The sequence below is a fragment of the Psychrobacter sp. APC 3281 genome, from assembly GCF_030407815.1.
Taxonomy (GTDB): domain Bacteria; phylum Pseudomonadota; class Gammaproteobacteria; order Pseudomonadales; family Moraxellaceae; genus Psychrobacter.
Map to the genome: position 1 here is coordinate 1 of NZ_JASDCS010000015.1, position 47022 is coordinate 47022.

41 protein-coding genes and 1 tRNA gene are annotated in these 47022 nt (G+C 41.2%); 29 read left to right on the forward strand and 13 right to left on the reverse strand.

From position 1 onward, the window contains the following. The first annotated feature begins 155 nt into the window (after positions 1–155). The 23 genes from QL886_RS12445 to QL886_RS12555 all read left to right on the forward strand — a co-directional run bounded on the left by QL886_RS12445 (position 156) and on the right by QL886_RS12555 (position 26338). Positions 156–701, forward strand: coding sequence for a hypothetical protein (locus QL886_RS12445; protein ID WP_290178967.1), 546 nt, complete (start codon positions 156–158; stop codon positions 699–701). Further along, positions 698–1390, forward strand: coding sequence for an acylneuraminate cytidylyltransferase family protein (locus QL886_RS12450; protein ID WP_290178968.1), 693 nt, complete (start codon positions 698–700; stop codon positions 1388–1390). Before QL886_RS12445 ends, QL886_RS12450 begins: the two co-directional genes overlap by 4 nt. After that, positions 1387–2052: an HAD-IA family hydrolase gene (locus tag QL886_RS12455; protein WP_290178970.1), complete on the forward strand. Its 666-nt coding sequence runs from the start codon at positions 1387–1389 to the stop codon at positions 2050–2052. The genes QL886_RS12450 and QL886_RS12455 overlap by 4 nt, the downstream gene beginning before the upstream one ends. A 175-nt stretch (positions 2053–2227) precedes the next feature. Further along, positions 2228–3454 carry a hypothetical protein gene (locus tag QL886_RS12460; protein ID WP_290178972.1) on the forward strand — a complete coding sequence of 409 codons (1227 nt, stop codon included), beginning with the start codon at positions 2228–2230 and terminating at the stop codon, positions 3452–3454. A 19-nt stretch (positions 3455–3473) separates the two neighbouring features. Further along, complete coding sequence (gene pseB / locus QL886_RS12465) at positions 3474–4472, forward strand: UDP-N-acetylglucosamine 4,6-dehydratase (inverting) (RefSeq protein WP_290178974.1); 999 nt, start codon at positions 3474–3476, stop codon at positions 4470–4472. Further along, entirely contained in the window at positions 4473–5630 is a 1158-nt protein-coding gene (gene pseC, locus QL886_RS12470; RefSeq protein ID WP_290178975.1) for a UDP-4-amino-4,6-dideoxy-N-acetyl-beta-L-altrosamine transaminase, read from the forward strand. Further along, positions 5627–6313 carry a pseudaminic acid cytidylyltransferase gene (gene pseF / locus QL886_RS12475; RefSeq protein ID WP_290178977.1) on the forward strand — a complete coding sequence of 229 codons (687 nt, stop codon included), beginning with the start codon at positions 5627–5629 and terminating at the stop codon, positions 6311–6313. The genes pseC and pseF overlap by 4 nt, the downstream gene beginning before the upstream one ends. After that, a complete protein-coding gene (gene pseG / locus QL886_RS12480; RefSeq protein ID WP_290178978.1) occupies positions 6310–7410 on the forward strand; it encodes a UDP-2,4-diacetamido-2,4,6-trideoxy-beta-L-altropyranose hydrolase in 1101 nt (366 codons plus the stop codon). Before pseF ends, pseG begins: the two co-directional genes overlap by 4 nt. Further along, positions 7400–7924 carry a UDP-4-amino-4,6-dideoxy-N-acetyl-beta-L-altrosamine N-acetyltransferase gene (gene pseH, locus QL886_RS12485; RefSeq protein WP_290178980.1) on the forward strand — a complete coding sequence of 175 codons (525 nt, stop codon included), beginning with the start codon at positions 7400–7402 and terminating at the stop codon, positions 7922–7924. Before pseG ends, pseH begins: the two co-directional genes overlap by 11 nt. Beyond that, positions 7921–8973: a pseudaminic acid synthase gene (pseI, locus tag QL886_RS12490; protein WP_290178981.1), complete on the forward strand. Its 1053-nt coding sequence runs from the start codon at positions 7921–7923 to the stop codon at positions 8971–8973. The genes pseH and pseI overlap by 4 nt, the downstream gene beginning before the upstream one ends. 298 nt (positions 8974–9271) lie before the next feature. Then, positions 9272–10729, forward strand: coding sequence for a capsular biosynthesis protein (locus QL886_RS12495; RefSeq protein ID WP_290178982.1), 1458 nt, complete (start codon positions 9272–9274; stop codon positions 10727–10729). 51 nt (positions 10730–10780) lie between these two features. Further along, positions 10781–11854 carry a glycosyltransferase family 4 protein gene (locus QL886_RS12500; RefSeq protein ID WP_290178983.1) on the forward strand — a complete coding sequence of 358 codons (1074 nt, stop codon included), beginning with the start codon at positions 10781–10783 and terminating at the stop codon, positions 11852–11854. An 80-nt stretch (positions 11855–11934) separates the two neighbouring features. After that, complete coding sequence (locus QL886_RS12505; protein WP_290178984.1) at positions 11935–13041, forward strand: glycosyltransferase; 1107 nt, start codon at positions 11935–11937, stop codon at positions 13039–13041. 46 nt (positions 13042–13087) lie between these two features. Next, positions 13088–14275 carry a hypothetical protein gene (locus QL886_RS12510; RefSeq protein ID WP_290178985.1) on the forward strand — a complete coding sequence of 396 codons (1188 nt, stop codon included), beginning with the start codon at positions 13088–13090 and terminating at the stop codon, positions 14273–14275. A gap of 53 nt (positions 14276–14328) precedes the next feature. After that, complete coding sequence (locus QL886_RS12515; protein WP_290178986.1) at positions 14329–15489, forward strand: glycosyltransferase family 4 protein; 1161 nt, start codon at positions 14329–14331, stop codon at positions 15487–15489. Between the two features lie 563 nt (positions 15490–16052). Further along, the gene (locus QL886_RS12520; RefSeq protein ID WP_290178987.1) at positions 16053–16877 is read left to right on the forward strand and encodes a sugar transferase; all 825 of its coding nucleotides are present in this window, start codon (positions 16053–16055) and stop codon (positions 16875–16877) included. 173 nt (positions 16878–17050) lie between these two features. Beyond that, positions 17051–18409, forward strand: coding sequence for a capsule assembly Wzi family protein (locus QL886_RS12525; protein ID WP_290178988.1), 1359 nt, complete (start codon positions 17051–17053; stop codon positions 18407–18409). Between the two features lie 439 nt (positions 18410–18848). Beyond that, on the forward strand, positions 18849–19253 hold the full coding sequence (locus QL886_RS12530; protein ID WP_290178989.1) for a hypothetical protein: 405 nt from the start codon (positions 18849–18851) through the stop codon (positions 19251–19253). A 362-nt stretch (positions 19254–19615) separates the two neighbouring features. Next, positions 19616–21664, forward strand: a complete 2049-nt coding sequence (locus QL886_RS12535; protein ID WP_290178990.1) for a bifunctional TVP38/TMEM64 family protein/FAD-dependent oxidoreductase — start codon at positions 19616–19618, stop codon at positions 21662–21664. A gap of 196 nt (positions 21665–21860) precedes the next feature. Continuing rightward, positions 21861–23159: an ABC transporter substrate-binding protein gene (locus tag QL886_RS12540; protein ID WP_290178991.1), complete on the forward strand. Its 1299-nt coding sequence runs from the start codon at positions 21861–21863 to the stop codon at positions 23157–23159. Further along, a complete protein-coding gene (locus QL886_RS12545; protein ID WP_290178992.1) occupies positions 23156–24919 on the forward strand; it encodes an ABC transporter permease subunit in 1764 nt (587 codons plus the stop codon). The genes QL886_RS12540 and QL886_RS12545 overlap by 4 nt, the downstream gene beginning before the upstream one ends. A gap of 79 nt (positions 24920–24998) precedes the next feature. Continuing rightward, positions 24999–25631 carry an ATP-binding cassette domain-containing protein gene (locus QL886_RS12550; protein ID WP_290178993.1) on the forward strand — a complete coding sequence of 211 codons (633 nt, stop codon included), beginning with the start codon at positions 24999–25001 and terminating at the stop codon, positions 25629–25631. Between the two features lie 80 nt (positions 25632–25711). Continuing rightward, positions 25712–26338, forward strand: a complete 627-nt coding sequence (locus QL886_RS12555; RefSeq protein WP_290178994.1) for a CDP-alcohol phosphatidyltransferase family protein — start codon at positions 25712–25714, stop codon at positions 26336–26338. A 44-nt stretch (positions 26339–26382) separates the two neighbouring features. Here QL886_RS12555 and QL886_RS12560 read toward each other — a convergent pair whose 3' ends face one another. The 9 genes from QL886_RS12560 to speB all read right to left on the reverse strand — a co-directional run bounded on the left by QL886_RS12560 (position 26383) and on the right by speB (position 38055). After that, positions 26383–26994, reverse strand: a complete 612-nt coding sequence (locus QL886_RS12560) for a TetR/AcrR family transcriptional regulator (protein WP_290178995.1) — start codon at positions 26992–26994, stop codon at positions 26383–26385. Between the two features lie 248 nt (positions 26995–27242). Next, a complete protein-coding gene (locus tag QL886_RS12565; protein ID WP_290178996.1) occupies positions 27243–28877 on the reverse strand; it encodes an aldehyde dehydrogenase family protein in 1635 nt (544 codons plus the stop codon). 42 nt (positions 28878–28919) lie between these two features. Beyond that, on the reverse strand, positions 28920–30326 hold the full coding sequence (locus QL886_RS12570; protein ID WP_290178997.1) for a YjiH family protein: 1407 nt from the start codon (positions 30324–30326) through the stop codon (positions 28920–28922). Further along, on the reverse strand, positions 30307–32145 hold the full coding sequence (gene dld, locus QL886_RS12575; protein WP_290178998.1) for a D-lactate dehydrogenase: 1839 nt from the start codon (positions 32143–32145) through the stop codon (positions 30307–30309). The genes QL886_RS12570 and dld overlap by 20 nt, the downstream gene beginning before the upstream one ends. 104 nt (positions 32146–32249) lie before the next feature. Then, a complete protein-coding gene (locus QL886_RS12580; RefSeq protein WP_290178999.1) occupies positions 32250–33971 on the reverse strand; it encodes a 5-guanidino-2-oxopentanoate decarboxylase in 1722 nt (573 codons plus the stop codon). 92 nt (positions 33972–34063) lie between these two features. Further along, entirely contained in the window at positions 34064–34807 is a 744-nt protein-coding gene (locus tag QL886_RS12585) for an MBL fold metallo-hydrolase (RefSeq protein ID WP_290179000.1), read from the reverse strand. Next, entirely contained in the window at positions 34804–35604 is an 801-nt protein-coding gene (locus QL886_RS12590; protein WP_290179001.1) for a carbon-nitrogen hydrolase family protein, read from the reverse strand. The genes QL886_RS12585 and QL886_RS12590 overlap by 4 nt, the downstream gene beginning before the upstream one ends. Continuing rightward, positions 35601–36947 carry a cytosine permease gene (locus QL886_RS12595; protein ID WP_290179002.1) on the reverse strand — a complete coding sequence of 449 codons (1347 nt, stop codon included), beginning with the start codon at positions 36945–36947 and terminating at the stop codon, positions 35601–35603. The genes QL886_RS12590 and QL886_RS12595 overlap by 4 nt, the downstream gene beginning before the upstream one ends. Before the next feature lie 139 nt (positions 36948–37086). Beyond that, positions 37087–38055 carry an agmatinase gene (gene speB, locus QL886_RS12600; RefSeq protein WP_057760617.1) on the reverse strand — a complete coding sequence of 323 codons (969 nt, stop codon included), beginning with the start codon at positions 38053–38055 and terminating at the stop codon, positions 37087–37089. Positions 38056–38267: 212 nt separating this feature from the next. On the opposite strand from speB, the gene QL886_RS12605 reads away from it, so the two are divergent. After that, positions 38268–39170 carry a LysR family transcriptional regulator gene (locus QL886_RS12605; protein ID WP_227522927.1) on the forward strand — a complete coding sequence of 301 codons (903 nt, stop codon included), beginning with the start codon at positions 38268–38270 and terminating at the stop codon, positions 39168–39170. A gap of 16 nt (positions 39171–39186) precedes the next feature. On the opposite strand, the gene QL886_RS12610 is transcribed toward QL886_RS12605, so the two are convergent. The 3 genes from QL886_RS12610 to QL886_RS12620 all read right to left on the reverse strand — a co-directional run bounded on the left by QL886_RS12610 (position 39187) and on the right by QL886_RS12620 (position 43454). Then, entirely contained in the window at positions 39187–40977 is a 1791-nt protein-coding gene (locus QL886_RS12610) for a potassium/proton antiporter (RefSeq protein ID WP_290179003.1), read from the reverse strand. A gap of 279 nt (positions 40978–41256) precedes the next feature. After that, the gene (locus QL886_RS12615; RefSeq protein WP_290179004.1) at positions 41257–41592 is read right to left on the reverse strand and encodes a GlpM family protein; all 336 of its coding nucleotides are present in this window, start codon (positions 41590–41592) and stop codon (positions 41257–41259) included. 191 nt (positions 41593–41783) lie between these two features. After that, positions 41784–43454: a thiamine pyrophosphate-binding protein gene (locus tag QL886_RS12620; protein WP_290179005.1), complete on the reverse strand. Its 1671-nt coding sequence runs from the start codon at positions 43452–43454 to the stop codon at positions 41784–41786. A 260-nt stretch (positions 43455–43714) separates the two neighbouring features. Between QL886_RS12620 and QL886_RS12625 the strand changes: the two genes are divergently transcribed. Then, a tRNA-Gly gene (locus tag QL886_RS12625) sits at positions 43715–43789 on the forward strand. 426 nt (positions 43790–44215) lie between these two features. Here the strand turns inward: QL886_RS12625 and QL886_RS12630 are convergent. Then, on the reverse strand, positions 44216–44440 hold the full coding sequence (locus QL886_RS12630) for a helix-turn-helix transcriptional regulator (RefSeq protein ID WP_062844818.1): 225 nt from the start codon (positions 44438–44440) through the stop codon (positions 44216–44218). 196 nt (positions 44441–44636) lie between these two features. On the opposite strand from QL886_RS12630, the gene QL886_RS12635 reads away from it, so the two are divergent. Genes QL886_RS12635 through QL886_RS12650 form a run of 4 tightly spaced genes read left to right on the forward strand, consistent with a single transcriptional unit; the run spans position 44637 to position 46737 of the window. Further along, positions 44637–44852: a hypothetical protein gene (locus tag QL886_RS12635; RefSeq protein ID WP_290179006.1), complete on the forward strand. Its 216-nt coding sequence runs from the start codon at positions 44637–44639 to the stop codon at positions 44850–44852. Positions 44853–44871: 19 nt separating this feature from the next. Next, the gene (locus QL886_RS12640) at positions 44872–46116 is read left to right on the forward strand and encodes a tyrosine-type recombinase/integrase (RefSeq protein ID WP_101205273.1); all 1245 of its coding nucleotides are present in this window, start codon (positions 44872–44874) and stop codon (positions 46114–46116) included. After that, entirely contained in the window at positions 46113–46406 is a 294-nt protein-coding gene (locus QL886_RS12645; protein WP_101205274.1) for a hypothetical protein, read from the forward strand. The genes QL886_RS12640 and QL886_RS12645 overlap by 4 nt, the downstream gene beginning before the upstream one ends. 34 nt (positions 46407–46440) lie before the next feature. Beyond that, positions 46441–46737, forward strand: a complete 297-nt coding sequence (locus tag QL886_RS12650; protein ID WP_290179007.1) for a hypothetical protein — start codon at positions 46441–46443, stop codon at positions 46735–46737. Positions 46738–47022 lie beyond the last annotated feature (285 nt).

The window sequence follows — 47022 nt, forward strand, 5'->3', positions numbered from 1 at the left end:
GCTGCGTAACTAAAATCTCCCAAGTTTAATTCTACGGGATTGACGGCAGGGGTCAATTTAGCCTTAATACTTTAGATGCTGCTCGTCATTTCTATCATGGTAAGCCGCAAGGTACATGGTCACCAAGTAAGCTATTTGTTGATCGGGATATCTTATTGCTAGGCACAGGACCAGGTGTTGCTAAGCATCGTACTGCACTAGAGCGTTATATTCGTAAGGAAAAACCCTTAGTGCTAGCGTTGAATACTCAGAGTGAGATCGATGCTGCACTTATTGATTTACGTGTGGCTTGCCATCCAGTACGTTTGTTAGCAGATTGTGAGGCTCATACTAAATTACCTCAACCGTTAATCACACCCTATTCAATGTTACCGGAAGATGTACAGCAAGCATTAGCAAATAAAGAGGTTCTAGACTTTGGTTTGAACGTGCAGACTGATACTTTTGAGTTCAATGAAACTTACTGTATTACGCCCACATCCTTGGTAATGGCTTATGCCTTCGCAATAGCTACGAGTGGTAAAGCTAAGAGATTACTATTAGCTGGTTTTGATGGCTATGAAGGTGAAGACCCACGCAATTTTGAGATGAATAAAGTCGTAAAGACATACACCAATAACGGTAATACAATTCCACTGATTGCAATTTTACCTTCTCGTTATGATGTGAATATTCAAAGCGTTTACGGAGTAGTCAAATGACAGGAAAGATAACAGCTTTTCTGCCATGTAGAGCTGGCAGTGAGCGAGTACCACATAAAAATATTAAGCCCTTTTGTAATTATAATTTTGGTCTGATTGAAATCAAGCTAAAACAGCTTGATAAGGTAGAAGGAATTGATGAGATTGTACTTTCGACTAATGATCTTGATATTTTAGAGTATGCTAACACGCTTAAAATAGAAAAACTAAGAGTTCATAAAAGGAATGAACAATTATCATCGAGTCAGACCAGTACAGATCAGTTAGTGAAGCATGCGTTACATTTGATCCCACAAGGTAATATTTTATGGACACATGTTACCTCTCCTTTTGTTACGAATAAGCACTATGATGAAATTATCAGCTGCTATAGGAATAAAAAAAGAGATGGCTATGATTCTTTAATGACAGTAACTGAAATTTATAGTTTTTTATGGCAAGATGGAAAATCACTAAACTATGACAGAAGTTTAGAGAAATGGCCAAGAACTCAAACAATTAGACCCGTCAACGAAGTAAATAGTGCTGTTTTTCTGGCGTCTAGTGAAGTATATATAAAAAATGATGATCGAATTGGCAGTAATCCATATTTATACAAATTAAATAAAATCATTAGTCATGATATAGATTGGCCAGAAGACTTTGTTATTGCTGAATGTATGGTGGAAAAAGGGGTAGTTAGCTTGTGAAAAAATGCTTATTAGACTATCAGACTTTTGTTTTCGACTGTGATGGAGTAATACTAAACTCCAATAAAATTAAAACTAAAGCTTTTTATCAAGCAGCTTTAGCTTATGGTGATCTAGCGGCACAAGCATTGGTCAAATACCATGTAGCAAATGGTGGTATATCACGCTATAAGAAATTTGAGTATTTTTTAAATGAAATAGTTCCTGGCACAGCCAATGGTGTGTCTGGGCCAAGCTTAGAGAAATTATTAGAAGGTTACGCCAAAATAATATTAGATGGACTATTATCCTGTGAAGTGGCAGAAGGACTTGAAAAGTTACGTAGCAAAACATCTAACGCTAAATGGCTGATAGTTTCTGGTGGTGACCAAGCTGAACTGCGTCATGTTTTTAATGAGAGAGGGTTAGACAAGTATTTTGATGGAGGAATATTCGGCAGTCCTGATAATAAAAGTCAAATACTTGAGCGTGAAATAAATAATGGTAATATTCAGCAGTCGGCCTTATTCTTAGGTGATAGCAAATATGACTATCAGGCGGCAAATATTGCTGGACTTGACTTTATTTTCTTAAGCGACTGGACGGAAGTTAAAGATTATAGAGACTGGTGCAAGATTTTTGATATAACAAGTTTGGCAAGTCTTAATAAATTAAGTAGTTAGATATGTATTTTATATGGTGTATTAGATATCTAGTGACCCTTAGTTCTCAAGTCAAAGCTATCTGATAAATTAGTGCTGTGAATGTTTTTTCGAGAATAAACTGTTATCTAGAATTCTTAATACTTATGTATAAAATATTTGTTGCTGCTTATCATGACTTCTAGGATATAAATATATGAAAAAGTACTTGGTTTTTATAGAAAATTCAGAAGGAGAGCTCGACTGGATTTCTCCTTTCATCAAATATGAATCCAAAAAAGGGGCAGAATTTTATTTTTATTTAGACAGACTGGGTAGGGATTATGAAGAAAAATCTTGTATCTTAGAAAAATATGGTTTTGATAGTAGTAACCTTATTAATGGTGATGAAATTTTTGACCCATTCGATATTTTTATTTATAAAGTTGTAAATAAGCTTAGCTATATTTATTCTGGTAGAAGTAAGCTTAGCCGTATTTTTCCTACTGATAAAAAACGTAATGATTTTTTTCACTTTCTTTTAAGACCATATTTTTTTTTGAAGAATCCTAATCAATCTAATGAAAAAGAAGTGTTTGATGTTATATTTAGAGATTACAACATAAAATCTTCATTGGCGTTATCCTATTATCTAAATATTAATAAAAAAGCCAACGTTATTGTTTATCCTCATGCTGTAGGGATACAACCCAAAAATGAAAATAGAGTACCACCTTTCAAAATTAAATGTGATCTTTGGTTGGAAAACACTAAACGCTCTCTTTATGCCAAGGAGGTGTATGAAAAAGAACTCTTTGTTTCAGGTCCTCCGGCGCTATCAGATGCAATAGACAACCCTTTGTTCGATAGTGAATCTAAAAATGTTCTTATATTAACTAGGAACTGGATGGAGCAATACGGATACAATTTTGAGGATGCTTTGGTATTATTTGATAAGTTATTAGAAAACCTATCACATCTCGGGTTTAAAGCCCTCATAAAACATCATCCAAGAGATGAGAGCTTGGAAAGATGGCGAGACATACAGAGTAAATATGATCATATAGAAGAGTTTAAGGGCAGTCTTTCAGATTTTGATACATCCTTGCGAGTTTGTCTAACGCTTTTTAGCACTGCAGGAATATATGTATTAGCGAAGGGTGTACCTGTAATAGACTTTTCTCCTTATAAGAAATTATCTGAATTTAATGTGACTTTGCCGTTTCACTTTGCGAGTAAAGACACGGAAGTTGTTACCCACGAACTGCCTTCTTTAGGTATTTATAAACAAGAACAAAACCTAGAAGAGATTGTTAATATTGTCTCTGATGGCTTGAAGCTAGCTCATATGTCCGCCTCCCAACAAAAAATATTATATAGTAACTTCCCTTCTCGTGCTAATGAGGTTATTAGTAGCAAGCTTAAAGAGATTCACAATCATTAATCTATAAGGTTTTTTAATTATGCTAGAAAATAAAATCATTCTTATTACCGGTGGTACTGGCTCTTTTGGTAATACTTTTGTTCCAATGACACTTGCCAAATATAATCCAAAAAAAATCATTATTTTTTCACGTGATGAGATGAAACAATGGGAGATGGCAAAGAAGTTTGTAGGCGACGATCGTGTACGTTTTTTTATCGGTGATGTTCGTGATAAAGAACGTTTATATCGTGCATTAGATGGTGTGGATTATGTCGTACATGCTGCTGCTACCAAGATCGTACCGACTGCAGAATATAACCCCTTTGAGTGTATAAAAACCAATATCAACGGTGCTATGAACCTAATTGATGCTTGTATTGATAAAGGCGTAAAGGGTGTAGTTGCACTATCTACCGATAAAGCCAGTAGTCCAATCAACTTATATGGTGCTACTAAACTTGCATCTGATAAACTTTTTGTCGCAGCTAACTCTTATTCTGGTGAGCATGGTTCTACATTTTCAGTAGTACGCTATGGCAATGTTATGGGCTCTCGTGGTTCAGTCATTCCATTTTTTATGTCCATAAAAGACAGTGGCGTATTACCTATTACTGATGATCGAATGACTCGCTTTATGATCTCACTAGAAGACGGTGTCGATTTAGTTTGGCATGCATTCGAGGATATGGTTGGCGGTGAAATCTATGTCAAAAAGATCCCATCAATGAAAATGACTGATTTAGCTCGCGTAGTTGCTCCAGATGCCAAACAGGAAGTCATAGGCATCCGTCCAGGCGAAAAGTTACATGAGCAGATGATTAGTGCTGAAGATGCCTACTACACTTATGAGTATCCAGAGCACTTTAAGATCCTACCTACTATTAATAAGTGGGCAACCGATCCAGCACGTATCAAAGATGGCAAGCGAGTGCCTGAGGATTTTGTGTATTCAAGCGATAACAATCCAGAATGGATGAGTGATGCTGATCTGCAAGAGTGGATTGACATAAACCGCGAAAAAATCGGGAGTATTTAGGTGATTCCTTACGGTCGTCAAGATATAAACCAACAAGATATCGATGCTGTCATTAATGTCTTAAAATCAGAATTTTTGACTCAAGGACCTCAAGTTCCTGCATTCGAGCAAGCGGTAATGAGTATCTGTGGCGCTCATTACGCAGTGGCGGTCAATAGTGCAACCTCTGCCCTACATATCGCTTGTCTTGCACTGGGCTTAGGAGAAGGTGATTGGCTCTGGACGACGCCTAATACCTTTGTCGCTTCAGCAAACTGTGGATTGTATTGTGGGGCGAAAGTCGATTTCGTCGATATCGATTCTCAGACTTATAATATGTGTGCAAAAGAGCTTGAAGAAAAGCTGATACGCGCTGAAAAGTCTGGCAAGCTCCCCAAAATAGTAGTGCCTGTACATTTCAGTGGTCAGCCTTGTGATATGGAAGCGATCCATAATTTATCTAAGAAGTACGGTTTCAAAATTATCGAAGATGCCTCTCATGCTATTGGCGGTAGATATAAAGGCGAATCTATTGGGAGTTGTCGCTATAGTGACATTACCGTATTTAGCTTTCATCCGGTCAAGATAGTGACGACCGCTGAAGGCGGAATGGCAATGACCAATAGCTCGGAGCTAGCCATAAAGCTAGAGCTATTACGTAGTCATGGTATCACTCGTGACGCTAGTTTGATGACTAAAACCGCTGATGGTCCTTGGTACTATGAACAGATTGATTTAGGTCTGAATTATAGAATGACGGACTTACAAGCAGCATTAGGCGTGTCTCAGATGCAACGATTAGATAGCTTTGTTACCAAGCGTCATGAGTTAGCACAGCGCTATAATGAATTGTTAAGAGATTTACCAATTACTTTACCTTGGCAGCATAATGATAGCTATTCAGGTCTACATTTATATGTGATTCGCTTGCAATTGGATAAGATCGATAAAACCCACCTTGAGGTTTTTGAAGGAATGCGCGCTGCAGGTATTTTGGTTAACTTGCACTATATTCCTGTTCATATGCAGCCTTATTATCAAGACTTGGGCTTTGAAGTTGGTCAGTTTCCTCAAGCAGAACAGTATTATAAAGAAGCCATTAGTATTCCGATGTTTCCTGCTATGACTGAAGAGCAGCAAAATGAGGTCGTTACTAAGTTAAAAGAGCTATTGATATGAAAATTGCTGTCATTCCAGCGCGTGGTGGTAGTAAGCGTATACCTCGAAAGAATATCAAAGAGTTTTGCGGTAAGCCGATGATTGCATATTCTATTGAGGCTGCGCTGCAGTCTGGTTGCTTTGATAAAGTCATCGTTTCGACAGATGATACAGAGATTGCTGAAGTGGCTAGACGCTATGGAGCGGAAGTGCCATTCATCAGACCAGCTGAATTATCTAATGACTATACTGGTACGATTCCTGTCGTACGTCATGCAGTTGAATGGTGTATGCAGCAAGGCGTTGATCCACAGCTGGTATGCTGTTTATATGCTACTGCTCCTTTTGTGACGCCTAAATATCTACAGCAAGGTCTTCAGCAAATTATCGAACAAGATGCTGATTATGCTTTTACGGTCACTAGCTATGCTTTTCCTATTCAAAGAGCGATAAAAATCTCTTCTCAATTAGGAATTGAGATGTTTGATTCAAATAATTTTAATACTCGCTCACAAGATTTGGAAGAAGCTTGGCATGACGCAGGTCAGTTTTACTGGGGTAAAGCAGAGGCATGGTTATCTGAAAAAATAATCTTCGGACCTGATTCTACCCCAGTTATTTTACCCAGACATCGAGTACAAGATATAGATACCTTTGAGGATTGGGATAGGGCTGAATGGTTATTTAAGGCTATGCAAGTATGAAAGCAGTCTTTCGCTGTGACGCGTCAATACAGATAGGTACTGGACATGTCATGCGTTGTCTCACCTTAGCTGATGCCTTGAGATCAGAAGGTGTAGAGAGTCATTTTATCTGTCGTGAGCATGCAGGGCATTTGCTTGAGGTTATTGCGCAGCGGGGTTATCAGTCGTACGGATTACCTTATATAGACCAAGCACAAGGATCAGATGAAGATGTTCTGGAGCATGCCAGTTGGTTGGGTGCTACTCAAAAAGAGGATGCTAAGCACTGCGGCAAGATACTGCAAACATTACAGCCTGATTGGTTAATCGTTGATCACTATGCTCTAGATATATTTTGGGAAAGCGCTATGCGCTCATACTGTCAGAAAATTATGGTGATCGATGACTTAGCAGATCGCTCTCATGATTGTGATATTTTACTTGATCAGACATTTGGTCGGGATGTAAAAAATTATTTGGAGTGGGTTCCAGAGCATTGTCAGGTATTGTGTGGCTCTAAGTATGCACTATTACGACCAGAGTTTGCACAGTGGCGCGAGTATAGTCTTGATCGTCGCAAAACTGGTTGCTTAGACCATCTGCTTATCAATTTAGGCGGAGTCGATAAAGATAATGTGACGACAGAAATACTTAAAGGACTGCAAGAAAGCGCTTTGCCTGAACACTGCAAAATAACAGTAATTATGGGCTCAACAGCGCCTTGGATAAAAAGTGTCAAAGATCAAGCAAGCCTAATGCGATGGCAAACTGAGATTAAAACTGGCGTAAGCAATATAGCCGAGATAATGTCAAATAGTGACTTAGCTATAGGTGCGGCTGGATCTACTTCGTGGGAACGCTGCTGTTTAGGACTACCAACGATTATGCTGGTTTTAGCTGAAAACCAAAAAACTATAGCGCATAACTTAGAGCAAGCAAACGCTGTTTTTTCGATTGAGGTAGATCTAAATTTGAAATCTGCCATACAGAAATCGATAGAGTATTTTGTTTCTCAAGAGCCTGCTTTAGTAAATATGAGCCATAGCGCTTCTGATATTCTTAACGGTTATGGCTCAACCTTAGTTGTAAAAAATATGGTGAATCAATATGTCCAATAATTTGAATTGTCGTGTACGTAGCATGCTAGCATCTGATCTTGAGCAAGTTTTAGAATGGCGTAATCACTCTGAGATACGTCACTACATGTATACTCAGCATAAAATTACTTTAGATGAGCATATCAATTGGTATAAGAAAGCTAGCAATAGCCCTGAGCGCTACTTACTCATTTTTGAAATTAATAATATACCAACTGGCTTTATTAACATTAATAAAATTAAGAACAGTAATATTGCTGATTGGGGGTTTTACGTTGCACCAGACTCTGAGAAGGGTACAGGTAAAATGCTTGGCATTACAGTTTTAAACTACGCTTTTAAAGTCATAAAATTACACAAAATATGCGGTCAAGCATTATCCTACAATGTACCTTCAGCTAAGTTTCATACCAGTCTTGGTTTTACTCAAGAAGGGCTATTAAGAGACCAACACTTTGATGGGCAATCATACAACGATGTCGCTCACTTTGGTTTGTTAGCAAATGAATGGAAAATAAGTGAGAATAAATTATGAACAATCATACTATATCGATAGCTGACAGAAAAATTGGCTTAGATTACCCTCCATATATTATTGCAGAGTTATCGGCAAACCATAATGGCTCTATGGGAACCGCACTAGAAATCATTAAGCAAGCTAAGCTTTGTGGTGCAGATGCGGTAAAGTTACAAACTTATAAAGCAGATACGATTACTTTAGACAGTCAGAATGAAGAGTTTATGATTCGTGGTGGTCTATGGGATGGACAGTCGTTATATGAGCTATATGAAAAAGCGCATCTACCTTGGGACTGGCATAAACCCCTATTTGATTATGCGCGCGAATTAGATATTACTATCTTTAGCTCACCGTTTGATAATACAGCGGTGGATCTATTAGAGGACTTAAATGCTCCTGCTTACAAGATTGCTTCCTTCGAAGCGGTCGATTTACCCTTGATTAAATATGTGGCAAGCACGGGCAAGCCTATGATTATATCTACTGGTATGGCTGATGCTGAAGAGATTCAAGAAGCTATCGATGCTGCTAGATCCGGTGGCTGTAAAGAGTTGGCTATTTTGCATTGTGTGAGTGGTTATCCTGCGCCTAGCGAGGATTATAATCTACGTACAATTCCTAACATGATAGAGCGTTTTGGCTTAGTCACAGGCTTATCAGATCATACTTTGGATAATACGACCGCTATCGCCTCAGTAGTATTAGGTGCATCGATTATTGAAAAGCACTTTACGCTCGATCGCAATGCTGGTGGTCCTGATGATAGCTTCTCTTTAGAACCTACAGATTTAACAGCTCTTTGCCGCGATAGTAAGACTGCTTGGGCAGCGCTTGGTCAAGTAGATTACGGGCGTAAAGCTAGTGAGCAGGGTAATGCGCAGTTTCGTCGTTCGCTATATTTTGTAAAAGACTTGAAAGCTGGGGATGTTATCACTGAAGATGCAGTACGCAGTGTGCGTCCTGGATTTGGATTGGCTCCGAAATTTTTGGATGAGGTTGTTGGTAAAATAGCTAAAAAGGTTATCGTTAAAAACACCTCAGTTAGTCATGACTTATTTATGTAGATTAATAAAAAAATTTCAATTTCAAAATATCTATTGACGAATATAAGAGTGAGTGGTAACACGCAATAACTACGAAGCTTAGTTATACATACTATATTAGTAGGAATATTGATAGTATTTATTCCCCAAAGTAGAAAAAATATAACTGATAATTAATATTTGAAATGAACTTGCAATTCGTACGCTTGTTATCAACTTATTTCATTCTAGTTTAGATAGTATTTTCCATAAGAATTAAATAAATATCTACCTGATATATTTATAGTAATTATCCTAATAATTTACGAGTCCAAAAAATATGAATTTCCTTGTATTGGTCAATGGTGCACCTAAATATAAATACTTTTACGCAGAAATTGCCAAAAAAATTGAGGAGAAAGGTCACAGCGTCTATTTTGCTGTGAATGCACAAAAATCAACTATCGTAGAGCCATTAGATTACATCGATGACTCACAGAACACATTTTTCTTTGACCGCTATCTAAAGAAAAATTTTGATAGTTTAAAAGATCAACCTATCGCAATGAATGAAACATGGGGGGATGTGCTTTTTTCAGATTTTGATCGTTTTTTTTGCCATAACTACAACCTTAGTAACGATAAAGTATATTGGTCTGCTGTCTTAAATGGTTTGGAAAGTTTTTTTACTTCTATCATAACTGATCATAGTATTGATGTTGTTCTATATGAGAATGTTTCCAATTCATTTGCTTATATGGCATACACAGTAGGTGACGTACTAGATTGTACATATATTGGACTAATCGGGTCTAGGTTGCCAAATCGTTATGAGATACAAACATCGATCCATTCAGAGTCTGACGCCATCGTTTCAAATATTGAAAATGTAAAGCTAACAGAGGATGAAGAAAAATGGTACAAAGATTATAAGGAAAAGTTTTTTGATACACAGCCTGACTATATGAAAAACAATATAATCGCTAAAAAAATAAGCTTATCTAATTTAATTAGTTACAGAAAAATTTTAACAGCACAAAAAATATTTCAAGTCTCACTAAAAACTAATGCTTATTATAACTATCAATCAGCACGTCCTATTGAGAATCTAATGGCTATGTACAAGCTCAATTGGAGAAAAATGCTTAATGAGACTCAGAGTAATAAATATTATCTACCTATGGATGAAGTAGATGAATTGATCGAAACTAATAAAGAAAATTTTTATGTCTATCCTACTCATTATCATCCAGAGGCATCTACCTCAGTTCTAGCACCTGATTATACTAATGAGCTCAATAATATTATTAGTATCCATAACAACCTTCCGGTGGGAAGTTATTTGTACGTTAAAGACCACATAAGTGCTCGTGGCATCCAAAATAAAGATTTCTATAAAAAAATAAGCGCTTTACCAGGTGTACGTCTAATACACTTCGATTACAACGTCAAAAAACTTGTTAGTCATTCTCATGGGGTAATTACGGTAACCAGCACTGTTGGTTATGAAGCAGTTTTAATGAACAAACCTGTATATTTACTAGGTCGTGTCTTTTATGAAAACTTCCCTAATGTGATTAGATTAAATAGTTTTTCAGAACTAAGGAGTACAATAAATCAAAAACGCAAGTCTTATTCCGATGAGGAGATTAGTAAATTCATCATAGCTTATCATCGTTATACTTTCGAAGGTCAACTATTAATTGGTAAGCCAGATCTTTGGAAGCAAGAGTACTTTTCTGACATCGCTGATAATATCTTATATAAGATTAAAGACGTTCGTAAAACTAAAGTATAAATTATTTTACTGTATAAACTGACACATAGTACTAACGATAAGGTGCATAGGTTGAAAATATTAATACTAGGTGGAAAATTTAATAATACTGGTGGTACTGAGCGTGTAGGCTCTATGCTTGCTAATGGACTATCAAAGGAAGGTTATGAAATAGTTTTAGCCAGTATTTCATGTGGTGATAAGCCTTTCTTTCCTATAAATAAAGGTATTAAGATAGTTTCATTATTTAATACTCCAGGCCGTGCTTTATATCGCACACCTAATATTATTTATAAAATAAGGAAATTGCTAAAGGAAGAGCGTATTGACACTCTGATTGTAGTAGAGACGATGTCTGTCTTGTTTACCTTACCCGCTACTTTAGGTTTGCCAATAAACCATATATGTTGGGAGCATTTTAACTTCAATACCGATTTAGGAAAAAAAGGAAGACGCATAGCTCGCCAACTAGCAGCGCGATACTGCGATTCAGTCGTTACTTTAACTGAAAGAGATAAGCAGTACTGGTTAAAAGGTACGCGTCATAACTCACAAATAACAGCAATAGCCAACCCTTGCCCGTTTCCTGTTCAAGAGAACACTAAAGAAAACAATACGAAAATAGTATTGGCTATTGGACGACTAACGCATCAAAAAGGATTTGATTTATTACTTGAATCGTGGTTTGAAATAAATAAACTTATGTCAGACTGGAAGTTGAAAATAGTTGGTGAAGGTATTGATAGGCAAAAGCTAGCTGAGTTTATTGAACAATATGAGTTAACTAACAGTGTGGAGTTAGTAGATAGTACTAACGATGTTAGTAAATATTACAAAGAAGCTGAGATATTCTGCTTAAGCTCTCGATTTGAAGGTTTCGGCATGGTCCTAATTGAAGCGTTAGCTTTTGGTTTACCTATCGTAAGCTTTGATTGTGAAGTTGGCCCAGCAGAGATCTTGGAAGATACAGGCTCTATTTTAGTTCCGCCTAATGATATTAGCGAACTTGCATTATCGTTAATAGATTTAATGCAAGATGATGAAAGGCGAAAAATTATTAGTATAAAGAGTAAGGAAAAGGCTAAGCTTTATCAGCCTGAAGTCATAATGAGTCAATGGGTTAATTTACTTGAAAGCTTTGAATAACTTATAGTACTACCTTCGTGCGTTATAACGATACGCTATAGTAATGATTATATTTATTAGTTAAATTTTAGGACTTTCATATGAACATACTTCATGTTATATCATCGCCTGCATCAGGGGGTGCTGAGGTTTATGTTAAAGATCTATCAAAACATTTATCGCAGCAGCATAATTTACATGTAGCATTTCTAAGCGCCGCTACTGATACAGGGCGAGATACAGAATACGAGAGAGTTTTTTTAGAAGACTTGCAGTTTGCTGGTGTAAGTACATATATAATTGGCAACGAAACACGAAAAAAACCATGGCTAGGTGCATTAAGACTTAAAACATATATTAAAAATAATAAGATAGATATTGTACATACTCATCTTGCTTATGGCATTGTATTTTCGGCTTTATCGCAAGTTCCTGTTGTTTATACTCATCACAACATTACACAAAGATGGGGGGAAACTACCTATAAAATATTCAACATATTAGTAAATGAATATGTAGGTATATCTGATATATGTGCAACAGCACTTAGCAAATATACAGGTAAGAAGGTTAATACTATATTTAATGCTGTTTCACTAGATAAATTTGAAGGATACTCCCGTACAAGAACTTTAAGTAGTATTAGTACTAATATAATTAATGTAGCAATGGTTGGAGCTTTACACCCTCAAAAAAACTATCTAAATATGCTTAATGCATTGACTTTATTAGATAAAGAAATAAGAGACCAAATAATAGTATTGATTGCTGGAGAGGGAGAAAAAAATTATAAAGATGAATTATTAAGTTATATTGAGAAACATAACTTACAAAATACTGTGCGTTTCATCGGTGTAACTAGTAATATTCCTCAATTTTTGTACGATGCAGATTTATTTGTTATGAGTTCAGATTGGGAGGGACTTCCTATCGCATTAACAGAAGCAGCCATATCAGGTTTACCTTGTATCGTAACTAATGCGGGTGGATGCTCAGAAATCATAGATCGTAGCAAAAACGGGGTAGTAGTACCTCTATCTAATCCTCAAGCACTTGCTAATGAAATTTCGAAGGTCATAATTAGTAAATCATTAATAGAGCAGTGGTCTCAAAATGCTATTAATAGTGCTGAGCAGTACTCCATAAATAAAGCAGCGGATTTGCATATAAACTTATATAACTCAATACTTTCAAAAAAGTCAATATAATAAATTCAGAAATGTGAAGCTAACAACAAAATATAGAGATAACCAAATGTCAGACCTTAGTTGGATTTATAGTTATGGTTATATAGGTACTAGACTATTCGACCTGCCTAGCCTCTTTATATGCTTGCTATCTATATTTATTCTTGGATACAAGTTTCAAGCTCCACGTAACTATCAAACTGTATTAGGTTTACACTGCTTTTTACCATTTATCTTAAATGATGTACTGTTTAAAGTAACGTATATGCCTGATCAGTTGAAGTATTGGCGCGGTGTCAATGCTATTAGAGATGGTCAGCTGGGTGTAGTTGAAGCGTTTGCAAGTGGTGAAAACGTACTCCAAGCCAGTGCCTTTTTTTCAGCCATGCCATTTCCGACACCTGTATCACCTATAAGCTTAGGGTTCTATAATACTTTTATTTATATTGTTTTGTTTTTTATATTATATGCAAAGAATATTTTTACCAAGGTTTCTCTTTGGTTTTACTTATTATTTCCAAGTATGGCGTTATATACAGCACTAAGTCTTAGAGAGACCTTGATACTATTTTTCATGATTTTAGCAGTAGTATATGCGAGAGAATCCAAAATATTCAAAAGTATTATTTGCATGGTACCGATCTATTTGATCAAATTCCAAAATTTTTACATCGTCGGCCCAGTAGTCTTGCTTTACTTTGTATTCAATGTTGCAAAGAAAGGAATGGGTTTAACTAAGGCGCTTATAATTGGCATTATTGGTTTAATCTCGTTAATAGCTTCTGCTCCTATTGCGCTACCATTGGTCAATACATTCAGGGTCGCAATGTTTGTCGAGGATGGTGGGGACCCGAATGACATTAAACTGATATCAGGAGCAGGTGATTTCGTTCTTCAGGGTCTGACCTCTGGTTTTTATTTTTTATCTAAACCTCTACCTTGGGAGGCAGCTAGTGCACTGCAATTCATACAGTCATTCGAAAATTTAGCTGTTTTAGGTATTCTCTTCTTAATCACTCGTCAAGCTTGGAGAAAAAGCCCAGACAGACTGGCTTTTTGGCTATTGTTTTTAGCCTTATCGATGTCTGTATACGGACTAGTTGTGGCAAACTATGGCACAGCGGTAAGGTATCGCTATGGTTTCGTTGTTATGTATGTTTTATTTGTATGTGCTGATTGTAATATCACTCAACTTCGTAGTAAGAAAACAATTCAAAAGAACACTCAACCTAATACAAAAGCATTAAAGCACTAGGCTGAATAGATATATACCTATTCTATTAATATTCTACTATCTTGTGTAATACTATGAAATTTTTAATATGTGCAAACTACTTACCTCATGTGTTGAACTTTCGAGGTAAGCTATTAGAAGCGATAGCTAAGTTAGGTTACGAGGTACATGTATTAGCGCCAGATCTAGGGTCACATACCGAAGATCATAATACACTGCTTGACTTAGGGTATGCTGTACATGCTGTACCTATGCAGCGTACGGGAACAAACCCTATCGCTGATATGAAAACACTGATAGTCACCTATCGATTACTATGTGATATACAGCCTGATTATATGCTTTCTTACACTATAAAACCTATCATATATGGCACGCTAGCAGCATGGCTTGCCAAAGTACCTAATCGTTTTATCTTATTGTCTGGCCTTGGCTATACTTTTCAAGAAGTTGAAGAGTCTGGTAAACGCAGTGGATTTCAAAAGTTGGTACATGGTCTATATCAGCAGGCGTTATCTAGATCGACTAAAGTATTTTTTCAAAATCCTGACGACTTAAACCTATTTAAAAAACTTCAGATACTAAAATCTAGTATACCTGCTGTGGTAGTCAATGGCTCAGGAGTAGATGTGGCCGACTTTAATGTGCTTCCCTTCCCTAGAGATGAAACCGGAAATATCATAACTTCTTTTTTACTTATCGCTAGGCTTCTTAAGGATAAAGGTATTCTCGAGTATATTGAGGCTGCTAAAATCATAAAACAGCAGTATCCTTCAGCCCAGTTTCATTTAGTGGGATGGATAGATGAAAACCCAGCTGCCATTGAGCAGACGCAGCTAGATGAATGGATAGCAGAGGACATTGTCACCTACTGGGGCAAACTTGACGACGTTAGACCTGCTATTGCTGCCAGCTCGGTCTATATACTGCCATCATATCGAGAAGGAACATCACGCTCAGTATTAGAGGCGATGGCTATGGGACGACCTATCATTACTACAGACGCGCCAGGCTGTCGTGAGACAGTGACTGAAGGTCTTAATGGTTATTTGGTACCCATCAAAACAGTGAATGAATTATCGTCTGCTATGGAAAAGTTTATTGTAAATCCTGAATTGATCACTGTTATGGGGCAAGAGTCTCGCAAATTAACCGAACATATTTACGATGTTCATAAAGTGAACGCTTTCATGACGGAAGAAATGGGTTTGGTAGATTTAAACCATTCAAGTTAGACTTACTCTCATTTTCCTTAAAATTACTCGTCAGTATTTGATTTAAGTTACTGAATAATTACAGTTTCTTTATTTATATAATAAGTTATACTTGTCGAGTTTTTCACTGTTTTTAGCACTCTATGAATAAGAATTCATTTATGTTCAATAAAAGAATATTTGCGTCTTTAAAGTTTTTACCTGTTCAGCTACTCCTCGGACTATTACTATGCACTTGGATCCCATACTTGTTCTTGGATTGGAGCTATTTAGACCAAGGGTTCAATACGACAAGCACGTTTAATATTCTCATAAGTGGTATGCTTACTTCGTTAACTTTATTTACTCTGAACTTGATACGTCAGTTTCCAGGTATTAATTCGAGTTCATACATTCTGCCTGTATTTATTTTTTGGTTTGCTTTAGTTTTTGTGCCTGCCGAATTGACCAAGTATTCTTTTTCTTTGATTTATTATTGCATCAGCGGCATATGCTTACTGAGCTATCTTTTCATTATTAATATAATCAACCGTCGTTATACCGTTCAAACTCTTGCTTATATTCCAGTGGGTAGAGCGATAAATATGCCAGAACAAGTGCCTTCTGCAGATTGGTTAAAGCTAGATACAACCAACTTAGGTCAGCATGTAAATGGCATAGTAACGGATCTTCATAGTTACGATTTGACTGATGATTGGCAAGAGTTCATCGCTCATCAGACTTTGCAAGGCATTCCGGTATACCATCATCGTCATATTCGTGAATCACTCACTGGTAGAGTTAAAATCAACCACATGTATGAAAACGAGCTCGGCTCATTGCTACCTTGTGAGAACTATATGATGGTCAAATACTGTTTTGACTTTCTGATTATCTTAGCGCTATTACCAATGACTCTCGTCATTTTTCTATTCACTGCGATAGCAATAAAACTCGAAGACAATGGTAAGGTTTTTTATACCCAGTTACGCGTTGGTCATCGAGGTAAGAGTATCAAAGTCTATAAATTTCGTAGCATGCGTGAGAAAGCTAAAGAAGTCCTGACCGTTGATAACGATGACCGTATTACCAAAGTTGGTCATTTTCTCCGTAGAACGAGAATTGATGAGCTTCCTCAGTTTATTAATGTCCTCAAAGGTGAGATGAGCTTGATTGGTCCTAGGGCTGAGTTTATTGATTTTGCCCTCAAACTTGAACAGCAAGTTCCCTTCTTTAATTATCGTCATATTGTAAAACCTGGCATATCTGGTTGGGCTCAAGTCAATCAAGGATATGCGACTGGTGCCGAAGAAACTAAATTAAAAATCGAATATGACTTTTATTATATAAAGCACATATCATTTACATTGGATTTGCTAATTTTCTTTAGAACCATTCATACCACGCTTACAGGTTTCGGTTCACGGTGAGGCCATGAAATTAATTAATCATCTGTTTCGCTAACACTATAGATTATGAGTAAACTACTATGACAAAACAACTGCCCTACCACCGCTTACATAATTTAAAAGTAATAAGCATTTTATTGAGTTTCGGCATAGTAAGTACATACGCTACTGCTCAAAACATATACGTCAACGATATGAGCCTAAAATCAGAACTGAACTGGTTGAACTCACAAGGTGTCATTCAAATAAGTACTAGTACATGGCCATTAACTGCAAATGAAATCAAGCGCGTACTTAGTCTAGCTAAAGTAAAAACTTCAGAACAACAGCAGATAATACAGTCAATACAGCTTACATTAGGGCAAAAACCCAGATCGCTTGTTAACGCACAAGTTGGTCTATACGCTCAAACTGATAGACAGCGCTTACCACAAACTTTTGCTGATAATAAAATGTCTACAGTACAGGCTAGTGTACAAGCTGGTATTAGTGAGGAAGATTGGGAACTCAATCTACAGGCCAACCTTAAAGATGATGACCTAATAAATGATGACGATGTGAGTTTTGAAGGCTCTTATATAGCAGGTAAATTTGCTAATCAATGGCTAATAGCTGGACAAATTCCAACTTGGTGGGGCCCTGGACATGATGGTAGCCTGATTCGGGGAGATGCAAGTCTTCCTATCGTAGGTTTGACTCTACAGCGTGATGAGCAAAATGTACCAACCTCTCCCTATTTATCTTGGGTAGGTCCTTGGCAGTATCAATTATTTGCAGGCCAGTTGGACGATTATGAAGCAGTACCAGATGCTAAAATTTTTGGTGCGCGTCTTACTGCTAGTCCATGGCCTTGGTTAGAAATTGGAGCTTCTCGTACTTTTATGTGGGGAGGAGAAGGACGACCTGAGAGCTTTAGCTCATTTGGTGATGCTCTGTTAGGAACAAGAGATAACGATACTACTTCTGGTAATACTGATCAAGATCCTGCCAACCAACTAGGAGGGTTTGATGCTCGCGTTAACTTAATGCCACTAGTAGGTGTACCGACTGGTATTTATGCACAGTATATCGGTGAAGATGAAGCTGGTGGCTTACCTGCCAAAAACATGTATTTAGCAGGTATAGACTATGCTTCAAGTATAAATACTCTGCCTTATCAATTATATGCTGAATATACCGATACTCGTTCTAGCGGTGAAGCACGCGGCATATCTTATGATCACTTTCTCTATACAGATGGTTATTATCAGCATGGCTATCCGCTAGGATATGGATTGGGTGGTGACGCCGAAAGTGTAGCGCTTGGTGGTAAGCTTTGGGTAGATAACCAAAACTTTATCTCTACTAAGCTACAATACGCTAAGGTTAATCAATCGAATGAGAGTGACAACCAAGCTTTTCCTGAGCCAGAAACTTTGAAAGTAGCTGATATAGCTTGGGAGCATCAAATGAATCCAAAAACGCTCATTTCTAGTCGAGTCTGGGCGCTAGATTCGAACAAACAGTCAACTGATGTAGGTGCTGGTGTTGGTCTTGAATTTACTAATTTCTAGTGTGAAAATTATAGTTTAATAAAAAGACGCCAGTTAGAAGCCCTTTATAGAATTTACGTTCTATAAAGGGCTTTTTGCATTTATACAGGTTAGGCAAATCTTTATAGCGCAAAATAAACGTTAAATGTGTCGACAGACTCAATCAAAGGTACATGAATCGGGCTTCTTTAACCTAACATTGCTGGTTTGGTTAAAGAAAGTAACTCAAACCTATAATTGCCAGAATATGGATATAATCAACTTGAACAGTTATTCAATAACTACTACAATGCGTTTTTAATACATTTTGTGGTAATACTTTGTTTATTTTTGAGTAATCACTCAACATTGTTCATATTTTACCTATGTTTGTTACCTGATAGTTCGGTGCCATCGTGCCCGTTTTATTTGCTTAATTTGTTCCAATTCACTTTTACTTTTTCTCAAAAAGAGATAATTCATGCCAAAACATTTGCCACTCTCACTATTGTTTCTTCGCCTTGGTGTTTTCATCGTGTTCTTCTTTTGGACACTCGACAAATTCGTAAATCCTGAGCATGCCGCCAATGTATTTGCTAAATTCTACGCTTTAGAAAATTTAGGCATCACTATTGTTTACCTGATTGGTAGCTTGCAAATTATTCTTATCTTCTCGTTTGTCATAGGTTTATTCAAAAAATGGACATACGGCATCATTTTATTACTACACGCCGCTTCTACTTTTGCATCTTTTGGTCTTTACCTAACACCTTTTGATAACTTGCTGTTCTTTGCTGCATGGCCAATGCTGGCAGCCTGTTTGGCGCTGTTCTTAATGAGAGACTATGACACCCTAACATTGGGTAAAAATACGTCTCCAGTATAAATGTCAGCGGCAGTGCTTATTGCTTAAGTAGCATAAATATCAGACAGCAAGACATAATTTATATACTATTAAGACTGCCGACTTAAATTTTTTATCGTAGTTAGGCGATTCAGACAATTCGATTTGATTGCCACGTTACTCAACTATAGTTACTTAGGTATTGTTACTTAAGTTTAGTTATTCAGATGATGAGTATTCTACAGTTTGAGTAATAACTACGATTTTAGCCTTCGCTCCCTTATTTGGCCGGACTTTTCATGATTAAAAGAATATTTTTAATACTATTAATATTGATATTAGCGGCAAGCTTTTTTTACTTTGACCTAAATCAATTATTGACGCTTGATGGCTTAAAAGGGTCGATGGCGCAATTTAATGAATACAAAGCGCAGTCACCGCTATTGATTATCGGTGGGTTTTTCTTATTATATGTCGTCGTCACTGCCCTCTCCTTACCAGGCGCTGCGATTTTAACGCTAGCCGCTGGTGCGCTATTTGGTTTGGTTCAAGGCTTACTCGTTGCCTCATTTGCATCGAGTATTGGTGCTACCATTGCCTTCTTGGCATCGCGATATTTACTGCGTGACACCATCAAACAGCGCTTTCCTGAGCGGTTGGCAGCTATTGATGCAGGCGTCGAAAAAGAAGGTGGATTTTATTTATTTACCTTACGTCTGGTACCCATATTTCCATTCTTTTTGATTAACCTATTGATGGGTGTAACGTCTATTAAAACATGGACTTACTACTGGGTCAGTCAAATCGGTATGCTGGCTGGAACGTTTGTCTTCGTCAATGCAGGGACACAGCTGGCACAGATAGACAGCTTATCGGGTATTTTATCTTTCAACTTAATTGTCTCGTTTGCGTTATTAGGTTTCTTCCCATTAATAGCAAAAGGAGTGTTGAACATGTTTAAAAAACGCCGTGTTTATAAAGGCCATACCAAACCTAAGAAGTTCGATCGCAATATGATTGTGATTGGCGCAGGCGCTGGTGGATTGGTTACAAGCTACATTGCCGCAGCGGTAAAAGCAAAAGTCACACTGATTGAAGCAGGTGAGATGGGCGGGGATTGTCTTAATTATGGTTGTGTACCTAGTAAAGCCATCATTAAGAGCGCAAAAATCGCTGATCAGATTCGCCATGGTGAAAACTACGGTCTAGAGAACACTGTACCGCAGTTTTCATTCAAAAAAGTGATGGCACGCGTACAGCAAGTAGTGGCTGATATCGCACCGCACGACAGCGTTGAACGTTATACCAATCTGGGCGTCGATGTGGTCAAAGGCTATGCCAAATTGATTGACCCGTGGACAGTAGAAATCCAGCTAAATGACGGCGGCATGCAGACCCTAACAGCGCGCACCATCGTCATTGCCACTGGCGCCCGTCCATTTGTACCACCTCTACCAGGTATAGAAGAAACAGGCTACGTGACCAGTGACACGCTATGGACGAAGTTTGCTGAGCTAGAAGAAGCCCCGAAAAAGCTAGTAGTACTGGGTGGCGGACCAATCGGTAGCGAGCTTGCTCAAAGCTTTGCGCGCTTGGGTTCTAATGTGACGCAAATTGAGATGAGCGATCGAATCATGGGCAAAGAAGACCTCGAAGTCTCTGCCTTTGCTCACCAGTCGCTCACTGATAGCGGTGTCAATATTTTGACTTCGCATCAAGCCATGCGCTGCGAGATGCGTGATGGCAAAAAATACATTATCGTCAAACACAATGAAACAGAAATCGATATCGAGTATGATGAGCTACTTTGTGCCGTTGGTCGTAGCGCACGTCTTGAAGGTTATGGTTTAGAGGCATTAGGTATCGAAACCAATCGTACTATCGTAACCAACGAATATCTCGAGACGTTATATCCTAATATTTTTGCTGCAGGTGATATCGTTGGCCCATACCAGTTTACTCATGTCGCTGCCCATCAGGGTTGGTACGCCGCAGTCAATGGCTTATTTGGCAATTTGAAGAAGTTTAAGGTAGATTATCGCGTCATTCCTTGGGTTACGTTTATCGACCCAGAAGTTGCTCGTGTCGGTATTAATGAGCAAGAAGCCATTGATAAAGGCATCGATTACGAGATTACTCGTTTTGAGTTTGAAGAGCTGGATCGTGCCATTACAGATAGCGCGGCTAAAGGCTTTATCAAAGTCATCACGCCAAAAGGTAAAGACAAAATACTTGGCGTTACGGTGGTGTCTGAACATGCAGGCGACCTAATCGCTGAGTTTGTACTGGCCATGAAACATGGTCTGGGTCTCAATAAAATATTGGGCACCATTCATAGCTACCCTACTTGGGCAGAAGGCAACAAATATGCCGCTGGTGAGTGGAAACGTGCTCATGCGCCTGAGACCGTATTAAGCTGGTTAGAGAAATACCATACTTGGCGTCGCGGTTAATTAATGATAGTTAGTTAATATCAGTTAATTAAGGGCAGTTTGCTGATCAACGTCATTAAATGATGCAATTAGAAGCAAAGTTCTAAAAGACTCCAATAAAGCTGGTTTAGATTTTGTGGTATCTGTTTGGTTTGACATGGCAGGCTATGAAATCTTTACCGGCTTTACTAACATTTAAATCATAACGGAAACTTGAATGCGCGTTATTACCACTTTACCGATGCTCAAACGTCTTACGCGATATAGCACCTACGCTATGGTGATGAGCATTTGTATTGGTATATCAGCAAGCACAGCATCGCCAACTACTGCCAATATTAACCAAGACTTATCACCTTGGCAGCAGATAGAAGCCCAAGGCAGCAATCAAGACGTTTACTTTTATGCATGGGGCGGTGACCCACAGATTAACGCCTATCTACAATGGATCGCCGATCAAGTCGATGATAAATATGATATCAACTTAGTCCATGTCAAATTAAGCGACACCAGTGAAGCAGTCAGTCGGGTACTCGCAGAAAAATCCGCCCATAATGACGATCAAGGTAGTGTTGATTTGGTCTGGATTAATGGTGCTAACTTTGCCACCATGAGTGAAAACTCGTTATTACTTAAACAATGGGCAAACAAGCTGCCCAATTTTGCGTTGACTGACCCAGAGAATAATCCAACCGTAAATTTCGACTTTGGTGTGCCGACCAACGGCATGGAAGCACCATGGGGACAAGCCTCTCTGACGTTCTATTACGACAGCCTATCGACCAGTAAACCGCCAACAACCCTAACTGAGTTAACCGCTTGGACAGCACAAAACCCTGGCCGCTTTAGCTATCCCAAACCGCCTGATTTTTTGGGTATGAGTTTCTTAAAATATGTCTTAGTCATGCTGCATGAGCAACAAGACGCTCAAACGGGTAAAAACACTAGCGCACAGCTTAACTTGCCTGCCACTGAAGAAAACACCGCGCTCGTATTAGATCCGCTATGGGCGTTTTTAGATGGCTTTCATCCAACCTTATGGCGTAATGGCGAGCAGTTCGTACAGACAGGTGCGCAGATGCGGCGCTTGGTCGATGATACGGAGCTGAGTCTCGCCTTTACCTTTTCGGCACCAGAGGTTCCTGCGGCCGTGCAGCGTTATGACTTACCCGAAAGCATTCGCAGCTATGCCATGAGTGACGGCAGCTTAAGCAATACTCATTTTGTCGCTATCCCTTATAACGCTAGCCATCCTCAGGCGGCACAATTAGTAGCCAACTTTTTGATGAGCCCAGAAGCCCAAGCAAAAAAACAAACCCCTTCGGTATGGGGTGACAAAAGCGTACTGGTCCAATCTACACTTAGCCCTGCACAACAAGCATTATTCAAAACCAAACAGCCCCATCCAAGTGCCCTGCCCTTTGATAGTGTCAAACGCACGGTAAGCGAGCCGCATCCAAGTTGGGTAGAGGCCATCCAGCAAGGCTGGCAAGCACGTTATGGGGTGAGTCCATGAGCCAAGGTTTTGACAAAATAACGAAAAAAGGTGATAAACCTAAGCCTATTACGCTTGAGAAAAAAGACCTGTTTACGCGTATCGTGTCTTTTAGCCCCAAACTCTTAATTCTCATACTAATATTACCGGTACTCTGTGGCCTCATCTGTGTACTGTTGCCTGCTCTGAGCTGGCTTCCTGCCCTAGAAAAAACAACCTTGAATCTGCAAGGGTTTATAGACCTGTGGCAAACGCCTGGCATCACGCAAATGGCTGCGTTAAGTCTGGCTACAGGACTTATCAGCACCCTACTCGCTTTTGTCATTGCCCTGATGATATTGGCCGCGTTCTTTAACAGTGTTTGGTTGCAGCGTATTGAGCATTTATTAAGCCCCATCTTGGTCATTCCTCATGCAGCTGCAGCCATTGCCGTTGGGTTTTTGATTGCGCCGTCAGGTATGTTTGCACGGCTCATCTCCCCGTGGCTAACTGGTTGGGAGATGGCACCCGATGGTATGTTTCCGCATGACCCATACGGTATCAGCATCATCTTGGGTTTAACCTTAAAAGAGCTGCCTTTTTTATTATTAATGGCACTGGGCGCGCTGGCTCAACCTGAGCTTGGTAAAAAATTGCGCCAACAGTATACCGTCGCGCTCAATCTTGGTTATTACCCAATTACTGCTTTCTTTAAGGCGGTCTTGCCCCTATTATATCCTTTTTTACGTTTACCGATTTTGGCCGTATTGGCCTATGCCAGTGCGAGCGTTGAGATGCCGTTGATATTGGGCCCTAACACACCACCAACGCTTGCTGTCTCTATCATACAATGGTTTAACGATGTTGACCTGACATTGCGTATCAAGGCATCAGCAGGCGCATTATTACAACTCGTATTGACAGCAGGTTTAGTCGCCTTTTGGCTAGGCGGCGAAAAAACGATCAAGGCAATATTTAGTGTTTCGTCAGTCAATGGCAAACGTCATTATGCAGATACTATCTGGCAAAAAGTCACCGCCATACTTACCGTAGGTGTGATTGGCTTTATGCTCATGTCACTCGCTGGCCTTGTATTATGGGCATTTGCAGGATTTTGGCGGTTTCCAGCGATGCTACCAGAGCAATTCGTATTATTACACTTTCAAAGTGCCTTTACCCAAATGAGCACACCATTGGTCAATACGCTTAGCATTGGGGCCGTCAGTACTGCCTTTGCTGTTTTTCTGACTTTGCTATGCTTGGAAGCTGAGCAACTGAGTGCTAAGCCATTGTCACACTTCACTAGTTTTATTATTTACTTACCGCTCTTGGTGCCAAGTATTGCTTTCTTGTTTGGCTTGGTATGGTTGCAGCAGTTGGCCAATCATCAATCAGAATTTTTTAATGTGGCATTTGCCCATCTTTTATTCGTGCTACCGTACGTGTTTTTATCATTGGCCAGTAGCTATCGACGCTTAGACTCACGTTTCGCTCATGTGGCCGCTAGCCTTGGCGCTGCTCCTATCAAGGTATTCTTTCAGATAAAGCTGCCGCAGCTATTTGCTCCTATTTTGATTGCCATTGCTCTCGGTCTAGCAATCAGCTTTGGTCAGTATTTGCCAACTCTATTGGCGGGTGGCGGACGTATTGCCACTATCACAACAGAAGCGGTGACACTGGCAAATGGTGCCAGTCGGCGTACCAGTGCTGTTTATGCGATTATGCAAATGGCGCTACCGCTCATCGGTTTTATATTAGCTTGGATGCTACCCAAGTACTTTTTTAGAAGTGGTGCTCGGTAGCAGGCTGGTCATAAACAAAAGCAAACGTTATCAAACATTAAAATAATTAGTCGTGAAAAACACAAATAAAGGGTTCCTGATGCCATCATCTCTACAGATAAATGACTTACAGCTGTTTCGTCAAAACGAGCAGCTATTGAGTATCAATGAGCACATCGCTGGTGGTGATATCCTAACCGTGATGGGCCCTTCTGGTAGTGGCAAGTCCAGCTTACTAAACTGGCTAACAGGCACTTTGGCGAGCGATTTTACCGCGACGGGTACTGTCTGGTTAAACGATGAGAACGTGACTCACCTGCCTGCGCATTTGCGCCGTATTGGTGTTCTGTATCAAGACGCACTGCTGTTTTCGCATCTATCCGTCGCAGGCAATATTGCTTTTGCCATGCCAAAAGGAAACAAAAAACAGCGGGTTGAGAAAATAGCGCAGTCTTTAGCGCAAGTGGGCTTAGAAGGGATGGGAGATCGTCATCCTGATAACTTATCAGGTGGTCAACAAGCACGTGTTGCCCTACTACGCACGCTGCTGAGTGAACCCAAAGCGATACTACTTGATGAGCCGTTTAGCAAACTTGATACTCAGTTGAGAATGGATACACGGCAATTGGTATTCGATCAGATTCGTACTCATAAGTTGCCTGCTATTATGGTCACGCACGACCAAAGCGACGCTGAAGCAGCCAATGGTAAAGTTATTTATGTAGGACAATAGTTTTGGACATCAGAGTCAAATATCAACGCTAAATACCCAATCAAAGTACCAAAATAAGCAAAATATAAAAGGCAGCTCGCATGTTAGACAAGTTTATTACGCCCGTGATCAAGCCGCTGCTAACCCCAATAGTAGCGACATTGCATAAGCTCGGTATTACGGCTGATCAGCTTACGGTAGCTGGATTCTTGGTTGGTATGTTGGCATTACCACTACTCGCGTTTGAGCTATGGTATGGCGCACTGGCAGCGATAATATTGAATCGTATCTTTGATGGACTTGATGGCGCAATGGCACGCTACGCAAAGCAAAGCTCTAGCGCTGGCGGCTACTTAGATATAACCCTCGATTTTTTGTTTTATGCCGCTGTGCCACTTGGGTTTATTTTGGCCAACCCTGCGCAAAACGCTATTGCAGGTGCCTTGTTGTTAGCGGCATTTATTGGGACAGGTTCGAGCTTTTTGGCCTTTGCGATTTCTGCAGAAAAGTTTCAATTAGACAAGCCGCAGTTTAAATATAAGAGCTTTTATTACCTCAACGGTCTTACAGAAGGCACCGAGACCATTGCTCTTTTTATCGCTCTCTGTATTTGGCCTCAGCATTTTGTGCTACTTGCTGGTATCTTTGCTACTGCCTGCGCTGTTACTATTTTCACTCGTATACATGGTGGGTATCATACTCTCAAAAAGCTCGAATCTACCAAGTAAGCGCCTAGAGATATACGCCGTATCAAAACCCAGCCATCATACCGCTAAGCATTTACCGAATCATCGAGTCGCAGTGCTTCTATAGATAAAGCCATATCTTCGGCAAGGGCGTGTACCGTCGAGCTCTCTATGTCACGCTGGGCAAAGGCACGCAGCCCCATAACTTCTGCTTGTAGACGGCGACCAAGTCTAACCGGATCAAGCTCACTATCCATCTCACAGACATTCTGCGCTTCCTTAAAGCATTCTATAAAACGCGTCTCCATACCTGCCAGCAGCATTTCTACCTTGGTTAACGCTGTCTGCTCACGCGCGCCCAGCTCTAGTAAGCTTTTGACCAACATACAGGCTCGGCTCGGTAACGCCTTATCACGAATCCCGCCAAGCTGACGTATATAAGCGGCTAGTCCTAATAAAGGCGTTTCATGATGGCTTAATACTCGCTCAAGCTCGGTCAGACCTAAACGTGCATAGTATTCTAGCGCTTCTTGAAATAGGCCTTCTTTATTACCAAAAGCGGCATAGATACTGCCTGGGCGCATATCGAGCGCTTGCTCGATGTCTTTTAGAGATGTGGCATGAAAGCCCTTTTGCCAAAAAAGCTGTAGCGCACGCTCCAAGGCGTCATGACGGTTGTAAAGTGCGGTGCGTGACATAATGTGCCCCATTTAAAAAGCCGTGACCTCATATAAAAATGGGCACGGCTATAAAACTTGAATGATTGCTCAATTTTATCCTGAATGGGTGCGACAGTAAAGTTAATATAAGAAACGGTCTGGTAAACAAACGTAATGCTAGAGCGCGACTTAACTATCAACAATCACTCTACAATAATTCAACAGTCATGCTGATAGCTAGTAAATGGTCTCTACAGTGGCTAGTGATAATCTAGTTAAAAATCCAATTAATCGGTCAGTAATACGTGTTTGCTCTTCTGATAAGCGGACAAACCATCACCGCCCAACTCACGGCCAATACCGCTGTGTTTGAACCCGCCCCAGCCTGCTTCTGGCAGTACGATTTGTTGCTCGTTAATCCAGATATGCCCGGCTTTGATTTGTAACGCCATCTCGAGTGCGGCAGTCTCATCGGCGTTCACAATAGTAGCTGCTAGAGCAAACTTGCTATCATTAGCTAAACGGATAGCCTCTGCGTCGTCAGTAAAGGTTGCACAGACTAATACAGGCCCAAACACTTCCTCCATCCATAATTGGCTGGTCGTTGGCACATTCGTATAGACAGTTGGCGTTACAAAATAGCCAGATGCTTCTAATAACTGACCGCCGGTTAAGCAATTTAGATTTTCAGCTGTCGCAATATCAAAGAATTTCTTAACTTGGTTCAGCTGCTGCTCGCTCACCAATGGACCCATCTGCGTCTCTGTCGCAAAACCATCACCAATCTGCAAACTTTCCGTTTTGACTTTTAATGTGTCAAACAGCTGTGTAGCGATATCTTGATGGACAACCAAACGCGACGTGGCCGAGCATATCTGACCTGCATTGGTAAATATGCCACCAATGATTAAATCACAAGCATAATCAATATCAGCATCTGCGCAGACCATAATAGCAGACTTGCCACCCAACTCTAGGCTAATGTCTTTGATGCCTTTTGCTGCTTGAACCATCACCTTTTCACCAACTATATTACTGCCAGTAAACGATACTTTGTCAATCAATGGATGACTGGTCATAGCAGTGCCCACTTGCGCAGCACCCGGTAAAATATTAACCACCCCTTTTGGCAAGCCTATCTCAGATAAGATATTACCTAGCATAAGCTCTGGTAATAATGTCACCTCAGACGGTTTCAATAGCACAGTACAACCTGCCGCTAGCGCAGGTGCCAACTTCCAAGAGGTCGTTACCATTGGGAAGTTCCAAGGGGTAATCAGCGCACAAATACCCACTGGCGAGTATGTCTTTAACAAATGAATACCCGATTCAAGCGTTGATACTTTAGACCATGTTGCCTGCTCTGTGATGAGATTGGCATAGTAGCGATAGCAGGCAATAGCGTCCCCTACGTCTATCTTTGCTTCTTCAATTGGCTTGCCGTTGTTTAATACAGACAGCCCAACCAACTTATCGAATTGCTGCTCCATAGATTCTGCAATTGCATTTAGATAGCGGGCACGCTCACTTACACTAGTCTGTGACCAGCCAGCAAAGGCTTCATCAGCCGCTTCTACTGCCTGCTCTACATGGGCACTGGTGCATAAGCGCGTCGTTGCGATCACCTCGCCTGAATTTGGATCATACAACGCATGGTTATTTGAATGGTTAGAATCGGTCTCAGATGCTTCAATCGTAACCCAATCACCATTGATATAAGCGGCATTGAGTACAACTTCATTTTGAGCCGTTTGTATGGCAGTTTCTCTGGTTAAGTCTGTAGAGTTCAGCATTTCCATAATGGTCAGTCGCCTTATATTTTTGATCAAATTGTCTTTATGTACGTAACGTCCGTAATGTGATTGGCTAAATGGTCGGTTTAACTGACTACAGAAAAACCGACCATTTGCATATTTTTGCATATCATTGTCAGGCTAGATGCCTTGTGAATACTAGACACGCCACTAATACAGTAGATGCGCCACAGACGTAATTACTACCAAGCTGATAAGCGTACGAAGGATAAAGATTAAAAATAGCTCTAATACATTTAGCTTAATGTTTGACTTCAAAATCAGCGCACCGACTTCAGACATGTAGATAATCTGAGTAATTGAGGCAGCACCAACGATGAAACGTGTCATCTCACTTTCAATGCTTTTACCGACCAATGCTGGCAAGTACATATCTGCAAAGCCCATAATCATGGCCGGGCCAGCTTTGGCCGCTTCTGGAATCTGTAACCATTCAAGTACTGGTACAAGCGGTGTCGCAATCCAATTAAAGACAGGCGTGTACTCTGCTAAACCAAGACCAATCGTACCGATAGCGAACGTTACTGGAATTAGTCCCAAATAGATATCAAACAGATTATGTACGCTGCGTTTGAACACTTTACCTAAGCTAGGCATAGAATGCGCGCGAGTGACGGCACGATTGACCGCCCACTGGTACGTTGTATATTCAGCAGGGATGCCTTCATCTAGCATACTTTTGCCCGAGTGATACGTATCAGGCTTGAGTGATAATGGTGGTATGCGCGGCATGATAATCGCAGCGATAAAACCGGTTAGCGCAATGGTCAGATAAAAGAAGACGAAGTTATTGTCCACGCCGATGGTTTTTGCCACTACATAGGTAAAGGCGATAGAAGTGACGGAAAAAGTGGTCGCGATAATGGCAGCTTCACGCTGGCTATAGAAGCTTTTGTCATACTCTTGCATAGTGACTAGCAGGCCGATAGACGCTGCACCAAACCAAGAAGACATCGCATCGACAGCAGAACGACCAGGCAGTTTGAAGAGCTTGATAAATACTTTACTGGCTAACGTACCCAAAAACTCCATCAAGCCGAAATCAGTCAAAAATGGCAGCGATAAAATGGCAAAGAAGAACAACGGAATTAAGACAGGAATCAAATCTTCAAAAATGACACCGCCCGTATTACGGTTGATAATAAACTCGGGGCCAACTTGTAGAAAAATCATCCAAACAAATGCCATGCCTAAAAATCGGATAGCAAGCCAAAACCACTCAATATCAAAGAGTTTTTTAGCGAGCGAACCTTCATTTAGATTTGGCTTCAATACTTTGACTGCTAGTGCACCAAAAAAGGATATCGTCACGAGCGCCATCGTGATATAGGTCACCAAACCACCTAAGGCGGATTGTAGCGTATCGGTCAACACACCCAATAAGATCGTGACTTTACCATCCCACTCAAACGGTATGATAAATAACGCAATACCCAATGCTGAAAACAACAAAAACTTCCACATTGCTGCACGCCACTGTCCTGCTTTTGGCGTTTCTGGATCGACCGTATTATTCCCTAAAATCGGCTGCTGCGACTTATCCATATAACTCGTCATTTAATTTCTCCTTGATGGGCGATGATTGCCAGTTTTTCCATTTCTCTGTCTGACCAATACCTGGGTTAAGCGAATTGGTTGGATCCAGTTTTTTATAAAAATAATGTAGCTCAGTTTTAGCAGGATATGCATGCCCCACATTGTGCTCAGCAGGATACTCAATATGACGCTTATCATAAAATGCTAGCAGTTCATCCTTGAATTGCTTGGCATTGGTCTTAGGTTTCAATAAATAGTCTTGGTGCATGACATGACAGAAAAAATGCCCCAAATAAAAAGTTTTGCTGACTTGTTCTTGTAAATGTTCAGGTAGAGTCTCGTCCCAATCTACAGCATTTCTAGGTAAGGCAATATCGGTCGATAGCAGCTCGCCAAATTTGTCTTGATTTAAATTATGATAACGAAACATGGCAGCGGTTGCGGCACTGCGAAATACCAACAGTGATTGCGATTCAAGCTCTGTGCATACATGCAACGCACCTTGATACTGCTGCATATGATTTTGCAAAAAATCCTGCGCAGCAGCGATATTGTTGCCATCAGTTTTATTAGAATCTTTATCTGAATTTTTATTAATGCCATTATCAAAGTCGTTAACAAAACCATCTGCGACTTTTATAATCAAATGGTATTTATACGAGAGTGCCTGCGCATTCAAAGTGGCTGGTAATGACGGTGGCATAAACCTAGATGTCATCTGTAATATCCGATCTGGCAGTGTCTTTGGAAGATGCCACTTATCCAGATAGTAGCCAACCTTTGCTTGCAGTCGATACAGCGACCCTATCTTGCTGGCAGGAAGCTTACGCATACTCAGACAAGTGTCTCGACCATAGTGCATCGTGATGTCGTTATAGTCTTTGTGCATATACTCTGCCAACACAGGCAATTTCAACTCGCTTTTTAACCATTGTTTTCTAAGTGTGGTCAAGATATCAGCGTCGTTGGTCGAAATATAAAACGTTTGCTCTTGCTTAGGTTTGGCAAAGGTCGCTACCCTCACCGAAAATACAATGACCTTGCCAGCTGAACCAGACGCTTCATACAGACCGTTGGGATCGTTGTTAAATCTAGCAGGCGTTTCTGCCTCACAATCACGGACTTTATGTTGATAATAATGGTTGGTACAGGCTTTACTGTCACTCGTGCTATCTAACGCTTCGCTAAATGTACCAGCTTGTAGGTTCTCTAGCATTTCCTCTGGATGCGAACCCAAATCCAGTCCTAGATGATTGATTAACTCAAACGCTCCTGATGTATTACGTCTAGCAAATAACGCCATCTCAGTGTAGGCAGGTCCACGCTGCACTAGCATCCCGCCTGAGCTATTGCAGATGCCGCCTATCACTGATGCACCCACGCAACTAGAGCCCAATACGGAATGCGGCTCACGGCCTAATGGCGCAAGCGTAGACTCTAATTGCTGAAGGGTGGCAGCGGGCAAAGCGATCAACTCTGCTGCATCGTTGAGTAAATGCACGCCGCCCAATAACTGCATAGAGATTACGACTAGTGGCCTGTCATAATCTCCATTCGGTGTTGAGCCACCTGTTAGGCCTGTATTGGCCGCTTGAGCAATGATAATCACATCGGCAGCGGCACAGATATTAATGACGCGCCATAGTGCCACAAGAGAATGCGGTATCACAACTGCTAAGGGCGCGTCTGTGACAGCCTCAATCGTACCTTGTACATAAGACTGCTGTTGGCTAGGTTTTGTCAATACATTGGTCGTACCAACGACAGCAGCAAGCTCCGTCAACAAACGCGGCATTTGCTCATGTCTACTTTCTGACATTTCTCTAGCATTGGGCGTCATGAACGTCTTTCCTTGCGTAACCAGCGTTTGTCATTTTTTTGTCGTTTTTTAGAACTGTGACTATCGGTCTCGTGATTATCCGTGGCATTAGCGCCAGTATTACTTTAACTAAAATAAGTCACTGTCTCAGCCATTTCTTTTAGAAAGTCGTCCGCTTCATCAATCTCATAAATGATTGGTTGTTTACCCTTTGTGTCTGTCTTTAATGCGTCTAGCAATTGCTGCTTATCAGTGATTCTACGATAGCCAGCCCCAAACCCTGCTGCTAGTGGCTCAAAGTTTGGCGTTTTGATATTGACGCCAATTAGTGGTAAACCGCCCTCTTCCATATAACGACGAATCTCACCGTAGCCTTGGTTGTTCCATAGCAAAACAATCAATGATAGCTCAAGCTCGGCCGCGCAGATAAGCTCGGCAATCGTAAATTGAATACCGCCGTCACCCATTAGACTGACGACGGGTAGATTTGAGCCAATCATTGCCCCGATAGCGGCAGGCAACCCATAACCTAATGTGCCAAAACCCGTCGATGAGTTAAACCATTTACGCGTCGCCAAGGCTTCAAGACCAAGGTTACCGCTATAGACAGGCTGCGTTGAATCACCAACGAAAATGACGTCTTCCACTTCATCTCTGATCAGCTTTAGTAAGGCATTTTGACCCGCAAAGTCTGTCGTTACATCCTTCAAGATGGCCTGCTTTGCTTCGTTTACTCGTGACAGTGCTTGATGATCGAATGTCTGATTTTCTAGGCGGCTACATAGACCACTAATCGCCATCTGCGCATCGGACAGTACCGCGATATCCGCTCTAAATGGACGCTGCAATTGCTGGGCATCACAGTCGATACGTACCAGCGTACCGTTTATTTTAAACCCACCATTAAAGAACACGTCATAGTCAGTCTCACCAAGCTCAGTCCCAATCGCTAATACCCAATCCGCCTCGGTAATCACGGCTCGGCCTGCGTCTAATGACTGGTTGCTACCCAAACTTAACGGATGACCAGGTGGCAGCAAACCTTTGGCATTAATCGTCAAAAACGTTGGCGCATCTATCAACTCTGCCAATCGCTGTGCATCGTGATCGACATCGACACAGCCGCCCCCATAAAGTATTACAGGATTTTTTGCGGTCTTTAATGACTGTACGATTAGGTCTAATTGCGTAGGATTCGGCAGTGGTCTTGTGACCTGTGGTAGGCTCAAGCTATTTGTACCAGCTTCGCTATTTGCTACAGCATTTAAACTAGGCGGCTTAGCAACGTGGCTAGCATCAGCGGTGATGATATCGATAGGCAGCTGAATATGTACTGGCCCCGGACGTGCACCGTTAAATAAGGCAAAAGCTTCTGCAATGACTTTCGGTAGCGATTCAGGTTGCCAAATAGTCTTACTCGTCAATGCTACTTTACTAATCATGCCTTGCTGATCGTGAAGCTCATGTAAATGCCCTTCGCCACTACCCGTGTCTTTGACTTTATTGACACTAGAGATGACCAACATCGGTATCGAATCAGCCAGTGCTTGCGCCATCGCCGTCATGATATTGGTCATACCAGGGCCAGTGATGATAAAGCACACGCCAATCTTGCCAGAGGCACGGTAGTAGCCATCCGCCATAAACCCAGCACCTTGTTCATGACGCGGTGTCACATGACGAATATTGGTATTAGGTAGACCGCGATACAGCTCTACCGTGTGCACACCAGGGATACCAAAAACGGTCTCTACACCATAATACTCTAGCCACTGCACCAATAGCTCACCACAGGTCAATGTTAATGTGTCAGACAAAGAAGAAGGCGTTTGCGTCAATTGGGTCATGGGTCAGTCATCCTGAAAAATATAATTAGTATTAAGTTAAAATTTTTATATTGGCCAATGGTTTATTTTTAATCGTTATTGAGTGCTATTCATTACAAGTCATGGTGCCGTAACCAATCATCAATCATGATGTTTAAGCGTTTACCTGAAAAGCTAGGAAAATGACCACCATGAGCGACTCGCACCGGCAGTGCATTTAAGCGGCGCATGCTTTTAGCGTAGTCAGACATATTGCTGTGCCATGTATCTTCAATTAATGGGCCATCATAGATAAGGTCACCAGAAATCAGCGTTTCGCTAGCAGCTTCCCACAAGGCGATACCACCTGGAGAATGACCCGGCGTATGAATTACTTCAAATTGACGATTGCCCAAATCAATCACGTCACCATCTTCAAGCTGCATAATTTTCGCTGGTGCAGCAATTTTATAGCCGTAATGGGCATAAGGTTCAGGCGGTAGCGCGTCAAACATCTCATCGTTAACAAACATATCTGCCAAAGTACGAGCATTGTCTGGCTCAGCTAAGATGTGTGCTTCAGCAGAATGGACATGACAGCAGTCAAACTCATTTGCTGCGCCAATATGGTCAAAATGGGTGTGACTGGCTACACCAACGATATCGCGATCAGCGAGCAAAGCGACATGGCGGCGCAATGGTACAGCACCTAACCCAAAATCTACTAATAAATCGCGTTCGCTACCCCGTACGTGCCACAAATTACAGCGGAAAAACGGTTTAATCCATGGCTCATCAATAAGTGTGATTCCGTCACTGAGCGTAGTGGTTCGATACCAGTTTTCTGGTTTGATTCGAGATAATGACTGCTCACTCATAAGTCAGCTCCATTAACGACATGAGTATCTTTAAGAACACGCAGGTCCTTAAGATAATTTTGGTGCGTGCGACTCTCATCAATACGGGCGAGATCGATATCTACTATCATCGTGCCAGCTGTCAAACCAAGCCTTCCGATTACCTCACCATCGGGACCAGCGACGATGCTATTGCCACAGTAATGAAGGGTATCTTCTACGCCTGAGCGGTTGATACAAGCAACAAAGCATTGATTGTCCATGGCACGAGCGCGGATTTGCAGTACTTGACGCTCTGCATTTGGCAGCATATTTGCTGTCGGTGACAGTATGACCTCTGCCCCCGCTTGTGCCAGTGCTCTTGCCACCTCTGGGAACTCATTATCGTAGCAAATCATTAAACCCAATTTGCCAAATCGAGTATCAACCACGCAGAATTTTTTACCTGCTGTAAAGAACTCGTTTTCACGATCCCATAAGTGACGCTTGTTATAAGTCGCAAGGTGTTGCCCATTGTCATCTAGCAGTATGGCAGAGTTGCTTAACTCACCATTAGACTGGCGCTCAGCAAGACCAAACAATAGATGCAAGTTATATTTCTTAGCAAGTCTCGCTGCCTCAGTGACAATTGGACCATCAATAGTTTGCGCTAAGCGATCAAGATGCTTAAAGATGTTGTAGCCTGTAAATGCAAGCTCTGGCAACGCAAGCAGATCTACTTTTGCCTCTACTGCTAGGCGACAAAGCGACTCTAAAGCTTCTAGATTGGCCGTCGCTTCAGCCAGTAAAGGGCTGGTTTGAGCAATCATCAATTTCATAATGATGGCTCCTTTTGAGCTGAAGTAACAGCTCTATTAGGACGAGTAAACAGAGTCGCACCTAACCAGTAAAGTCCACCAGTAATAATAAAGACAGGTAATGAAGCACCGAAAGATGGAGGCGCTATCAGAGTCCAGTATGCGGCGAGCGCTGCACCGATTAGATATGCTGAGATAGCAATCTTTGCAGTAGGACGGCCTAACTGTTTAGTAGAATCAAGCAGCTTTGCGGTATAGCTCTCTTGACCAACAAGGTAATAATCGACAATCATGACTGAAAATGCTGGGATAAATAGTGCACCTACAATCAATAAAAAGTTTTGGAACTGGTCTAAAATACCTGGTATCAGCGCCCCAAAGATAGTGACCAAGCCAATGATAAGTGCAGGTTTCCAAAAGCTCATGTTAGGAGCGATGTTCATGCAGGATAGCGTTGCGCTATAGACTGCCATTACGTTGGTTGTCATGACTGAAAAGAAGATAACTAGCGCAGCGGGCAGGCCAAAACCAAAGTCAGCAAGCAGACGAGTCGGATCGTAAGTCTGTTCCATACCGTTTAAGATAGACAGCCCTGATATCGTCGCACCCAAACCCATCGCAACGATAGCCGCCATGATGTAGCCAAAGTAAGTACCCCATACGGCAATCTTTGAAGTCTTACAGTTACGGTTGTAATCAGCTGCCGAAGACATCCAAGAGAATGCAGTAGCAATGACGATATCAAATGCAATACCTAACGTAATACCATTACGTGATTCAACTGGCATCTCAAACAGTGTCGATACATCATAATGTTGATTAAGTTGATAAAGCACGACAACAGTCAGACCTGCCATGGCTAGTGCCGCCCAACGTTCAACAAGCTCAATACCGAGGTGACCACGTAGCACAATTAGCACCACGACTGTCTCGCACAAGATCACAAACAGTGGCAGATTGCTATAACCCGTGGTCGCTTCAATCGCGTAGTTCAGACTCATGCCAGCGAGCAGCGCCTGAATACAGCTCCACGCAATGAGCACACCCATGTTTACCAGTGAAATCAACTGGCTACCAAGTGGTCCATAAGCTCTACGTGTTAAAGCCATCGATGGCAAACCGGTACGCTGGCCCATCAAACCAACCAAAAGCAGTGGAATTGCACCGATTAAAGAACCAATGAGTACGGTCGTAATAGCAGTGGTAAATCGTAGATCTGGTACCAACAACATCCCAGTTAAGATGGTCGTGACTACGATATTGGCACCAAACCACAGCGCAAACGTACCAATTGAACCCAAACTGTGTCCAGCTTCATTTGGAGAAAGCGTATCTTGACCAAAAAATGAAGAAGGTTTACTCATTAGCGTCTTCCTTAACTGAGTTATATTAATACCAGTCATTGCACTGGTGCCGATAAAGCTACTCTATACTCCACATCTAACCAATAAGAGACTGTTAATAACCCATTCCTTTTATGGTTATCATGTTGATACATAACGACTAGTAAACCGCCTTAACCTTGTCGTCATAGCGTACGCCTGGCAGGATACATAGCATCTCGAACAATAAGTTCGCTGCCAATACCGAGGTGTTACCGAATGGATCATAAGGTGGTGATACTTCAACTAAGTCCCCACCCACCACATCTAGACCACGCATACCGCGAATGATTTCGATACCTTGAGTAGAGGTCAAGCCGCCGATTTCAGCAGTACCCGTTCCTGGGGCAAAGGCAGGATCAATACCGTCGATATCAAAGCTCAAATAGACAGGACCATCACCTAGCTTTTCACGTACTTCCGCCATGAGCGGTGTTAGCGACTTATACCAGCACTCCTCAGCAGGTACCACGCGGAATCCTTGCTCAGTTGACCAGTCAAACTCTTCAGCGCTATAGCCTGTACCACGTAGACCAATCTGTACCACACGATTGCCATCAATTAGGTTTTCTTCGACAGCGCGGCGGAACGGCGTACCATGCGCGATTTTTTCGCCAAACATATCATCATTGATATCAGCATGAGCATCGATATGTACCATACCGACAGGGCCATGTTTTTTGGCAAGGGCACGCAGGATAGGTAACGCGATAGTATGATCGCCGCCTAGTGTTAGAGGAATCGCGCCGTGTTTGACGATTTTATCGGTATAGAATTTTTCGATGATATCAACGCTTTTTAGCAGATTGAACGTATTGATAGGCACATCGCCGATGTCAGCGACTTGTAATGACTCAAAAGGCGCAGCACGAGTGGCCACATTGTAGGGACGAATCATTCTTGACTCATCACGAATCTGTCTAGGACCCAATCTTGCACCGCTACGGTTGGATGCACCAATATCTAAAGGTACGCCAACGAACGCCACATCTAACCCTTCAGCATCGGCTTGAGTTGGCAGACGCATCATAGAAGCGAAACCGCCAAATCTTGGCATATCATTGCCGCTTAATGGTTGATTGAATGTCATAAGTTACTTCCTTGTTCTATTTGGTTTAAGTACACAATTTGCTACATGCCATTGACAATACATAAATATAAGAGAAGGAACCATGGTAAAATTTAGAAGTAAACTTCTATTTTTTCGTAGTAAAGTGCGCTTATAGGTCACTATCAGAAGTTTATGAAAGGTAGTATCGATTAAAAAAAGATGATATTGATTTAATAAATAAGGAGCCGCTTTTGATATTGGATGAACTGATAAAGATAGACATCAAAACACTACGCAGCTTTATGGCTATCGTAGAGTGTCAAGGCGTGACGGCCGCTCAGTCACGTTTGAATGTCACTACTTCTGTAATCAGTGGACACTTAACCCACTTAGAAGATCGCTTAGGCATGACGCTGTGTCATCGTGGTCGAGCAGGATTTAAGCTCACAGAGGACGGTGCGGCGGTGTATGAGGCATGTTTGGGCTTTACCGAATCAGTCGCCAGCTTTCAACATCAGCTGCATTATATTAAGCAATTAGACTCAGTTCACGGCGGGCACATCAGGCTTTGCTTGATTGATCAGATGCCCAAGTTTTTTTATGATGCGCTTAGACAACGTCTAGCCAACAGCTACCGTAATAACCCGTTAATACACTTTTCTATCGACGTACAAAGCCCTGAGAGCATGTTAGAAAAGCTCTTAAGTAACGAGAGTGACATTGGCGTGGGTTATTTTGGCAGCTTTCCACCTTTACTGACCTTTAAGCCAGCATTTGTTGAAAAACAAGTGGTCTGCTGTGGACGCGAACATAGATTGTTTTACAACTCAGACGGATTAACTTTTGATGATTTAGAACAGAACTATCCGTGGATAAAAAGAGGCTATGTGGTAGAGCATCATATCAATCATATTCGCCCCAAGACATTAAGCGCGACTACTTATCATATGGAGGCGACAGCCCAGCTTATCCTTGCAGGTCACCATGTTGGCTACTTGCCGCGTGATTTAGCGAAGCGTTATGAGGGTATGGGACTGATGAAAATACTGCTGCCTGATGAGGCAAGCTATGATGTCGAGCACCATTGGGCATATCGAGAAAATCAGCCTAAACAAGCGGCTGATTTTTTGAATAAGATGATGAACTTATTATAAGATACCACTAGGTTTATTACACTATTGCAGACGGTTGTTGGTACTTTAGACCAATGGTTCTTAGCTTCCCTTTGTCATCGACTTCCTTAATGACCAATGACCACTCGTCACTCACCACAACGGTATCGCCCGACACTGGCGCGGTACCTAAATGTGATTTTACGTACTCGGCCACCGTCTGCTCCCACATGTTTTTTGCGCTGTCTTCATCGGACGTTTTAAGTGTTTTTACCAGTGTCTCAGACGCCATAATTCCTGTAAAAAATGGCAAGTCTCCAAGCTTAACACTCGGTGATAGCAACCAATCGCCATAGAAGTCATCGATAGCTTTGCGATCTAATGTCGTGTCATTAAAAATCTTGGCGATTTTGCTCGCGTGATTACCTCTCATGGCATACCAGACACTGTCGCCGAATTTTAGCTTTGTATTGTCATCGACTACTACGATTTGCTGATTACGGACTAGCGAAAATACACTGATTTCATCTGGATTGATACCTTTGGAGATACCCATAGGATGACGCCCAATGGCAAATGCGCCCGACTTTGCCTCAAACTCATACAGCGTGATACTGGCCTTATCGGACACCCAGACCTCATGTTCTTCTTTCGGATCTTTATTGGTTGGAATACGTACCTTAAACAGATTGGCCATCGTAGGGATGGTTGTGCCTTGCAAAATCAACGACAGAACCACGACGCCAAAGGCAATATCAAACAGCATAAAGGCGTTATCTATCCCAGCCATGACCGGTAAAATCGCCAAGGTAATAGGTACTGCACCGCGCAAACCAACCCAAGAGATAAACCCAATCTCTCTGTCTTTAAATTTGAATGGTTTTACGCTGGTATAGACGGCAATAGGACGTGCCACAAAGATCATAAAGAGTGCGATCGCAACCGAATAATGCCAGACATTGAGGACGTTTGACGGAGTGACTAGCAGCCCTAATACCACAAATAGCACTGCCTGAGACAACCAAGCAAAGCTGTCCATCACTCGCATGACATGCTCTGTTGAACGTACCTTATGGTTACCGATTAACACACCAGTGAGGTATACCGCCAAAAACCCACTGCCGCCAATGAGGTTGGTCGCGGCGAACACAGCCAAGCCAGCTGAGAGAATCAAAATAGCGTACATGCCTTCTGCCAAATGTACCTTGGGCAATAATCGGGATAGGAAATAACCGAACAATAAGCCCATACCTAGCCCAAAGCTCAGCTGCTGTAGTAATAAAACTAAAAAGCCGAACACTGTCTGACCATCAGGATCAACATTTAGGGCAATCAAGCCAGTAACTAATAAAATAGCCAAGGGATCGTTGGCACCAGACTCAAGTTCAAGCGTTGCTTGTACACGGTCGTTAAGCTTGACGCCGCCATTACGTAATAGAGAAAATACCGCTGCTGCATCGGTCGAGCCGACAATCGCTGCCATCAGTAGACCAAAGCGCCAATCGACATCGAGCAGCCAAGTAACAAATACCCCTAGCACCATGACCGTGACCAACACACCCCACGTGGCCAGCGTAATCGCAGGTTTTAGCCCTACTCGAAACGATTTAAAAGACGTACGTAAACCACCATCTAGCAAGATACAGGCTAAGGCGGCCTGCCCAACGAAATTGGCTAGCGCATATTGGGAGAACTCAATACCCAAGATACCCTGCTCGCCTGCCAACATACCCACTATCAAAAACAGCAACAACAATGGTACGCCTAAGCGCGCCGATAATGTACTCGCCATGATACTGGCGAAAATTAATACTGCGCCTACGAGATACAGGATATTTAAGGTATCCATTTTTTTTGAGCCCTATTTTTTATTATTAAGAATAGTAGTTGATTGCGATGGGGTTTTCGTTATCTTGCTGTTAGTAGATATTGCACCAGTGAGCCTATCATAAGCGGCCGTTATTCAAAATATGAATGACAATTATTTATGATAATATTAGCATCACTATCAGAACCAGCAGCCAATACTAATTCAATAAAAAAGACTTCAATAAAAAAAGTTCAAATATTAAAGTTAAGCTTATAAAATACCCCTGCTGTGCTAAAAGAGTTTACGTCTTAATATTACTTAACCTTGAATGTATTGCCATGTCAGTACCAGAATCGCAGCCGCAACCGTCCAAGCGACCACACCTAGCATTAGTGCTTTGTATAAGCTCATATAACTGATGCTAAAAAACACCACAAAGGTATAAATCAAATGCGGTATGACGCCAAGCATACTGAATATCAGCGCGACCTTTAAATCAGCGGGACTGCGCTCAGTACCAACGATAAAGTGACTGATTAACGTAAAAGTGGGGAATAGTGGCGCAAGTGCCGCCAAATAGAAAAATCGGGTTTGGGCGAATAATTGAATCGCCAGTACCATCAAGGCGCCGATGAGCATTTTTAACCAAATCACGACGGGTCCATCTCCTGTTGACTATAAAGGCTGAACGTAGCCCAATCCGCCATGATACTAAAGTCTGCAAACTGACATAAGAGCAATCGCTGATTAATTAATCCGTATGATAAAAAAATGCAAGAAACCCCACTTAGCTAAGTTGCTAAATGGGGCTGTTTACTTTTATTCAGTAAGCTTTTACGAATTACTTAATCCTTTTTTGGCTTTAGTGCGGCGCTGATGTCTGCTAGCAATGGCGGAATATCATGCTTGTCTGCGATCACCTCAATCATTATAAGCTTATCGGTAGTCGCAGCAGCTTTGTCAAAAGCAGATTTTAGCTCGCCTGCTGTCTCTGCTTTGAGTAATAGGCTATTTTCTTCTGTCGCGCCAAACGCTCGCGGCATGATTTGCCAATCGCATTTAGGGATATCGTTATAGTATTGATTTTCGCCATGAATCGCACGCTCTACCGTATAACCGTCATTATTGATTAAGACGATCACAGGATTGATGCGTTCTTGAATCATTACCGCCAACTCTTGGATTGTTAGCAATGCTGAGCCGTCACCAATTAACAACACACTGCGCTTATCTGGCGATGCAATCGCCGCGCCCAAGCTGGCTGGCAACGTGTAACCAATTGACCCCCACATCGGCTGCCCATATGATGTCACCCCTTCTGGCAGACGCACATCACTGATACCAAAATAAGCCGTCCCTTGTTCAGAAAACACCAAGTTATTGTGGTCTAAGCGGTCAGCGATAATATGCCATAGGTCATCTTGGCGGATAGCCTCACTGTCTTTACCTTTTTGTTCGTGCGGCTTAACTTCTTCACAGAAAGGTTTTGGCACGATGTTAATGCCAGAGGTCATCACTTCATGTAGGGCTTGTAGCGCATCTTTTAGCGCAATCGGTGCAAAGTTCTTACCACTGATAGAAGCACGCTCATAATGCAAGTCTACGACCACATCTTCATTGATATCTTGGCTAAACCCTGCGGTAGTAGTGTCAGTATATTGCACCCCTACTTTGATGAGACATTCGCAGTTTTCTACCGCATCTTTCACAATTGGACGCGAAGCAACACCCGCATAAGTGCCTGCCCAACGATCACTATTTTCATCAAGTAGCGTCTTGCCCCAAGATAGCGTGGTATAAGGAATATCAGTATCAGCAATCAGTGCTTTAAGCTGTGACTGTAAACCCAAACGATGCACCATCAAATCTGCCATTAGTGTCGTGGTCTTATTTGGCAAAAACTCGGTTAGTGCTTGCTTAAAATCTGACAATGCCGCTTGGCTAGTAATGTCTTCTTGGCTATCGATCAGCTTGGTCGTTGGTGGATAGATAGGCTGACGCGCAACGTCTGGTGATAGCAATAGGTAACCTGGACGATGCTTTTTGAGAATTAAGCGAATCACTCTATCAATTTCTGAGGCAGCATTTTCAGGCGTAAGCTGTGCACGGGCTACCGTCACAGGCTCGACCATCTTAATAAAATGATTGAATACACCATCACCAAGCGAATGATGGATACGGCGTTTTGAGTCTTGTAAGGCTGTGCTTGGTGCACCTACGATATGCAATACCGGCGCGTACTCAGCAAAAGAACCTGCGGTCGCGTTAATTGCTGACAGTTCGCCTACGCCAAAAGTCGTCACCATAGCGGCAAACCCACGCTCGCGTGCATAGCCATCCGCAGCATAGCCAGCATTTAGCTCATTGGTATTACCCACCCAGCGTAGCTTGTCAGAGGCGAGAACGTTATCCAAAAAAGTTAAGTTAAAATCACCAGGTACGCCAAATATCTCAGATGCACCCGCTTCTGCGACGCGATCAAACAAATAATCAGCGATGGTATATTGTTGACTCATTTTTTATCCTTATGACTTATCTTGGTAAGTATTGATAATTGTGAATGTGATTGAGATTAAATTATAAAGTGCGTCCCAGCTTATTTATGTACTACAAAGCTTTTGGAATACATATTATAATAAACCGTTATAACATATATCTATGGCCAGAAGACACGCCTATTTTAATAACTTTAATTTTTTTCGTCATAGGTGTTGACACCTAAAAAAAAATGCGTATAATACGCCTTCATCAACTGACGATAGTTAATTGATGATTAGCGGGAATAGCTCAGTGGTAGAGCATAACCTTGCCAAGGTTGGGGTCGAGAGTTCGAATCTCTTTTCCCGCTCCAAATACTTAAAAAGCCTCACTTAACAGTGAGGCTTTTTTTTGTCCGAGTTTTAAGGGCTGTAGAGTTTTTCAGTATTAGCTATTCAGTCTAATTGCTAAGTTTATCTAATATATTAAAAGCTCAAAAATCAGTACCGTGACCAAAACGTGACCATTTCGTGCCCACGCTATAAACACTGATTTCGTAATTGACCCCAACTTATTATTCTTATATTTATAAAAAGTGATGCTAAGAAATATTTTTTTAACATCGCTTTTCCTTTTTTACTGCTTTTGTATATTGAGCTCATAGCGTGACCAAAACGTGACCAAATCATGAAAAATTAAGTTTTAAAAATAACCCCAACCTTAATTTTAGGCCTTGAAACGTCATATATAAGGCTTTACCACTTATTCCTCTGCGCATCTTTTTCAATTTTGTAGGTCCTCAAGACTCTTCATCATCTTTATTATTTGGCTTATAAATAAATAAGTCACCCACCTGCACATCTAAAAACTCACATAACTGGTCGATGGTATTGAAGTCAATTCTTGATGACTCTTCATTGTATAGCTTATGAAGTGTTGATTTACTCATACCTGTTGCTCTTACAACATCCGCTACACGCAATTTTTTCTCTGCCAAAATAACAGGAAGTTTAGACACAATCATAAAAATTACCTCTTTTCGGGTAAAAATGCTTTACATTGCAGTAAAAAGGTAATATATTACACAAATCGGTTACTAATTACCTTTAAGCGGGTAAATTATAACTGATTCCTTCAAGATGCATTTTTACAGGTTGATAAAATAATTTTTATTCTATCACTTAATGCAATGACTTAATAACTGAAAAGAGGTAAACACCATGAGTAATACTTATTTAACAACTGATGAGTTAGCCGAACGCATCAAGTACGACGCACGTACTATCCGCAATCAAATGAAAGATACCGTTTTGATTGAAAACATTCACTACATACGCCCTTTTGGTGGTCGTAAGATTTTGTACGTATGGGAGCGTATCGAGGAAGACATGTACAAGCCGGTTATGAGCGCTATCAACGGTATGGCACTTCAATAAAAAAATAAGGAGATTTACTATGGCTACTATGCGAGGACGGTTTGGTAAGCTGGTCGTTGACTTCCGCTACTTAGGTAAGCGCTGTCGAGAAAAGACCAGTTTAGAAGACAACCCAGCTAATCGTAAAAAATTAGCGCAAGTCATGAAAAAAATGGAAGCAGAAATAACTTTAGGCATCTTTGACTATGCTGCTTACTTCCCAAAGAGTGAACGAGCCCAGGAGATGACGGCATTGGCTGATAGAGCCGAAGCTTGTATCAGTCGTAATCCGACCTTTAAGGAGTTTTCGGAAACATTTTTTGAGGAGAGGAAGATTGAATGGCGACCGAGCTATCGGCAAAAAATAAAGATTATTTTGAATAAGTATTTATTACCTGAGTTTGGTGGTAAAGCGGTACATGCCATAAAAAAACCAGACTTGCTGACCTTCCGTAGCTCCCTCGCCAAAGTTTGTTACGGTAAAGATGGTCAGTCAAGTCTGTCAGTAGCACGGATCAACCAGATCATGATACTTCTTCGTATGATACTAGAAGAAGCATCAGATCGCCATGAGTTTGAGATGCCTTATAAAAATATTAAGCATCTCAAACAAGCTCGTCCGGATGTAAACCCGTTTACATTGAGTGAGGTATGGCTGATTTTAAAGCATGTTCGAGCTGATTATAAGCCCTACTACACTATTCGCTTCTTTACAGGAATGCGTACCAGTGAAATAGATGGGCTGAAGTGGGATTGCATTAATTTTGATCGCCGTGAGATTAGTATAAGAGAGGCATTAGTTAATGGTGAGATGGGTCCGACTAAGACATTAGGCTCACAACGTGATATTGCGATGTCACAGTTAGTGTATGACGCACTGCAAGACCAGAAGGCACGCACCTTTGGCAAGTCAGAGTTTGTGTTTTGCAATTCACAAGGCAATCCACTGGAGTATCGTAATGTGAATAGACGGGTATGGAAACCCACACTTGCCCTACTCGGACTTAAGCACAGGCGTGCTTATCAGACTCGGCATACCGCAGCGACGCTTTGGCTCGCTGCTGGTGAGAATCCTGAGTGGATAGCTCGTCAGATGGGTCACAGTAGTACGGAGATGCTGTTTCGTGTGTATAGCCGTTATGTGCCTGATATCACCCGTCAAGATGGCTCAGCGATGGATAACTTGCTCTTAGCGAGTAAGGAGAAGTTAACCAGCGCATCGAATAGCTCTGACACTGAAGCACTAATCACGAATGCAAAAACTGACAAGGAGACGTCACAATGAAAATCATCAATTATGAGGAGCTGTTTGGTGAGTTTAAACCTGACGGTGCAATCAGTGTAGATGCAAATCTGATCGCCAATGCATTGATGCGAGAGTTGTACGTTCCATCGGGTCATAACCTCGCTCGCTTCTTGGGAGTGAAACGGTGCTTTAATAACGATATGGCGATGCGGGTATGGGTGCAGAAGCGCTTGGATGCTCAAGATGGGTACTTTATAAAAGATATGAGCAGTCAGCTTCAAAGCGAGCTTTATGAGCTATTACCGCACTCTGATTATGGAAGCTACTGAGGAGAATATTATGAGTGTGTAACTTCAGCCTAATATGACGCATAGCCCATATGATATCAAAATATGTGAGGATTACTGGGCATATGATAATCAGAGCGGCTTTATTAAACATGTGAAGACGCTTTGTGAGAAATATGAGGTAAATCCTCAAGTACTCTTTGAGACAGTTGCTCAATGTTATGCCTACTTGGACGATGTTGTGTGTGAGTACTGCGGTTATGCTTGTCCAATTGAAGTACCTGCTGATATTCGTTATATGTGCGCAAAAGATAGTTGGTTATGCGCAATATGTGAACATGCTTTATGGCGGACAGATAAAGAAAATAAATAAATGTTAACTATCAAAAAAGCCAGACAGCTTAAATTGTCTGGCTTTTTTGATGGTTAAACATATATCAATATAAATAATTATCAAAATTCGTCTTTTCGGGGGAGATTCGGCTTCTATAAAACTTTAGAGTAAGTACTGTCATTATCTTAATTCTAATCACTTCAAGTGGAAATATCCATGAATAATAAAAACCAACCTAAAAGAGAGCTGGTCGTAAACTGGCACATTACTGACCCCTGCCGTCAATCCCGTAGAATTAAACTTGGGAGATTTTAGTTACGCAGC

Bases quoted from the DNA above. Each gene is read 5' to 3' on its own strand.
- QL886_RS12450 (WP_290178968.1), top strand. From the start codon at position 698: ATGACAGGAAAGATAACAGCTTTTCTGCCATGTAGAGCTGGCAGTGAG.
- QL886_RS12460 (WP_290178972.1), top strand. From the start codon at position 2,228: ATGAAAAAGTACTTGGTTTTTATAGAAAATTCAGAAGGAGAGCTCGAC.
- pseB (WP_290178974.1), top strand. From the start codon at position 3,474: ATGCTAGAAAATAAAATCATTCTTATTACCGGTGGTACTGGCTCTTTT.
- pseF (WP_290178977.1), top strand. From the start codon at position 5,627: ATGAAAATTGCTGTCATTCCAGCGCGTGGTGGTAGTAAGCGTATACCT.
- pseG (WP_290178978.1), top strand. From the start codon at position 6,310: ATGAAAGCAGTCTTTCGCTGTGACGCGTCAATACAGATAGGTACTGGA.
- pseH (WP_290178980.1), top strand. From the start codon at position 7,400: ATGTCCAATAATTTGAATTGTCGTGTACGTAGCATGCTAGCATCTGAT.
- pseI (WP_290178981.1), top strand. From the start codon at position 7,921: ATGAACAATCATACTATATCGATAGCTGACAGAAAAATTGGCTTAGAT.
- QL886_RS12495 (WP_290178982.1), top strand. From the start codon at position 9,272: ATGAATTTCCTTGTATTGGTCAATGGTGCACCTAAATATAAATACTTT.
- QL886_RS12505 (WP_290178984.1), top strand. From the start codon at position 11,935: ATGAACATACTTCATGTTATATCATCGCCTGCATCAGGGGGTGCTGAG.
- QL886_RS12510 (WP_290178985.1), top strand. From the start codon at position 13,088: ATGTCAGACCTTAGTTGGATTTATAGTTATGGTTATATAGGTACTAGA.
- QL886_RS12515 (WP_290178986.1), top strand. From the start codon at position 14,329: ATGAAATTTTTAATATGTGCAAACTACTTACCTCATGTGTTGAACTTT.
- QL886_RS12520 (WP_290178987.1), top strand. From the start codon at position 16,053: ATGCCAGAACAAGTGCCTTCTGCAGATTGGTTAAAGCTAGATACAACC.
- QL886_RS12525 (WP_290178988.1), top strand. From the start codon at position 17,051: ATGAGCCTAAAATCAGAACTGAACTGGTTGAACTCACAAGGTGTCATT.
- QL886_RS12530 (WP_290178989.1), top strand. From the start codon at position 18,849: ATGCCAAAACATTTGCCACTCTCACTATTGTTTCTTCGCCTTGGTGTT.
- QL886_RS12535 (WP_290178990.1), top strand. From the start codon at position 19,616: ATGGCGCAATTTAATGAATACAAAGCGCAGTCACCGCTATTGATTATC.
- QL886_RS12540 (WP_290178991.1), top strand. From the start codon at position 21,861: ATGCGCGTTATTACCACTTTACCGATGCTCAAACGTCTTACGCGATAT.
- QL886_RS12545 (WP_290178992.1), top strand. From the start codon at position 23,156: ATGAGCCAAGGTTTTGACAAAATAACGAAAAAAGGTGATAAACCTAAG.
- QL886_RS12550 (WP_290178993.1), top strand. From the start codon at position 24,999: ATGCCATCATCTCTACAGATAAATGACTTACAGCTGTTTCGTCAAAAC.
- QL886_RS12555 (WP_290178994.1), top strand. From the start codon at position 25,712: ATGTTAGACAAGTTTATTACGCCCGTGATCAAGCCGCTGCTAACCCCA.
- QL886_RS12560 (WP_290178995.1), bottom strand. From the start codon at position 26,994: ATGTCACGCACCGCACTTTACAACCGTCATGACGCCTTGGAGCGTGCG.
- QL886_RS12565 (WP_290178996.1), bottom strand. From the start codon at position 28,877: ATGCAAAAATATGCAAATGGTCGGTTTTTCTGTAGTCAGTTAAACCGA.
- QL886_RS12570 (WP_290178997.1), bottom strand. From the start codon at position 30,326: ATGACGAGTTATATGGATAAGTCGCAGCAGCCGATTTTAGGGAATAAT.
- dld (WP_290178998.1), bottom strand. From the start codon at position 32,145: ATGACGCCCAATGCTAGAGAAATGTCAGAAAGTAGACATGAGCAAATG.
- QL886_RS12580 (WP_290178999.1), bottom strand. From the start codon at position 33,971: ATGACCCAATTGACGCAAACGCCTTCTTCTTTGTCTGACACATTAACA.
- QL886_RS12585 (WP_290179000.1), bottom strand. From the start codon at position 34,807: ATGAGTGAGCAGTCATTATCTCGAATCAAACCAGAAAACTGGTATCGA.
- QL886_RS12590 (WP_290179001.1), bottom strand. From the start codon at position 35,604: ATGAAATTGATGATTGCTCAAACCAGCCCTTTACTGGCTGAAGCGACG.
- QL886_RS12595 (WP_290179002.1), bottom strand. From the start codon at position 36,947: ATGAGTAAACCTTCTTCATTTTTTGGTCAAGATACGCTTTCTCCAAAT.
- speB (WP_057760617.1), bottom strand. From the start codon at position 38,055: ATGACATTCAATCAACCATTAAGCGGCAATGATATGCCAAGATTTGGC.
- QL886_RS12610 (WP_290179003.1), bottom strand. From the start codon at position 40,977: ATGGATACCTTAAATATCCTGTATCTCGTAGGCGCAGTATTAATTTTC.
- QL886_RS12620 (WP_290179005.1), bottom strand. From the start codon at position 43,454: ATGAGTCAACAATATACCATCGCTGATTATTTGTTTGATCGCGTCGCA.
- QL886_RS12630 (WP_062844818.1), bottom strand. From the start codon at position 44,440: ATGATTGTGTCTAAACTTCCTGTTATTTTGGCAGAGAAAAAATTGCGT.
- QL886_RS12635 (WP_290179006.1), top strand. From the start codon at position 44,637: ATGAGTAATACTTATTTAACAACTGATGAGTTAGCCGAACGCATCAAG.
- QL886_RS12640 (WP_101205273.1), top strand. From the start codon at position 44,872: ATGGCTACTATGCGAGGACGGTTTGGTAAGCTGGTCGTTGACTTCCGC.
- QL886_RS12645 (WP_101205274.1), top strand. From the start codon at position 46,113: ATGAAAATCATCAATTATGAGGAGCTGTTTGGTGAGTTTAAACCTGAC.
- QL886_RS12650 (WP_290179007.1), top strand. From the start codon at position 46,441: ATGACGCATAGCCCATATGATATCAAAATATGTGAGGATTACTGGGCA.